The sequence below is a fragment of the Desulfocicer niacini genome (assembly GCF_054657595.1).
Window position 1 is genome coordinate 57,672 of record NZ_BAAHYK010000021.1, and the last position, 48,520, is coordinate 106,191.

At 46.6% G+C, this 48,520-nt stretch carries 47 protein-coding genes (1 of these 47 running past the window's edge); 27 read left to right on the forward strand and 20 right to left on the reverse strand.

The features are described from left to right. The 3 genes from ACYQ2M_RS12860 to ACYQ2M_RS12870 form a co-directional block, all read left to right on the forward strand. Positions 1-174, forward strand: the 3' portion of a protein-coding gene (locus ACYQ2M_RS12860; protein ID WP_459916754.1) for an ABC transporter substrate-binding protein. 945 nt of this gene lie to the left of the window's left edge; the window shows 174 of its 1,119 coding nt (coding positions 946-1,119); the start codon falls outside the window, past its left edge; its stop codon occupies positions 172-174. A gap of 13 nt (positions 175-187) precedes the next feature. Beyond that, positions 188-1,381, forward strand: coding sequence for an ABC transporter substrate-binding protein (locus tag ACYQ2M_RS12865; RefSeq protein ID WP_459916755.1), 1,194 nt, complete (start codon positions 188-190; stop codon positions 1,379-1,381). A gap of 149 nt (positions 1,382-1,530) precedes the next feature. Then, the gene (locus ACYQ2M_RS12870) at positions 1,531-3,618 is read left to right on the forward strand and encodes an ATP-binding protein (RefSeq protein ID WP_459916756.1); all 2,088 of its coding nucleotides are present in this window, start codon (positions 1,531-1,533) and stop codon (positions 3,616-3,618) included. Between the two features lie 230 nt (positions 3,619-3,848). Here ACYQ2M_RS12870 and ACYQ2M_RS12875 read toward each other — a convergent pair whose 3' ends face one another. Continuing rightward, positions 3,849-5,102 (reverse strand): GAF and HD-GYP domain-containing protein, encoded by a 1,254-nt coding sequence (locus ACYQ2M_RS12875; protein ID WP_459916757.1) that lies wholly within the window; start codon positions 5,100-5,102, stop codon positions 3,849-3,851. A 563-nt stretch (positions 5,103-5,665) separates the two neighbouring features. On the opposite strand from ACYQ2M_RS12875, the gene ACYQ2M_RS12880 reads away from it, so the two are divergent. The 4 genes from ACYQ2M_RS12880 (at position 5,666) to prxU (ending at position 8,798) form a co-directional block, all read left to right on the forward strand. Next, positions 5,666-6,808: an NAD(P)/FAD-dependent oxidoreductase gene (locus tag ACYQ2M_RS12880; protein ID WP_459916758.1), complete on the forward strand. Its 1,143-nt coding sequence runs from the start codon at positions 5,666-5,668 to the stop codon at positions 6,806-6,808. A 3-nt stretch (positions 6,809-6,811) separates the two neighbouring features. Further along, entirely contained in the window at positions 6,812-7,390 is a 579-nt protein-coding gene (gene rbr / locus ACYQ2M_RS12885; protein ID WP_459916759.1) for a rubrerythrin, read from the forward strand. A gap of 186 nt (positions 7,391-7,576) precedes the next feature. After that, complete coding sequence (locus tag ACYQ2M_RS12890; RefSeq protein WP_459916760.1) at positions 7,577-7,951, forward strand: desulfoferrodoxin; 375 nt, start codon at positions 7,577-7,579, stop codon at positions 7,949-7,951. A 124-nt stretch (positions 7,952-8,075) separates the two neighbouring features. Further along, the gene (gene prxU / locus ACYQ2M_RS12895) at positions 8,076-8,798 is read left to right on the forward strand and encodes a thioredoxin-dependent peroxiredoxin (RefSeq protein ID WP_459916761.1); all 723 of its coding nucleotides are present in this window, start codon (positions 8,076-8,078) and stop codon (positions 8,796-8,798) included. Positions 8,799-8,966: 168 nt separating this feature from the next. Here the strand turns inward: prxU and ACYQ2M_RS12900 are convergent, their stop codons facing one another. The 4 genes from ACYQ2M_RS12900 to ACYQ2M_RS12915 form a co-directional block, all read right to left on the reverse strand. Next, entirely contained in the window at positions 8,967-9,314 is a 348-nt protein-coding gene (locus ACYQ2M_RS12900) for a cytoplasmic protein (RefSeq protein WP_459916762.1), read from the reverse strand. 152 nt (positions 9,315-9,466) lie between these two features. After that, positions 9,467-9,940 (reverse strand): ferritin-like domain-containing protein, encoded by a 474-nt coding sequence (locus ACYQ2M_RS12905; protein WP_459916763.1) that lies wholly within the window; start codon positions 9,938-9,940, stop codon positions 9,467-9,469. A 107-nt stretch (positions 9,941-10,047) separates the two neighbouring features. Next, a complete protein-coding gene (locus ACYQ2M_RS12910; protein ID WP_459916764.1) occupies positions 10,048-11,250 on the reverse strand; it encodes an FprA family A-type flavoprotein in 1,203 nt (400 codons plus the stop codon). A gap of 20 nt (positions 11,251-11,270) precedes the next feature. Next, positions 11,271-11,429, reverse strand: a complete 159-nt coding sequence (locus ACYQ2M_RS12915; RefSeq protein WP_459916765.1) for a rubredoxin — start codon at positions 11,427-11,429, stop codon at positions 11,271-11,273. 469 nt (positions 11,430-11,898) lie between these two features. On the opposite strand from ACYQ2M_RS12915, the gene ACYQ2M_RS12920 reads away from it, so the two are divergent. Both ACYQ2M_RS12920 and ACYQ2M_RS12925 read left to right on the forward strand, forming a co-directional pair. Next, positions 11,899-12,063 (forward strand): rubredoxin-like domain-containing protein, encoded by a 165-nt coding sequence (locus ACYQ2M_RS12920; RefSeq protein ID WP_459916766.1) that lies wholly within the window; start codon positions 11,899-11,901, stop codon positions 12,061-12,063. Continuing rightward, positions 12,035-12,841, forward strand: coding sequence for a DUF3047 domain-containing protein (locus ACYQ2M_RS12925; protein ID WP_459916767.1), 807 nt, complete (start codon positions 12,035-12,037; stop codon positions 12,839-12,841). The genes ACYQ2M_RS12920 and ACYQ2M_RS12925 overlap by 29 nt, the downstream gene beginning before the upstream one ends. Before the next feature lie 204 nt (positions 12,842-13,045). Here the strand turns inward: ACYQ2M_RS12925 and ACYQ2M_RS12930 are convergent, their stop codons facing one another. From ACYQ2M_RS12930 to ACYQ2M_RS12950, 5 genes are all read right to left on the reverse strand, one after another. Beyond that, positions 13,046-13,480, reverse strand: a complete 435-nt coding sequence (locus tag ACYQ2M_RS12930) for a flavodoxin domain-containing protein (RefSeq protein WP_459916768.1) — start codon at positions 13,478-13,480, stop codon at positions 13,046-13,048. Between the two features lie 76 nt (positions 13,481-13,556). Continuing rightward, on the reverse strand, positions 13,557-14,351 hold the full coding sequence (locus tag ACYQ2M_RS12935; RefSeq protein WP_459916769.1) for a sulfite exporter TauE/SafE family protein: 795 nt from the start codon (positions 14,349-14,351) through the stop codon (positions 13,557-13,559). Between the two features lie 333 nt (positions 14,352-14,684). After that, a complete protein-coding gene (locus tag ACYQ2M_RS12940) occupies positions 14,685-15,839 on the reverse strand; it encodes an alpha-hydroxy-acid oxidizing protein (protein WP_459916770.1) in 1,155 nt (384 codons plus the stop codon). 220 nt (positions 15,840-16,059) lie between these two features. Continuing rightward, positions 16,060-16,908 (reverse strand): thiamine pyrophosphate-dependent enzyme, encoded by an 849-nt coding sequence (locus ACYQ2M_RS12945; RefSeq protein ID WP_459916771.1) that lies wholly within the window; start codon positions 16,906-16,908, stop codon positions 16,060-16,062. A 3-nt stretch (positions 16,909-16,911) separates the two neighbouring features. Then, positions 16,912-18,612, reverse strand: a complete 1,701-nt coding sequence (locus ACYQ2M_RS12950) for a 2-oxoacid:acceptor oxidoreductase subunit alpha (protein ID WP_459916772.1) — start codon at positions 18,610-18,612, stop codon at positions 16,912-16,914. Between the two features lie 680 nt (positions 18,613-19,292). On the opposite strand from ACYQ2M_RS12950, the gene ACYQ2M_RS12955 reads away from it, so the two are divergent. From ACYQ2M_RS12955 to ACYQ2M_RS12975, 5 genes are read left to right on the forward strand one after another with little or no spacing between them, the layout of a single operon-like run. Continuing rightward, complete coding sequence (locus ACYQ2M_RS12955; RefSeq protein WP_459916773.1) at positions 19,293-19,499, forward strand: hypothetical protein; 207 nt, start codon at positions 19,293-19,295, stop codon at positions 19,497-19,499. Between the two features lie 4 nt (positions 19,500-19,503). Further along, a complete protein-coding gene (locus ACYQ2M_RS12960; RefSeq protein WP_459916774.1) occupies positions 19,504-19,776 on the forward strand; it encodes a glutaredoxin family protein in 273 nt (90 codons plus the stop codon). Between the two features lie 2 nt (positions 19,777-19,778). Then, positions 19,779-20,108 carry a ferredoxin-thioredoxin reductase catalytic domain-containing protein gene (locus ACYQ2M_RS12965; protein ID WP_459916775.1) on the forward strand — a complete coding sequence of 110 codons (330 nt, stop codon included), beginning with the start codon at positions 19,779-19,781 and terminating at the stop codon, positions 20,106-20,108. An 18-nt stretch (positions 20,109-20,126) separates the two neighbouring features. After that, entirely contained in the window at positions 20,127-21,314 is a 1,188-nt protein-coding gene (locus ACYQ2M_RS12970; protein WP_459916776.1) for a citrate/2-methylcitrate synthase, read from the forward strand. 7 nt (positions 21,315-21,321) lie between these two features. Beyond that, positions 21,322-22,014: a rubredoxin-like domain-containing protein gene (locus tag ACYQ2M_RS12975; protein ID WP_459916777.1), complete on the forward strand. Its 693-nt coding sequence runs from the start codon at positions 21,322-21,324 to the stop codon at positions 22,012-22,014. Here the strand turns inward: ACYQ2M_RS12975 and ACYQ2M_RS12980 are convergent. Together ACYQ2M_RS12980 and ACYQ2M_RS12985 are read right to left on the reverse strand one after the other, a co-directional pair. After that, positions 22,004-22,828: a potassium channel family protein gene (locus tag ACYQ2M_RS12980; RefSeq protein ID WP_459916778.1), complete on the reverse strand. Its 825-nt coding sequence runs from the start codon at positions 22,826-22,828 to the stop codon at positions 22,004-22,006. The genes ACYQ2M_RS12975 and ACYQ2M_RS12980 overlap by 11 nt on opposite strands. Before the next feature lie 242 nt (positions 22,829-23,070). Beyond that, positions 23,071-23,532 carry a ferritin family protein gene (locus ACYQ2M_RS12985; protein WP_459916779.1) on the reverse strand — a complete coding sequence of 154 codons (462 nt, stop codon included), beginning with the start codon at positions 23,530-23,532 and terminating at the stop codon, positions 23,071-23,073. Between the two features lie 750 nt (positions 23,533-24,282). Between ACYQ2M_RS12985 and cooS the strand changes: the two genes are divergently transcribed. After that, on the forward strand, positions 24,283-26,247 hold the full coding sequence (gene cooS, locus ACYQ2M_RS12990; protein ID WP_459916780.1) for an anaerobic carbon-monoxide dehydrogenase catalytic subunit: 1,965 nt from the start codon (positions 24,283-24,285) through the stop codon (positions 26,245-26,247). Positions 26,248-26,461: 214 nt separating this feature from the next. On the opposite strand, the gene ACYQ2M_RS12995 is transcribed toward cooS, so the two are convergent. After that, positions 26,462-27,832 (reverse strand): multiheme c-type cytochrome, encoded by a 1,371-nt coding sequence (locus tag ACYQ2M_RS12995; protein WP_459916781.1) that lies wholly within the window; start codon positions 27,830-27,832, stop codon positions 26,462-26,464. Positions 27,833-27,954: 122 nt separating this feature from the next. Then, on the reverse strand, positions 27,955-28,743 hold the full coding sequence (locus ACYQ2M_RS13000; protein WP_459916782.1) for an exodeoxyribonuclease III: 789 nt from the start codon (positions 28,741-28,743) through the stop codon (positions 27,955-27,957). A gap of 404 nt (positions 28,744-29,147) precedes the next feature. Between ACYQ2M_RS13000 and trxC the strand changes: the two genes are divergently transcribed. The 9 genes from trxC (at position 29,148) to ACYQ2M_RS13045 (ending at position 40,515) form a co-directional block, all read left to right on the forward strand. Next, the gene (gene trxC / locus ACYQ2M_RS13005) at positions 29,148-29,654 is read left to right on the forward strand and encodes a thioredoxin TrxC (protein WP_459916783.1); all 507 of its coding nucleotides are present in this window, start codon (positions 29,148-29,150) and stop codon (positions 29,652-29,654) included. A gap of 200 nt (positions 29,655-29,854) precedes the next feature. Beyond that, positions 29,855-30,685, forward strand: a complete 831-nt coding sequence (locus ACYQ2M_RS13010; RefSeq protein ID WP_459916784.1) for a rhodanese-like domain-containing protein — start codon at positions 29,855-29,857, stop codon at positions 30,683-30,685. A gap of 30 nt (positions 30,686-30,715) precedes the next feature. Beyond that, positions 30,716-31,828, forward strand: a complete 1,113-nt coding sequence (locus ACYQ2M_RS13015; protein ID WP_459916785.1) for an NAD(P)/FAD-dependent oxidoreductase — start codon at positions 30,716-30,718, stop codon at positions 31,826-31,828. Positions 31,829-32,084: 256 nt separating this feature from the next. After that, positions 32,085-34,241 carry a dihydrolipoyl dehydrogenase family protein gene (locus ACYQ2M_RS13020; RefSeq protein ID WP_459916786.1) on the forward strand — a complete coding sequence of 719 codons (2,157 nt, stop codon included), beginning with the start codon at positions 32,085-32,087 and terminating at the stop codon, positions 34,239-34,241. 276 nt (positions 34,242-34,517) lie between these two features. Beyond that, on the forward strand, positions 34,518-34,709 hold the full coding sequence (locus ACYQ2M_RS13025) for a ferredoxin (RefSeq protein WP_459916787.1): 192 nt from the start codon (positions 34,518-34,520) through the stop codon (positions 34,707-34,709). A 135-nt stretch (positions 34,710-34,844) separates the two neighbouring features. After that, the gene (gene rbr, locus ACYQ2M_RS13030; protein ID WP_459916788.1) at positions 34,845-35,420 is read left to right on the forward strand and encodes a rubrerythrin; all 576 of its coding nucleotides are present in this window, start codon (positions 34,845-34,847) and stop codon (positions 35,418-35,420) included. Between the two features lie 41 nt (positions 35,421-35,461). Then, the gene (locus ACYQ2M_RS13035) at positions 35,462-35,809 is read left to right on the forward strand and encodes a cytochrome c3 family protein (protein ID WP_459916789.1); all 348 of its coding nucleotides are present in this window, start codon (positions 35,462-35,464) and stop codon (positions 35,807-35,809) included. A gap of 708 nt (positions 35,810-36,517) precedes the next feature. Beyond that, positions 36,518-40,165, forward strand: a complete 3,648-nt coding sequence (locus ACYQ2M_RS13040) for a transporter substrate-binding domain-containing protein (RefSeq protein ID WP_459916790.1) — start codon at positions 36,518-36,520, stop codon at positions 40,163-40,165. A 71-nt stretch (positions 40,166-40,236) separates the two neighbouring features. Beyond that, positions 40,237-40,515 (forward strand): transposase, encoded by a 279-nt coding sequence (locus tag ACYQ2M_RS13045; RefSeq protein ID WP_459916791.1) that lies wholly within the window; start codon positions 40,237-40,239, stop codon positions 40,513-40,515. A 115-nt stretch (positions 40,516-40,630) separates the two neighbouring features. On the opposite strand, the gene ACYQ2M_RS13050 is transcribed toward ACYQ2M_RS13045, so the two are convergent. The 4 genes from ACYQ2M_RS13050 to ACYQ2M_RS13065 are packed head-to-tail and all read right to left on the reverse strand — an operon-like array spanning position 40,631 to position 42,576. Beyond that, the gene (locus ACYQ2M_RS13050) at positions 40,631-41,713 is read right to left on the reverse strand and encodes an MBL fold metallo-hydrolase (RefSeq protein WP_459916792.1); all 1,083 of its coding nucleotides are present in this window, start codon (positions 41,711-41,713) and stop codon (positions 40,631-40,633) included. 58 nt (positions 41,714-41,771) lie between these two features. After that, positions 41,772-41,915 (reverse strand): hypothetical protein, encoded by a 144-nt coding sequence (locus tag ACYQ2M_RS13055; protein WP_459916793.1) that lies wholly within the window; start codon positions 41,913-41,915, stop codon positions 41,772-41,774. A 38-nt stretch (positions 41,916-41,953) separates the two neighbouring features. Beyond that, entirely contained in the window at positions 41,954-42,403 is a 450-nt protein-coding gene (locus ACYQ2M_RS13060) for a PaaI family thioesterase (protein WP_459916794.1), read from the reverse strand. Then, a complete protein-coding gene (locus ACYQ2M_RS13065; protein ID WP_459916795.1) occupies positions 42,400-42,576 on the reverse strand; it encodes a hypothetical protein in 177 nt (58 codons plus the stop codon). The genes ACYQ2M_RS13060 and ACYQ2M_RS13065 overlap by 4 nt, the downstream gene beginning before the upstream one ends. Before the next feature lie 248 nt (positions 42,577-42,824). Between ACYQ2M_RS13065 and ACYQ2M_RS13070 the strand changes: the two genes are divergently transcribed. After that, positions 42,825-43,808, forward strand: coding sequence for a GlxA family transcriptional regulator (locus ACYQ2M_RS13070; RefSeq protein WP_459916796.1), 984 nt, complete (start codon positions 42,825-42,827; stop codon positions 43,806-43,808). 226 nt (positions 43,809-44,034) lie between these two features. Here the strand turns inward: ACYQ2M_RS13070 and ACYQ2M_RS13075 are convergent, their stop codons facing one another. Then, the gene (locus ACYQ2M_RS13075; RefSeq protein WP_459916797.1) at positions 44,035-45,216 is read right to left on the reverse strand and encodes an ATP-binding protein; all 1,182 of its coding nucleotides are present in this window, start codon (positions 45,214-45,216) and stop codon (positions 44,035-44,037) included. Positions 45,217-45,944: 728 nt separating this feature from the next. Between ACYQ2M_RS13075 and ACYQ2M_RS13080 the strand changes: the two genes are divergently transcribed. Both ACYQ2M_RS13080 and ACYQ2M_RS13085 read left to right on the forward strand, forming a co-directional pair. Next, a complete protein-coding gene (locus ACYQ2M_RS13080; protein WP_459916798.1) occupies positions 45,945-46,535 on the forward strand; it encodes a TetR/AcrR family transcriptional regulator in 591 nt (196 codons plus the stop codon). 65 nt (positions 46,536-46,600) lie between these two features. Then, complete coding sequence (locus ACYQ2M_RS13085; RefSeq protein ID WP_459916799.1) at positions 46,601-47,467, forward strand: class I SAM-dependent methyltransferase; 867 nt, start codon at positions 46,601-46,603, stop codon at positions 47,465-47,467. A gap of 489 nt (positions 47,468-47,956) precedes the next feature. Here the strand turns inward: ACYQ2M_RS13085 and ACYQ2M_RS13090 are convergent. Next, positions 47,957-48,520, reverse strand: a 564-nt coding sequence (locus tag ACYQ2M_RS13090) for a nucleotidyl transferase AbiEii/AbiGii toxin family protein (RefSeq protein ID WP_459916800.1), incomplete at its 5' end; no start/stop codon positions are given.

Sequence of the window (48,520 nt, forward strand, 5' to 3'; positions counted from 1 at the left end):
GCCCGGACTCTGGACAGAAATAAAATCCGGGAAGCTCTGGCGGCAACCCGGGGATTTCAGGGAGCCAGCGGGACCATCACATTTGACGCAAACGGTAATCCCGTTGGCAAAGAAATAGTGGTCCTAAAGTATGAGAATGGAAAACCCGTCTATCTGAAAACCATGGTTCAATAGGAGGAGAATGCTTATGGCTCCTTCCAACACATATGATCGAACCCCAAAAAATCACAAAATAAAAAAAATGATGCCCTTGTGGCTGATCATATTTTTATTTTTTTTTTCAACGCCTCCAGGCCTTACCGAGGGAGCGCCAATCAAAATTGCCGCCATTTTTTCATTCACCGGTGCGGCTGCGGGTTCCAATGCACCATCAATTAAAGGGATCAGGGTCGCCGTCAGGACGATTAATCAACGGGGGGGCGTACTGAAAAGACCCATTGAACTGGTGGAAATTGATAACCAGAGTTCTCCCATCGGTTCCAGGGTAGCAGCGGAAAAAGCAGCAAGGCTGGGTGTCACTGCCATCATCGGCTGCAACTGGAGTTCCCATTCCCTTGCCGTTGCAAAGGTGGCACAAAAAGAAGGCATTCCAATGATCAGCAATATTTCCACCCATCCGGATGTGACACGCACCGGCGACTATATTTTCCGGGCCTGTTTCACCGATGTCATCCAGAGCAGGGCCATGGCCCATTTTGCAAAGAAAACCCTGAATGCCCGCACCGGGGTTTTAATGGTGGACCTAAACAGCAATTACGGAACCATGCTGTCAGAATTATTCAAAAAAAACTTTGAAAAATCCGGTGGAAGGATATTGAGTCGCCTGGAGTATAAAAATAATTCTGATCAAAGCCATTTCCGGCACATGATTGCACGGGCCGGAGAATTAAACCCCGATGTGATCTTCATCCCGGGATTTGTGGAAAGCGGGATAATCCTGCGAGAAATGATAAAGGCTGGACTCAACACCATCCCCCTGGGAGGGGACGGATGGGGGTTTAACGATTTTTTCAAAGCCGGTGGTTCAGAATTAAAAAAAGGCTATTATTGCACCCACTGGAACCCCCAAAGCGCATCTGCACCATTGCTTGAGTATCTTTCCCACAGGCAGGACAAAACCAATGTCTGGGCTGCAGAAATCCTTGCTGTGGATGCCGTAAATCTGCTGGCCCACGCCATCAGCCTGAGCGGAAGCCCCACTGACCGTGTCAACATCAGGAAGCATCTCTCCGAAATTCATGGATTTCAAGGAATCACCGGCACCATTTCCTTTGACAAAAATGGAGATCCCATCAAGGATGTGGTAATAATGGAAATCCGTAATGGCAAACCAATTTTTCACTCACGCTTCACCTTGGATACAGATGAAGCAAAGCGATGAGTCCATCCAGGTCCCGGCTGAAAACAATCCAGTCTATGTCCCGCACTTGTCCCAAATGGTCGGTGTTGTGATCAAACCCAATTTTTCTAAAAAAGAAAAGATATGCTATGCTATGATGCCAGGACACTGTTTAAGAACGGAGAAATTCATTGAAAGTTAACAGCCTCAGGGTCAAAATCAGTGCGGCCGTCATAATGACCGGTTTTTTTATGTCACTGAGTATTGCAACAGTGATCTACCCCTTTGAAAGAGATCGTCGACAAACACGCCTGAAAAATATCCATGTGCTGTTAAGTGCCGTGTTTCATCAAAAAAAAGAACAGCTGGCCAATGAAATTTATGCCGATCAGAAAGAAGCATTGATGCTGTCCCTCAAAGAACTTCAACGCCTGAAAAAAATATCCCAGGTATTGATTTATAATCCCAAGGGGCAACTAACGGCATCCACATCACCCAGGGAGAATATCCCCAAAGGATTCACAGCAATAGATTCCAATGGTGTTGACACCATACCGGAGTTCAGCAGAGCCAGATTCCGGGAAAGCCCCTACGCGGAATTTTTTTCCCCCATTGAAGTCATAGGTATTCATGTCGGGTTCATACGAATTCTCTATGCTCTTGATGACTTTGAACAGGAATCCCAGCTGAGTCTTTTCTTTTTTGGTATATTATTTCTGGTGCTGATTCTCATCGTTATTCTCCTGAATCTGTTTTTAACCCATTCCGTCATACTGCCCACAGCCCGGCTTCGCAATGCCATGGAGCGACTTAAGAGGGAAGAGACCGATGTCCAGGTTTCCATTTCTTCCCGTGATGAAATGGGAGATATGGCAACGGCATTCAATGAGATGTCCCAGAAGCTCTATCAGCAAAGAAGGGATTTGACCGATGCCATTGCATCCAAAGACGCGTATGCCTTGAAACTTCAGGAAAGCAATGCCGCCCTTGAGCAACTCAACAGAAATCTGGAAACCAGGGTACAGGAGCGTACCTGTGAGCTCAGTGAAAGCAACCGTCGCTTACAAGAAGAAATGGATGAAAGGCGACATACCTACAGGGAAAAACGGGCCCTGGAAAAACGCCTTGATCGTTCAAAAAAAATGGAGACACTGGGATTGCTGGCAGGGGGTGTGGCCCATGATCTTAACAATGTCCTGTCCGGCATCGTCAGTTATCCGGATCTGCTTCTGCTGGATTTATTACCGGACCATCCCATGTATAACCCCATCATGACCATCAAGGAATCCGGGCAGAAAGCAGGAGCAATTGTTCAGGACCTTCTGACCCTGACACGAAGGGGCGTGGTGTGCAATGATGTGGTGAACCTGAATACCATTATATCGGAATACGCCTCCTCACCGGAGCATAAAGACTTGATGATGTTTCACAGCAATGTACACATGGAAATCCTCCTTGGGAAAAATCTGCTGAACATAAAGGGATCACCCATGCATTTAAAGAAAACACTCATGAATCTGGTATCCAATGCCGCAGAGGCCCAGCCGGAAGGGGGCAGCATCTGCGTGTCCACATCCAACCGTCATGTGGAAGTACCCATCCTTGGGTATCAGCATATCCAGAAGGGGGACTATGTGGTGCTGGAAGTTAAGGACACCGGTATGGGGATTTCAGATTTGGATCAGGAACGGATCTTTGAACCTTTTTACACAAAAAAAATCATGGGTAGAAGTGGCACAGGGCTTGGCATGGCCGTGGTATGGGGAACCATCCAGGACCACCATGGATATATCAATATTAAAAGCAAAATACATCAAGGTACCATTTTTGAACTTTTTTTCCCGGTGACCGACACATCCCGGATTCAGGAAGATAAAATCGCTTCATCCTACGCTCAAATGGGCAACCATGAAACCATACTCATCGTTGATGACATGAAAGAACAAACGGAAATGGCCCGTATGATCGTGGAGAAACTCGGCTACGCGGCGGTTATGGCCAACAGTGGTGAAGAGGCCGTCACCTATCTCACAAAGCATTTTGTGGATCTGGTCATTCTGGACATGATCATGGATCCCGGCATGGACGGGCTTGACACCTATCGAAAAATCATTGAAATGCATCCGGGTCAAAAAGCCATCATCGCTTCGGGATATGCAGAAAATGAACGGGTTAAGACCATGCAGAAATTGGGTGCGGGTACGTATATCAGAAAACCCTACACCATTGAAAAACTTGCTCAAGCCATTCATGAAGCCCTTTATCCCAAAACCGCATAAGGGTGGGAGGCCAGCTTGAAACCCATAAAGTTGTCAAAACCACAATAACACAAGCCTAACCCCATTGACCCCACAACGATGACAAACAAACCATATTGTAACCAAACCGAGAAAGTGGGAATGTGCTCTGATAATTTCAGCAGGACTTAAATGAAGACATATTGTATTTTTTAAGCAGACTATACAATCTGGTGCACCACTTTTCTTGCACTTTGAATAATCCGCTTTTTTTAACACTTCTTCTCCCCATCCTTATCCTTATCCTTATAACGCTTCCGAAGCGCATGAATAATATCCAGACGTTCAAAAAAAATATCAATAAGTTCCGGATCAAACTGAGTCCCGGCATTTGCCCGCATGGTTTCATTCACCCGATCATCGGGCCAGGCTTCTTTATAGACCCTTTTGGAGCACAGGGCATCATAAACATCTGCAATGGCAACAATGCGGCCAAACAGAGGAATTTCCTTTTCTTTTTTGCCCAGCGCTTTTCCATGGGCATCCATTTTGCCCGGCAAGGGCGTATTGGTATCATCCACATGGCCGGGATAGCCTTTGCCGTCCCAGCGTTCGTGGTGATTTAAAGCCACCTCCATGGCATCATCGTCATAGTCCGAGGCCTTGTTGATGAACACCTGTTTTCCAATGAGGGTATGGGTCTTCATGATGTCATATTCTTCGGGGGTTAGCTTGCCTGGCTTTTTAAGAATGGGATCTGAAATGCCCACCTTGCCCACATCATGGAGCATGGCGGCGATGCGCAACCGATCCCTGACCAGGTCAATCTTCTTTCGACTGTAACCCCGGCGCAGTGCCCAGCCTTCATAGATTTCCGTGGAATACGCGGCCACCCGGTTAACATGGGCACCGGTTTCCCAGGGGTCCCTGAGCTCGGCCATGAGAACCATGCGAAGCAGAATAATCCGAGTCATCTTTGCCCGTTCCAGAGCCATGGAGGCTGTGGTGGCAAAATGACACATGATTTTCTGATCTTCTCTGGAAAAAGTGGATATACAGCCCTGGGCATCCCGGGCATTGATGATCTGAAGAACGCCCAGAACATCCCCGTTAAACTGCTTTAAAGGAAAAGTAAGCATGGAGGTGGTTTTATAATCTGCCCGTTGATCAATCTCTTCATTAAAATGATAGGGCAGGCTAGGCTCTATCCGGTAAACATCATCAATATTGAGCAGTTCACCTGTCACGGCAACATACCCTGCAATACTTTCTCTATTGATTTCAATGCAAAAGGAGGAATAAATAAGTTTTTCTTCAGGTTTAACACGACTCTGGATGGTGTCGTTCTGGGTAAAAGCAATGTGAAGGCATTCTTCTTCTCTGATGTAAATAGAGCCGGCATCGGCATTGGCGACCATGCGGGCCTTGGTCAGGATATGCTCCATAAGAATGTCAAGATCCTGAACCTGACTGAGTTCTATGCTCAGGTCGGTCATCAAATTAATGCGTTCCTTTTCCGTCAACATCCTCAATTTTCCCTTTTCAGAATTTAGACACCAAACTTGCTAATGGCATAGAAGAGACCTTGGCATAAATTCAAAATTAGGTATCACATTTCAAGACCACAGAACAAGTGGTAATTTTCCCCTTTTTTCCTTGTCCTTTTTACTTTCAAATGCGTATACTTAATGAATCATTTTGTGGGATTGATCACAACATAAGCCACTAGATACAGTTTGCGGACCAACGGGGTCAGGCTCATACTATTAAACTGATGATGGCTACAAAAGAAAAGATCTCAAACCTGTCTGGCAAGATAATTGCATGCCCTGAATATAAAACACGGCATTCTTGACATCATGCCAAAATGACTTTACACGTTCAGGGGATGATTCCCGAACAAAACCTTTATTGGCCCAACAAGCATACACAAAAAAACAAATAGAGCTCCCAATAACAGCAGAATCCAATTCTGATTCTATTCTCCGCCACTTAGAAGCGGAATAAAACCTGCGGGGCAACCAACACATACAAACTTGATCAACATCAATACCAGGACCGGAATACATAACCATCTGGGGGTGTAACCATGACATCACATCTTATTATCGGTAATGGCGCAGCTGGAACAACCGCAGCGGAACAAATCCGCAAGCATGATCCCGATGCGCTTATAACCTTGATCACGCAGGAAGCACTTCCCCTGTACAGCCGCATCAGAATCCCGGAGTTCTTAAGCGGGAAAATCAAGGAAGAGGCATTAATTATCAAGGACCTCCCGTGGCATGCCCAGCGGGACATCACCCTTGTAACTGAAACAAAAGTGTCCCACGTGGACTATCAAAACAAAACCGCCATCACCACAGATGGCAGGGATTTTCCCTATGATACCCTGCTCCTGGCCACAGGAAGCAACTCCTTTGTGCCCCCTGTTAAGGGAAGCGATAAAAAAGGTGTTTTTACCCTGAGAACGGTGGCGGATGCAAGGGCTTTGGCAGATATCAGTTCCGAAGCCACAGAACTGGTACTCATCGGCGGTGGTCTTCTGGGACTTGAAGCAGCGGCGGCCATGGCCCAAAGGGACAAACATGTCACCGTGGTGGAATTTTTTGATCGGCTTCTGCCCCGGCAGCTGGATAACGAAGGTGCCGCAAGGCTCCAGGCTTTACTGGAGCAAAGAGGATTTACCTTTAAGTTGGGAGCGGTTACCGAAGAAATCACAGGTAAAGACCATGTGGAGGGGATACGTCTCAAATCAGGTGAGACACTTTTATCCCATGCCGTCTTATTTTCAGCAGGGGTGCGGTCACAATTATCCCTGGTAAAAGATTCCGGCATGGACACAGACCGAGCAATTGTGGTGAATGAACGCATGGAAACATCCCTTGCCGGTGTGTATGCCGCCGGAGATGTGGCACAATTTAAAGACGTCAACTATTGCATCTGGCCCGAGGCCGTTGAACAGGGCCGCGTGGCAGGCATCAACATGGCAGGCGGGAATGCCCTGTTTAAAAACACCCCCCCCTCCAATGTTTTAAAAGTGGCGGGCATTGCCCTTGCATCGGCCGGTGAAATTGATGTGGAAGATAAGATGACTTCTGAAGTAACCGCCAGTGAAGCTGGGTATCAAAAAATTGTAAAAGATACCCATGGCAACATCATTGGCTGTATCATGCTGGGGAACACCAGCGCATTTAACCAGATACTTAAACAGATAAAAGGAGACCAATAAAACATGGCACCACTTCAGGGAACGGAAACGGAAAAGAATCTGCTCAAAGCTTTTGCCGGGGAATCACAGGCAAGAAACCGATACACCTATTTTGCAAGCCTGGCCAAAAAGGAAGGCTATGTGCAGATGGCTCATATTTTTGAAGAAACCGCAGACCAGGAAAAAGAACATGCCAAACGACTGTTTAAATTTCTGAAAAGCGGTGAAGAAATTGAAATCACATCGGCATTTCCGGCAGGGGCATTAAAAAGCACCGTGGAAAATCTGGAGGCCTCGGCCGCCGGTGAAAACTATGAGCACACCACTATGTATCCCGAATTTGCCCAGACTGCAAAAAAAGAGGGCTTTGAGGCCATAGCAGATGTATTCATGGCCATTGCCGTTGCAGAAAAACAGCACGAAAAAAGATTTCTTGACTTAAAGGCCAACATTGAAAATGACCGGGTGTTTAAAAAGGACACAGCCGTGACATGGCGTTGCCGCAACTGCGGTTATCTCCATGAAGGCCAGGAAGCGCCGGATGCCTGCCCGGCATGTGCCCATGCAAAGGCTCATTTTGAACTTTTAGGTGAAAATTATTAATCCCTCATGAGTCATAGATTCTTATTGCGAATACCACATGTGACAAGTTCAATCTCAAAAAAACACATGATGTGGTGACAGCTTGGAGACCCTATGACTGGCGAGTTAATCCAATGACATTTTGGGGGAGGATCGGAAAACTGATAATTCCCCAATTATTAAAATCAACCATATTAAGGAGGTATCATGGCAGAAAAACTGGGTATTTACAAATGCGAAAAATGTGGCAACATTGTTGAAGTCCTGCACGGAGAAAAACCCCCGCTGAGCTGCTGCAATCAGCCCATGACACTGATGAAGGAAAATTCTGTGGACGCAGCGCAGGAAAAGCATGTACCCGTGATTGAAAAAATTGAGGGTGGCTACCTTGTCAAGGTCGGCAGTGTGGCCCACCCCATGGAAGCCAAACACTACATTGAATGGATCGAACTCAATGCCGAGGGAATGGTTTACCGTAAATTTCTCAATCCCGGAGATGCACCTGAAGCCACATTCCTCACGGATGCAACCACTGTGACTGCAAGGGAATTTTGCAATCTCCATGGCTTCTGGAAAGCCTAATCCTGTAAATACCGTTTGATTCAACCGCCGTTATCATAGGGCATTCATATACCCTGTGTTGAACGGCGGTTTATTTCAGGTAGATTTTTTCATCCAAAAAGGAATTCATCAGGGAGGTTTAAGTATGTCAGAAGAGTTAAGTGCTGGATGCACACGTCCTTCAAGTGGACCGGTGGAAGAAGCAAGGGCCGTGGCCCCCGTGGAGGCAATTAACAAACCCGTGGGAGAGGAGAAAATCATGATACAGGTAGGAAAAAAAGCCCCTGATTTCACAGCGGCGGGCTACCATAAAAACAGTTTTGTTAACGTAAAATTGTCAGAACACCTGGGTAAATGGGTGGTCCTGTGCTTTTATCCTGGTGATTTCACTTTTGTATGAGCTACTGAAATTTCAGCAGTTGCTGAAAAATATCCTGAGTTTCAGAAACTGGGAGTAGAAGTCCTTTCCATGAGCATTGACAGCATGTTTGTACATAAAATGTGGAATGATCATGAACTGTCAAAAATGGTGAAAGATGGGGTCCCTTTTCCCATGCTGTCCGATGCAGGCGGTAAGATAGGCACCATGTACGGCGTCTATGATCCCGATGCCGGCGTGGAAAACAGAGGACGTTTTCTCATTGATCCCGACGGCATCGTCCAGGGCTTTGAGGTCCTGACCCCGCCTGTGGGGCGCAATGTCAGTGAAACCATTCGACAGATCCAGGCATTCCAACTGGTCCGGGCATCCAAGGGTGGCGAAGCAACCCCCTCCGGCTGGAAACCCGGTAAAAAAGTATTGAACCCGGGCATAAATCTGGTGGGCAAGGTATGGGAAAACTGGTCAACGGACATGGCCTTTGACTGATTAGATTCACCCACCGGGCCTGCTCTTCACAAAAGCAGGCCCGACATGAGTCAACAACGCATGCCTGCCCCCACCCCAAAAGAGCCCCAGTTGTGGACAAAGACTTTGACTGTTATGGGGAGGGATCAGACTTTTTACAGATTGCATCCGATGCTAGGCAAACTGTTATCAAAAGGTAATAATAACGAACCCTTCTTCCTGGTAGCCTGCCATGCTGGCGTGGCCGGAAAGATCCTCCAGGAGCGGCATTTTCTGTTCCACTGCGGCATCCAGGGTGCCCAGTTTTTGGGCGCACGCTTTACACACACCATCAATGACGCCAGCTTCCAGGGATTTGTTCCATAGGCCATTTAACGGATTACCCGGCTTAATAAGCTCCGGCAACAGTTTCACCGAAGCCCCCTCAAGAATGACTTTTACCTCATCTCCTCTATTTTTCATCTCCAGGGCGTTTAAAAGGACATGAATAAAGCACATGGGATCCCCATTAAACACAAACAACGCATTTTTAGCCATGATATCTTCTCCTGAATTTTGGGCTTGCTCATAACATTGGCCATCCGTCACCATTGGCGGCCAACGGGGGGGGGCAGGCATATCAAGTACAGCAAATCTGCCGAGCCTGTCACGCCTGCTTTTGATCCCCGGTATCCATTAGGATATTTTATCTATACGATCCCGGAAAGCTTAGTTGCCAGAAGCCTTATATGCGCCATTTCTTCCTTGATAATATCATCCACACGTTGTTTACCAGAAGCACCTGTAACCACCTCTTTCATACCAAGGTAAAAAACGATGGAATCCTGTTCCGCCTTTATGGCAGCGGAAAGAATATCTTTCATATCATTACCGGGTTCTTCTTTCTTAAAGAAAATTTTGGTATCCGCCATGGCCTGAAGGTAAAGAACAGCTTCTCCTTCGGGATCAAACATCAGTGTCTCTTTTTCTTCTTTTTTCAGATCCGCCTGCATGGCAGCAAAGATTTTTTCGTGCTGGTCTTCCATTTCAGCCAGGGCTTTCAAAAATTTCTGCTCTTTTTCCCCGGTGACATTGGCTGCGGCTTTTCTGTAAAAAGCTGCACCGTTTACCTCAATCTGTTTTGCCATCTCAAATATTTCATCTGCACTGAAATCGTATGCCATTCAGTTGCTCCTTTTCTTGTTATTAGGAAAAAGCAGGCGCGGGGTACTGGGTACTGGATTTGGAGCACCTTACTTTTTCAGTTTTATTGTGACAAGGAAACTTGCCATCATGGTTGCGGACAGGTTTCAATGATTTTATCTGCTATTTCTTTTCCCATGGAAAAACATTTTTCCAGATCTACAGGCTCTGGCACATACTGCACCTTGAGTCCTTCATGTATTACTTCCATTTTCATGGACTCAAATTCCCGGTTGAGAATTTTCACGGCTTCCCCGCTCCAGCCATAGGAGCCAAAGGCCGCGGCCATACGATTTTGGGGACGAAGCCCCTTGATGTATGTCAACACATCTGCCACCACCGGAAATATGCCATTGTTAAGAGTGGGAGACCCCACCACAAGGGCTTTGGCATCCATGACTTCGGTCATGATATCACTTCTGTGGCATTTTCGTGTGTTCATGAGCCGTACATGCACATCCCGGGACTCAATGCCCTTGGCAACTTCTCGGGCCATGACAGCGGTACTCTTCCACATGGTATCAAAAATAATCACCGCCTTCCGGCAGCAGTTCTGTCGACTCCACTGGTCGTATTTTGCGATGATAGCACCGGGATTTTTCCGGAAGATCACCCCATGATCGGGGCAAATCATATCTATCTCAAGGCCGGATGCCTGAACAGATTCCAGAAGTCCCTGCACCTTGCTGGAATAATTAAGCAGAATGTTAGCATAATATTTTGCCGCATGATCCATGACCTTGTCACCGATCTCATCGTCAAAGGCGCAGTCTCCGGCATAATGCTGACCAAAAGCATCACTGGAAAAAAGAATTTTATCCTCTTTGGCATAGGTAAACATGCTGTCGGGCCAGTGAAGCATCCGGGTTTCCATGAATGCAAGGGTTCTTTTCCCAAGGCAGAGTTCTTCACCGTTTTCAACTGCCTGGAGATTAAGCTTGCCGGGAAAATGACTGTTCAGATTTTTAAGCCCCATCTTGGAGCAAAGCACCGTCTTATCCCTGCCAATGCGTTTCATTACGGTGGTAAGAGCACCGGAATGGTCCATTTCCGTGTGATTACTGATGACAATATCAATGTCTGCGGGATCAATAATCTTACTAATGTTGTCCAGAAGTTCCTGGGCAAACTCCTTTTTAACCGTGTCAATGAGGACATTTTTCTCATCAAGGATTAAAAAGGCATTGTAAGAAGTGCCCTCATAGGTGGAATAGCCATGGAAATCTCTAATATCCCAATCCCGGCAGCCCACAGAATAGATACCCGGTGCTATTTCAACGGGTTTAAACATTCTCAATCCTCCTTAACGTCTTAATCAAGTTTTTCAAAAAACTCTTTTTCTGCACCACACAGGGGGCATACCCAGCTGTCCGGCAGATCTTCAAAGGCAGTTCCAGGTTCAATCCCATTTTCAAAATCACCTTCGGCAGGATCATATACATAATCGCAGGGGCATTCATATTTACTCATTATTATTCTCCTTAAATATTCATTGGATTTTGTGAATTTGATCCCATTTATCCAAACAGGGGTTAAAAAGACCGACTGATACGCTGATACTATACCGGTTTTTAATCATTGTAAACCACAAGACAAAGTTTTAACCAAGTCCATAACCAATGTTAATCAATTTTTGTGCCAAATCGTTATCTTTTATGAAAAAGATCTGAAAATATTGACAAACAAGCTATCATCATATTTTAAACTTTCCGGCTTGCCTTATCACGCTGGGTCAAGTAGACTCAAATTTTATTCCAGGGGCATTTATACTGCCCACCTAGCGACGATCCATGGCACAGCGATTGTTTACTTGATGTTCAAGTGACACCTGCACAAACAATTATGTCTCATAATTATGTCTCACTCAATCCCGCCCCAGGGTAAATCCATAACGCCCCGGGATGGCCAAAACCAGACACAGATCAATCAAGGAGTTTTTATGAACAGCTGGGTATGTGAAAAATGTGGTTACAAACTGAAAGCTGACGCACCACCGGAAATCTGTCCATCATGCAAAAACAAATGCACATTCGTGGACAACGCTTGCTATACCCCCGATTGTGCCGGACAGGACCATGATCCACGGATCACAGGCAAACTATGACCGACAGGATCATGCAGCAATGCCCATGCATATAAAAAAAAGAATCCTGTATATGCTTTTTTCCGGGATGGTGCTCTGGGGGAACCTGCTGGTGGCTGACACCAGCGAACCGCCCTTGGTGGTGGGGCCTTTTTCATCTTCTCTGGCCGGAGAAGCCTTTCCACCGGGCTGGGAACCCATGGTATTTGATAAAATAAAGAATCATACCACATATACCCTGGTAAAGGAGGATGGGGTTGTGGTGATCAAAGCACACAGCAATGCATCCTCGTCAGGACTAATACACCGCATTACCATTGATCCTTTAAAGTACCCTGTGATCTCATGGCGATGGAAAACTGAAAATCTCCTGCAAAACGCCGATGTAACCCTGAAATCGGGGGATGATTATCCCGCAAGAATTTACATCACCTTTGCCTATGACGGATCAAAGGTCGGCTTTTTGGAAAAAGCAAAATTGAATGCAGCAAAACTGATTTATGGTGAATATCCCCCCATGGGGGCCATCAACTACATCTGGGACACAAAGGCTCCCGAGGGGACATCTGTGCCCAATGTTTACACAGACAAAGTGATGATGGTGGTGGTGGAAAGCGGAAGCGCCGGTTTAAACACCTGGGTTGAGGAGAAGCAAAATATCCTGGAGGATTATAGAAGGTTGTTCGGCCAGGAACCTCCCATGATTTCAGGAATTGCCATCATGACCGACACCGATAATACCGGTGAAGCAGCCACCACCTTTTATGGAGATATTATTTTTTCCAGCATTCGCGAATAACCCTCGTTCCGGGGTGCCGAGAATGTCAATGTTCCGGCAGTGCCTGAAAATACCCCCCAACACAATGTAAATATTCGATTTTGCTAAGTAAATGCTTGTACAGTGCCCCATATTCGCATGTTTGGGGCTGCGCAGCATACTAATGCTATGTGTGCAGGCCAAGACAGGTAAAGATGGGGTTCTGACCGAATATTTACAATAAAATTATCCCACCAGTTTGGTAATCTCTTTGCCGTAATCCTGGGCCATGGCGATGCCGCCTTCCAGCCAGCTGGCCTTGAGCATCAATGGAGAACCCACCATTTTCATGCCATAAATGTTGGCCATGGTATCAAAGATCCGCTGGGGCGCTTCTCCACTCCAGCCAAAGGCGCCAAATGAAGCGCCGGGAAGATCCTTCAATTGGGCTCGTTCAGCGATAAACAGCAACTGTTTCATGGAGGCGATCATTTCTCCATGGTAGGTGGCAGATCCAAAGACATAACCGTCAAATCCTTTTAAAGCCTCTTCAGACTTGATTTCATTGGCATTTTTCAGGGTGGCCCCATGCCCGGAAATACGGATACCTTCGGCAATGAGATCAGCAATTTTCTGGGTTTCTCTGGAACGTGTTGCGTAAACGATTAAAAATTCAGCCATTATCATCTCCTTATTTTTGTTGAGATAGAAACAACAATTTTTGGGTTGCTAATGCAGGGACAGTGCCCCATGTTTACTAAAAAATAGACCAGATCATACGAAGGGCCACAAAATAAAGCAGGAACGCAAAAATACGTTTCAACTTGTCCACGGGAAGCGTATGGGCAAGCTTTGCTCCTAAAGGTGCCGTACACACACTGGCAGCCACTATACCTGCAAGAGCTGTGCCCTGGATATACCCCAAGCTATAGGGTGGCAGACCCGCCACCCCCCATCCATTGAGCAGGTACCCAAGGGTTCCTGCCACGGCGATGGGAAACCCAATGGCAGAGGAGGTACCAATGGCATGACGGATGACCGTTTTATGCCACACCAGAAAGGGAACCGACAACGTCCCCCCGCCAATACCCACCAGACTGGAAAAAACGCCTATAATCCCCCCGGCACCGAACATAGCCGACGTACCAGGCATTTCACGGGTGGATTCAGGCTTGATGCCCAAAAGCATCTGGGTTCCCACATAAAGCAGGAATACGCCAAAAAAACCCTTGAGAAAATTGGTACTCAACTGGGAAGCAATCCAGGCACCCAGAAAGGTACCCACCAGAATGCCCGGGGTGATTCTAAGCACCACCGGCCACAGCACCGCACCTCTTTTATGGTGGGAGCGGACACTTGAAAGAGAGGTAAATAAAATACTGGCAAGGGACGTGCCAAGGGCCAGATGAAGGATGTGGTCATGGGCAAAACCCTGACCGGTGAACGCAAAGGTGAGCATGGGAACAATGACAAGCCCCCCGCCAATGCCCAGAAGCCCCGCCAAGACTCCGGCAACAGCCCCCAGGACAAGATAAAGAAAAATCAGTGACATTCAAAAATCTCCACGGCAGCAGACATTTCCGCCGGTGTTACAAGAGTGTTTATGCATGGAATCTGTAGTCAGAACCCACGACTGTAAATGAACTCAACTTTCGGTATTCACCTTTGGTGGTGGGGTCGGGCTTGCAGTATCGACACTGTTGTTACATTTTATTTTAAAACAGAGCCAGTTGTCAAAACGTAACAACACAAGTCTGAACCTGTTGGCGCATGAACAGTATGAAAACGCCAACTTTAAAAATGAAGTCCAAAAGTTGCGTAAATTGAAAAAGCCGGGCATGATTACAAAATCACTGTCCCGGCATTTCTCCTTAAAATAAAGCAATTAACACAAAATATTTCTATCAATATCGGCCACACGGTTCTGGCCGGTCATGAACATGGCTTTTTTAAATATTTTCTTAATGTGCTCCATGTGCAGCCGCACCCCAAGGGTCCCTCCCCCCACAGCGGCCCGGATGACATCCCGGCCCAAAAGAACGGCATCGGCACCAAGAGCAATCATTTTCAACACATCATAACCGGTTCTGACACCCCCATCCACGGTGATGAACACCTTTCCATTGAGTCGCTCAACAATGGCTGGCAATACTTCGGCGGTACCCGGGGTGGCATCCAGAACCCGCCCACCATGGTTTGATACCGCCACCACCTTTGCCCCGGCTTCTGCACAGGCTTCAGCGTCTTCCACAGCCATGATACCCTTGGTGATAAAAGGAAGGGATGTGTATTCCACCAGTTCTCTAATATCTTTTATACTTTTTCTAAACACCGGCTGGTTGTTCCGGGCCATAATGGTGGAACCGCAGCCGTCCAGATCCATGCCCACCGCAGGACATCCGGCATCTTCTGCCATGTGAATCAGTTTTTTCAAAACATCCTGGGCCCTGGGTTTAAAGATGGGAATGCCCTGCCCCTTTTCTTCTTTTAACACCTGCAAAGCAGGATTATTTTCCGGGGTGTAAAACCAGGTATCCCCCCGCCAGCCGATGGTGCCGGCCTCCCGACATCCATTGACAATGGCCCGGCAGAAATCCTTTTCCGGCATGGCATCATTATATTTTTCAATGCCGGCGGTGGAGGCGCCCATGACGGGGAAATCCAGATCCATGCCAAGAAACTTGATAGAGGCATCCGGGACCGCATGCTCCCCCACCACCCGCATCTTCAAGCGCAGATTCATCAGGGCCTGGGCATTGTTTCGAAAAGACGAACCCTGCCCTGCCCCGCCAAAACCAATGGGTTTGCCATAGGCTTCTTTCTGACAGACTTTATCAAAATTTCCATCACATGCGGGGTAGGCCGCACACAGGCCCTTCAGGCGTTTCCGGGCCTGATCCCTCACATCTTCAGGGGTTGCCGGAATTCCGGCTTCAACATCCAGTATCAGTTTACCCGCTGCCATGCAGGTGGTGCAGTGGTCAGGCGCGTTGTCCTGGGTTACTTTTGTGTGGCACATAGTGCAATACCATTGGGTCATATATTACTCCTTTTTATTTTTTTATATGAAAAGGCACCCTCCAAGGCAACCTCAGCAGAGCCGCCCCCCCCCCGATGGGCAATAGGAACCGGACAATTGAGCTGTCTACAGTTCCGGTCCGGGCCCGGGCCCATTGCCCGTCGGGGGAGGGGGGCGGTATAATACCATTTGGCTCCGCCTCTACGACCCTATATTTGTTGTGTCCGACAGGACATGGCAATTATGATGAAAAGGCCGCAGCCACTTTCTCCGGATCAAAGAGATGATCAATAAGGGGTTTTTCAGAAAGTCCCTTGATCCGCTGGTGAAAGGGAACACCCTCCTTTTCAAACAATATGCCCGTGGGAATCTTATCTCCCCATTCCATGGCAAGCTCCATGGCTTTGGCAAAATCTCCGGGATCGTGGGATGCGTCAATATCATACACCCGATCCATGTACCATTTCTGGGTGTTGATCTTATTAAAGGACACACAGGGCTGAAGGATATCAATGAGGGCAAATCCCTTATACTGCATGGCCCGCTGAATAAGGACTGTAAGCTGTTCTGGTTTTCCGGAAAACCCCCGGGCCACAAAACCAGCTCCGGCGGCAAGGGCCACGGCCAGAGGATTAAAGGCCTGGGAGATGGTCCCCTTTTTCTGCAGCCGGGTCACCGTGCCCAGAGCGGTGGTGGGGGATGCCTGGCCCTTGGTGAGTCCGTACACCTGGTTATTGTGCACCAGAAGGGTAATGTCCACGTTTCTTCTGATGGCCGCCAGAAAATGGTTTCCGCCCTCCCCGTAACAATCCCCGTCCCCGGAGTTTACAACCACGTTGAGATCATGGTTGGCGGTTTTGGCACCGGTGGCAACGGGCAGCGCCCGGCCATGGAGAGTGTGAAAAATATTGCCATTGATAAAATGCGGGGTTTTTCCGGCCTGACCGATACCGGAAATAAACATCATTTTCTCCGGTGGAATATTCTGGGCGGCAAAGGCCTCTTTCATGGCCGCCAAAATAGGGAAATTGCCACACCCCGGACACCACTTGTTCTCAAAATCATTATTATAATCGTTGGCTTGGACCATGATTTACTCCATTATATCTTGTGTTTTTTTAATGATATATTCCGGGTACAGAGGGCGACCATCATCTTTTAAGATGGCGGCATCATAAAAAATTCCCGTTTCCTGGGAAATAACTTTCCCCATCTGGCAGTTTGAGTTCTGTTCCACCATGATGAGGGTTTTGTTTTTCAGAATATCTGTCCATTTCTGCCGGTCCAGGGGCCAGATATCTTTTATTATCACCGCCCCCACATCCTTTCCCTTGTCCCTCATGGCCCTGCACGCTTCCAGGATGATTTCCCGGGAAGATCCCCAGCCCACCAGCAGCGTGGCGCTGTCCCCATGAAACACCTGGGGGGCAGTCATCTCCGTCAGCATGGCGGCATGTTTTCCATTGCGTTTGGCGTTCATGGCTTTTTTGTTTTCGGCATCTTCGCTGATCTGGCCCGCTTCATTGTGTTCATTACCGGTGGCCCTCACCAGGGCTTTACCCCTGCCGGGAACAGCCCGGGGGGAGATACCATCGTGGGTTAACCGATAACGCAGATATTTTTCAGGGGCTTCCATGTCCCTATCTTTGCAAATAAAAGTGGGTAGATCTTTTTCAACGGTGAAACGATTCTCCTGGGTCACCTGGGAGGTGTTCAAAAACTGATCCAGCAAAATAATGGAGGGGACCTGATATTTTTCAGATAGGGTAAACGCTTTTTTCGTCAGCTCATAGGTTTCCATGGGATTACCCGGGGCAAATACAAACCGGGGAAAGGCATCCTGGGAGGCATTGAGCACAAAAAGCAGGTCCGCCTGGCCCGTGCGGGTGGGAAGCCCGGTGGCAGGGCCGGGACGCTGGGCGTCAATGATCACAAGGGGAGTTTCACTGATGGCGGCCAGGCCAAGGCCTTCGGTCATGAGACAAAACCCGCCTCCGGAGGTGGCGGTCAACGAACGTACACCTGCAAAGGAAGCACCAACAGCCATGTTAACAGCGGCGATCTCATCTTCGGCCTGCTCCATGACAATGGGCAGCTTATCGATAAAAGGCACCACACTTGTCATGACACCCGTGGCAGGGCTCATGGGATAAAAGGAAAAAAACCGGCAATCCGATGCAAGGGCTCCCATGGCAGCAGCCTTGACGCCATTAATTATCACGGTATTGGTTTTCCGAGGGGTCCAGGAAAACTGACTGGAAAATCGAAGATCTCCGGCGGCATCATACCCCTTGCGGGCAGCAGCAATATTCAAAGAAACAATTTTTTCCCCTTTGGCCGTAAATCGTCGGGTAAGGAGGGTTTCAAGGGCATCAAAAGGCGCTCCGAGTATGGAGAGAATAGCACCGGCGGCCACGGTGTTGGCGGTGATGGCCCCACCGGCTTCCTTGGCCAGTCCCTTGAGGGGGATAGCCAGGATATTATCCTTAAATCCGGTTTCAGTGTCGGAATTAAAAATAATCATGGCATCTTTTTCAAGATTTCCGCGATTCAAAGACAGGGTCTGCTGATCCAGGGCCACCAGGATATCCACGGTGCTACCCGGCCCCTTCACGGGTTCATTACTGATTCTGAGCATATTAAAGCTGTGGCCGCCCCTGATTCTGGACTCAAAATCATCCACGGAGAAGATGAAAAGACCGGCGGTATGACATACCTGGGACAGGAGTGTCCCTATGGTCTGGATGCCCTGCCCCGCCGCTCCTCCAATTTTAACTGTGATATCTGTTTTCATGGTTTCCCCTTACGAAATTAACGGTTAAAGGAATACAAAGAATGAACAGTTTTTTCAGACCTATATCCGATAGAACAGGTCAGGCTGAGAAAACGTGACCATTGCTTAAACTAAATCAATTCGGTTCCATAACAGGGATTCAAGGCCCCACTGGGACTCTGGATACCATTCCCGCTCCAAATGGTGTCATAAATAACTCTTTTTTTCAAGACTCATGTTGTTGGGAAAGTAAAGCCTGATCACAAAGTCAAGGATTGCTCTCAACATCCACCATTGGGTGCATAAATCAGCTCTTTCTCCGTATTGATTGCAAGTTTCATGCAAATTTCCGGCCAGACATCCAAAGCCCATAAACGCTGAGACGGCCCGAAGAATAAATACAAATGCTTTTGACATCTTTATGTTTGTAATGGTATGAAACTTGTATTAAATTTTTCCCAGTCGGGTTATGGTCTTACTCATAACATGGGGATGGGGTCAGGCTTGCGTTGTTGGCGTTTTTGTTGAAATTTGTCTTTAAACACAGTCAGTTGTAAAAAACACAATAAAACAAGCCTGATCCCGTTGGCTCGCAAAAGCTGTAGAGTGGCCCATGTTATGACCAAGCCCCGGGTTATTTATCATGACTCGTAGGTCCCAAAGAACCATAGCACAATCTTAAATCTTTTAAGGAGGTTAACATGGGCAAAAGATATGAATTAAAGACATCCTGTCCCCAGTGCGGTTGCAGTGCAGTCTCCCACCTGACCCGTGAGGAACTCGTAGAAAAATTTGGAGATGTTCCCAACATCGAAATGGAATGCAGCGAATGCGTTCTTAAATATGAAACCCCCAGGGAAGAGGCCTGTCCTGAATGGGATAAAGAATGCCAGATGAAGGATGAGTAAAAAAATGAGTGAAACTATAAATAACGGCGAAAACTGTGCGCAGATTTATTCCTTAAGCACCTGTAGTCACTGCAAGGCAGCCAAACGTTTTCTAACTGACTGCAGTGTGGAGTACTCCTTTGTGGATGTGGACTGCCTTAAGGGGGACGAACGAAAGGCAATTGTGGCTGATATCAAAAAGCTCAACCCCAGATGTTCCTTTCCCACCATTGTAATCAATGACAAGGTTATTGTGGGATTCCAAGAGGACGAAATCAAGGAGGCGCTGGGACTTTAATTATGGACATTAAAAATCTGTACGAAAACCTCAAGAAAGTCCAGGAACCCAAAGGCTATTATTTTAACAAAGATCTGGACCTGGTATACGAACTCCTCGATTCCCTGTTGAACAATAAAGACATTTATGGATACATGGCATGCCCCTGCCGCCTGGCATGCGGTGATAAGGTCGCAGATAAGGATATCATATGCCCCTGTGAATACAGGGAAGCCGATGTAAAGGAGTATGGGGCCTGCTATTGCGGCCTTTATGTCTCACAATCTTTGCACGAAGTCAAAAGGCTCTCAAGATATGTACCGGAAAGAAGACCGCCGGAAAAAATTTTCTAACTAACCCGGGAGGTAACTATGAACGAGTGTATGCCGGTAATGAATACAGGTCTCCGGGGGGCAAGCGTAGCCAGTACCAAAATCAGCAATGTTGACGGGGCAAAGGGAAAGCTCATTTATCGTGGCTACCTTGTGGCGGATCTTGCGGAAAAGGCATCCTTTGAAGAGGTGGTGTTTCTGCTTATGTATGAAAGTCTTCCCACCCGGGAAGAACTGGCAAAATTCAAACAGCAGTTGAAAGCAAAACAGCGGATTCCGGAATCTGTTTATGCCTTCATGAAATGTCTACCCACCTCATCAAAACCCATGGATGTTTTCCAGGCAGCCATTCCCCTTCTGGCCCAGGCTGATGCCGGGGCCGGTGACCACACCATTGAATCTGCGACGGAGAGTGCTCTTTTTCTCATTGCCGGGTTCCCGGCCATCATTGCCGCATGGGAACGCATTCGCAACGGTAAAAACGTGGTGGAACCCCGGGATGATCTGGACCACGGAGCCGGATTTCTGTATCTAATGAATGGAGAGATGCCCCATCCTGAAACTGTGCATTTCTTTGACACCAGTCTGGTACTCCATGCAGAACACTCCTTTAACGCATCCACTTTCACTGCCCGGCAGGTGGCCTCTACCCGGGCACACATGTATGCCTCTATTTCTGCCGCCATGGGATCTCTTTCCGGGGAACTCCACGGGGGAGCCAACGTACGGGTGATGGAAATGCTTAAAACCATTGGAAGTGCCGATGCCATTGACAATTACATTGAAAAAACCCTTGATGCCGGGGGCAAGATCATGGGCCTTGGCCATGCCGTTTATCAGGTAGATGATCCCCGTGCCATCATCCTGGCCCCCATGTCCCGTCGTCTGGGGGAAATCATGGGAGATACCACCTGGTATGAGCTGTCGAAGGAAATGGAAATAAAGGCCAAAAAAGCATTTAAAACCCACAAAGACATGGATATCTATGTCAATGTGGATTTCTACAGTGCCTCTCTTTTTTACAGCATGGGTATTCCCATGGACTTTTTTACCCCAATTTTCGCGCTGTCCAGGGTAAGCGGATGGGCCGCCCACGTCATAGAAGAACAATTTGCAACAGCTGCTCCTAAACCGGCCCTTTACAGACCCGGTGCCACTTATGTGGGAGATTACTGCGGACCTGCCGAATGCAGTTTTGTTGACCTTGATAACAGGGAAGGAGATTGAAAGCACCATGAAGAAGTGGAAATGCATTATATGCGGTTATATTCATGAGGGAGACGAACCACCGGAGTCATGCCCCATCTGTAAGGCCCCGGCATCAAAATTTATTCTGCTCAAACCCGGGGAAGAAAATGCTTCCCCACCGGGCAGAAAAAAAAGCCCTGCCCCCCGCAAGGCCCAAACCCCACCACCTCCCTCGAACAAGGAAAAAATAGAGGAATTGGAAATGGCAATCAAGGCAGAACGGCGAAAGAAAATCCGCCTGTTCCGCATTGTGGATTTTGTCATTGCCCAGATGGTAAAGCACCACGCCCATCCCGTGTCCGTTCATATTCCCAACGGAGTATTACCCGTTGCAGTCCTGTTTTTTGTGGCGGCCCTGCTGTTTAATATGGACAGCCTGGCAACGGCGGGTTTTTACAATGTCGTTGTGGTACTTGTGGCGCTTCCCCTGGTCATTGCGGCCGGGTTTGTGGAATGGGTAAAAAAGTACAACAGTGCCATGACCATTTTTTTCAAAATCAAGATTTTTGCCGCATTCATCACACTTTTCAGCTGTTTTATCAGCTTAGTGTGGTTCATGAAAGATCCTTCCGTGCTGCATTCATGTTATGCGTGGCTTTTCATACTGATCAATGTGGCCATGGTGGGCGCCGCCGGTGTGGCGGGCTTTCTTGGCGGGAAACTGGTTTTCAAGGATTAATCACTACACTGGCATGGGAATCAAAGGGATTTTTCCGAATGGCCAGGGAAAAAATGTAAGGGTAATGGACCTTGAGATGCTGGAGATAATAGAGCCATTGCCCAAGCATGAACCGGTAGGATCGGCTCATATCCATGGTAAGATGTCGAATATCTGAAGCAGGAAGTCCCCGGAATCTCTCCCGGCAATTTAACTCATCGGTTAAGTGAAAGACAGACAAAAGGGTTTCACTGAAGTCCTCGTCTTCAACAATAACGGGATTTTCAAGAAGACTGATCAGGGATCTGCGCTGGCTTGTCAAAAAGTCACGCAGATCTTTCAGTTGAAGCGCATCTGTAATATCAAGGGCAAAGCCGTGTTTATTTAACTGACGGCGGGCCGAAGCAAAATGCTCTGTGGTCCATTTAGTGGTAACCATGAGGTGCTGCCGGATGTTTTCTATGTCCGTGTCACACCGGGAAAACAGCGTCAATAGGTGGTATCCGGTTTCACTGAAAAAGATTCCCAGCACCATATTGATCTTGCGCATACGGTTCCGGGCCTCCCGCTTTAACAGGATCAGCTCCGTGCCATTGGCAATGACTCCTAAGAAACTGCCCCCTCCCAGTACAATTAAAATAATGGACAATAGTCGACTTGCCGGAACCGTGGGATGGATATCGCCATATCCCACCGTGGACATGGTAACAATGTTAAAGTAAAAGGCATCTGTAAAACTCAATGCCTCAAGGTGCATGAACCCGAAGGTTCCCAGAATGGAAATACAGATGAAGATAAACAGAAAGATGCTCAGTCGTCGTTTGACTTCGATCATGGCGCCTCGCAGAAATCCAGGGGTTGGGAGGGAGTCGCAGCTTACATAATCAGTTTTTTAAAAAAACAGACAGATGTTATTTCTTTGAATTTTGCCTTGACTGACCGGCTGGATTAAAGTTCATTCACAATGATTTTGGCTCCTTAGAATTCAAAGAGCCTTAAGAAAGAACGCCGGAGAAGGAAATGCAGGGGGCAAAACAATCTCCGACGAGCTATTGTTCCAGTTCCGGCAAAATGGAATCAGTTTTCGTTATCCGCAAGGAAATCGTCATACATGGTTTCCAGGGCAAGCTTATGTTTTGACTCTTCCTGGGCCAGCAGATCAAACAACTTGCAGAACTCTGCGTTATCTGCTTTTTCGGAAAGATCCTTGTAAAGCTTTACAGCCATTTCTTCACGTTTCATGGCGATTCTGAGGATATCCTGCATGAACATACCCTCTTTGTATTCTGTCTCCACCAGATAATCACTGATCTTTAGATCCGGAACTTTTTTCAGTTCATAGGTGTCTACCTTGGCGGTGTCAGCACTGATCCCCTGGAGAAGTGCAACGTGTTTTTCTTCTTCCCCGGCAAATTTCACAAAGGTCTCTTTAACAGAAGCAAAAGTATCTTTTGTGCTGAGATCCATATAAAAGGCCACCGCCTCTTTTTCCTTTCCGATGGCATACTCCAGGATCTCATCTACGGATTTAAATGTCATGTTTTCTCCTTATCTAACACGTAACATGTTTAATTTATTTTGCTGCGGTGCACTTCGAGAATTCTATGGGCTTACCGCAGCTGGTGCATTTATGGGTTTTGTCAAATTCGTCTGAAAAAATCTCATTATCCTTACCGCATTCCGGACACTGGCAAGTGAATGATTTAAGGTCTTTAAACTGTTCAAATCCTGGACAATGCTGTGGTGTGGTCATAGTGCCTCCCTTCCATGAAACAGTGAAAAAAATAAATTCAGTACACCTTCGACAATTTTAAATACTATAGTCTTAATTTATAACTCTTGCAAGCCCCAACCAGGATTTTGTCATCCTGTCAAATGAACCAATGCAAATTACTCGCCACCCCCACCCATATTTTATTTTATTGCGGCCTTGCTTGGTAAGATTCATGCATTACCTTTATACAAGTTGCCACATTGTGGCACAAACAAGCGAATTCGTGGAATCTCAAAGGCAATCTTCACTTCAATTAGGCATGGACATCTCCACTGAAACGGATGTTGGACCCCATGAACACACCTGAACCCGTTCGGATTGGCAAAGATATATTCCGCGACACAACACCATGACTCTGTTTTTTTGTTAGATACAATACTGTATCACATCAAACAAGACAATCGTGTCTCTATAGATCATAAAAATTTATTAACGTTTCCCATACAGGAAGCCTTTATGGTCACAATCAAAAAAACAGAAGGCGAACAAAAATTCGTAAACTTCAGGAGGCCCAAATGGCAAAATCGCAAGAAGGAATAAAGAACCAATTAGAACCAAAGGACTGCACTGCATGTGATTCCACCGCCCAAATGATCACCAAAGCCAGAAAAGATGGGGTGATCCTGCATTTTGACCGGGCAACAGACATGAAGGCATGCCCCATTGGTGCAGATTCGGCATGTTGCAAAAACTGTTTCATGGGGCCATGCCGACTCAACCCCAGGGATCCCTATAAAAAGGTGGGGGTATGTGGTGCCACCATTGACACCATTATGGCCCGTAACTTTGCAAGGGCGGTTGCTGCAGGTGCCGCATCACACACAGATCACGGCATGGCCATGCTGGAATTGTTCCGGGATGTGGTCAACGGCAAGGTACTGGATTATGAGATCAAAGATGAGTTCAAGCTTGAGCGGGTAGCAAAATCTCTGAACATTGAAACAGAAGGCAGATCCGCCAAAGAGGTCGCAACGGACCTTTATGTACAACTTGAAAGAACCTATACCCAGGTGGATGGGGAAATTCCCTTTATGAAACGGGTTCCCCAGGGCACATTGGATACCTGGCGAAAACTGGGCATTGTCCCCAGGGGTGCCATGCGGGAGGTTATGGAAATGATGCACCGCACCCACATGGGGGTGGATCAGCATTATAAAAACATTACCAAACAGGCCAGTCGCACCGCCCTTTCTGATGGCTGGGGGGGATCCATGGTTTCCACGGAAATCTCAGATATTCTTTTCGGCACCCCATCTCCCATCAATGTGGGGGTGAACATGGGGGTATTAAAAAAGGATATGGTTAATATTATCATCCATGGGCATGAACCCAATCTGTTTGAATCCATGCTGGTATCGGTGAACGACAAAACCCTGGTGGAGGCAGCAAAAGCCGCTGGTTCCCAGGGCATAAATCTGGTGGGCATGTGCTGCTCCGGTGCGGAAATGATGTCCCGGCACGGGGTGCCCCACGCCGGTAATTTTTCTTCCACAGAGGCCATTCTGGTCACCGGTGCCGTGGATGCCATGGCCGTTGATATTCAATGCATCAAGCAGGGACTGGTGGCCGTGGCCCAGTGCTATGATACACCGTTGATCACCACCAACACCCGTGCCCACATTGAGGGAGCCACCCATGTAGAATTTGAAGAGCATAACCCCAGTTCCTGCACCGACGAGATTGTCATCAAGGCCATCACGCGATTCAAGAACAGACGGCATGAAATCGAAATTCCCAAAATGGTGAACGACAGTGTCCAGGGATTTTCCCATGAGTACATTGAATACATGCTGGGTGGATCCTTCCGTGGCGGGTACGCACCCTTGAATGAAAACATCATCAACGGCAGAATTCGTGGCGTGGCAGGTGTGGTGGGGTGTACCAACCCCCGGGTAAAGCAGGATGACTCCCACATCAAGCTGGTGAAGGAGTTGATTAAAAATGATGTGCTGGTGCTGCTCACCGGATGTGCCCAGATTGCCCTGGCCAAGGCGGGTTTTTCCGTGCCGGAAGCGGCCCATTTTGCTGGCCCCGGACTTCGGGAGGTCTGCGAAACCGTGGGCATGCCTCCGGTGCTGGGCCTGGGTTCCTGCGTGGACAACAGCCGCATCTTGATTGCGGCATCCGCCATGGTGGCCCAGGGAGGTCTTGGTTCCAGCATTGCGGATCTACCGGTGGCCGGGGCCGCCCCGGAATACATGAGTGAAAAGGCCATTGCCATCGGCCAGTATTTTGTGGCATCGGGCGTCTACACGGTGTTTGGTGTCACCTTCCCCACCATTGAAAACACCAAATTTCACAACTATCTCTTTGATGGATTGGAATCCGAGGGCCTTGGTAAATGGGGGCATGCCATAGATCCCATGGAGATGGCACGGAAAATGATTGCCCACATCGACAAGAAACGAAAAGCCCTTGGTATTGACAAGAGCCGAGAGCGGGTACTTGTGGATATGTCGGATCGTCGTGAACTGGCATAGGCCTTGTCCATTCACCCGGCGTACAGCCTGGACACTGAACAGCGTGTGACCATGGTTTGCCTGTTGAGTGATCTGACGTTTAGTAAATGAGTTTACCTCCTTTTACACATTTATTATTGTGGCTCAGGGGAAAGTCATTCAGCAGGTAATTACACATCCCCGGAACCTTATTTCAAGGTACCGGGGATGTTTTTTAATAAAAACCCGTCATGGGTTATTCCGAATGAATCACAACGCTTTTGGAGACCATGTCAATAATGGGAAGATCCGGGATTTTCTTGATACCATACACCGCCTCCAGGTGAATATCACCGGGGACCATGCCCAGCAATTTCTCCGCCACTTTCTGGTCTGCCTGACGATAGCGTAACTTCGCCTCTATATTCACAGAGACACCTCTGTCCAGGGACAGACCATAATAGACATCTTTGTACCCCTTTGGTGGAATGGTATCGTTTTTAGAGAAACTTTCCGCCTCCCAGGGGTTGAGTGTAAAATTCAAATCTTTATCCTGGGTATGGGAATTAAACATTCGAATGTTTTCAGGAATAATTCCATGGGGTCCCACGGTGCCGGTGGTCATCAGTACATTCCCCTTGTTGTCCGTTGCCGTCACCTCCAGCCACATCTGCCGGATATTGGTCAATGAGGTGGTCAGGTTATGGCCTGCCCGGATATTTTTTACCCGAACTTTTATTTCCACCAGCCGATTTTGGCGGTACACCGGCGTAATTTCCAGGGCAGCTGCCGCCTGGAGTCGCTCCACAGCCATGGTGTACTTCTTGTGCACATTGGCGGCAAGTTCTTCATCTCCTGCCTTTGTGGCGGCAAGCTCCGTCAAGTAATATAATAAGAAATTAGCCCCGTTAAAATAATGATGATAGGCATCCCGTTCAGGTTTTCTGAACTCATCGGCGGATCGTTTAAAGGTTTCTGTTTCCACCATGTGACAGTCCTGGCAATGAATATTGGCGGTGGCATAGGGTCCATTTTTCCATTCACGGTAGGTCTCTTCCAGGGGGGTATGTGTCTCGTGATTGGACACCTGATGGCAGGAGGCGCACAGTTCAGAACTCAAGTGAAGGGAAGATTCAACACATTGATGAAAATCATCGCCACACCCCTCCTCCGGGATCATGGGACCATATTTGGTCAAGATCGGCCCATCTGCACCCTCCTTTCCAGGCGAAAGAATCAATGATCCGTTTTCCGGCTGGTGATAGGGGGTCTGCCAGTGGGTGTGCCCTTTTATGGAATGGCACACATCACAGGAGACACCGGCCAGGGCCATATCGCTTAAACCCGCCAGGCCTGCCCCCTTGACGTCCCCGGTCACCACTGCCGCCGGGGTATGACACCCCTCACACTGCCGGGAAATCTCATGGCCGGCTTCCTTGACAGCAAGGTTAAGTTCTCCCTGGTACACAGGGTCTTTAAATGCCAGGGCATGCATGGAACCTGTCCACTCTTCAAATTGATCCGGATGACAATCCCCACAGGTTTCCGGTGAGGTAAACGTGGCACTGGTCTTTTCCCATTGAATCAGGGAGGGGGAAAAGGGATAGACAGATGTATCTGTTTTCATGTAAGTATCCCGGCTGTGACCGGTACCTGCAGAACAAAATGTCATTGACACCATGAATAACAGAACCCAAAAACCCCGATATTTCATGCGTTATTTCTCCTTTCAGTGTATGATTAAAATTTTTATATTTCCAAAGTGATGCCCACAGGGCAATGGTCAGAGCCGAATATATCATTTTCAATGAATGCACTTTTCAGCCCCCCCCGGTCAATGATATCCTGGGTGACGAAAAAATAATCAATACGCCATCCGGCATTGTTTTTTCTGGCATTGAACCTGTAGGACCACCACGAGTATTCCACCGCCTCCGGGTGCAGGTGTCGGAAGGTATCCACATATCCATCTGCCACCAGGCGATCCAGCACCTCCCGCTCAACGGGAAGAAACCCAGATCGTTTACTGTTGGGTCCTGGATTTTTCAGGTCTATTTCATTGTGGGCCGTGTTGAAATCACCGGTGATGACAAGACTTTTTCCCTTTTTTCGCAACTGGTCTGCATGGGCAAAAAAATCAGCATAAAAATCAAGTTTGTACTGAAGGCGTTCATCACTCATCTGGCCATTGGGAAAATATATATTGAACAAGATAAATCCCCCCAAGTCCAATTCCAGTATGCGCCCCTCATCATCATACCGGGGAATCCCCATCCCGGCGGCGACGGCTTCGGGTTTCTGACGGGTGAAGGCGGCCACCCCGCTGTAGCCTTTTTTTACGGTGGAATAGGCCCAATAGTCATGATAATCCATTAAATCCGTCATTTCCGGAGTTCGCTGGTGTTCCTGGAGTTTGGTTTCCTGCAGCAACAGTATATCAGGATTAAGGGTCTGAACTGACTCATGAAAATCCTTCTTCAAAACCGCCCTTAAGCCATTGACATTCCATGATATGAGTTTGAGTGTTTGTTTCCCCATGGAAAAATTCTCCATATAAATGTTGAAAATATTTAAAAATGGTTTTACCATCTTATTTAAAAAGAGTAATGATCAAGGCCCAATCTATATTTCATAAGGCTTACCCCAGCAGGGTCCTGGGGTATCATCCGGTCTCTTTATTGAGTACGAGATCATCATGTAATACGTTGAAACGCCCCAAAAGTCCAGTAAAAGACCGTCCAAAAATGGCCTGGCACATTTTTTGTATTATTTTTTATCTGAAAAAAAAGGAACATAAAACAAGCCTGACCCCATTGGCCCACCAATTGTAACTGGTGGCCCATTTTATAAGCAGGTCCCAATGTTTTGACCAAGCCCGTACGTTAGATCTGGTGGATGGAAAAGAAGCGCTGGTTGATATGGGCACACGCTGGGAAGCAGAGATGTTTCATCGCTTCCATCCCGATGAATACCAACAATCAACAAAAAAGGAACAGGTAAATTTCATGGCCAGTGACTCAATTATCATAGCATGCACAAGCTGCGGCACCAAAAACAGAATTCCCACCGCCAGGATAAAGGAAAATCCTGTATGCGCCAAGTGCAGGGCACCCCTTGCCGATATTCCCTGGTTTCCCGTAAATATAACGGACAGTCAATTTAATGCAGAGGTTCTCCAGCACAAAGGAACCGTACTTGTGGATTGCTGGGCTCCCTGGTGCGGCCCCTGCAAATCCATGGGCCCCATAATGGATGCCCTTGCCAAAGACTATGCCGGGCGGGTGAAGGTGGTAAAAATAAACATGGACGAAAACCCGGCAACGGGTTCAAAATACAAAATTATGAGTATTCCCAGCCTGCTTTTTTTCAAACAGGGACAATTGAGGGACACCCTTGTGGGGGCCGTCCCCCGGGCAGAAATGGAATCGCGCCTCGCCCCTCTGATATAATTGCCATGCCATCTCCTGATGAATATAACAAAGGATGATAATGGCATGATGCCGCCCCCGGCGGGCCATCGGACCGGCCCCGGACCGTCGAGGGCTTTGCTGTCGACATTTTCATATAAAACAGCCATGTTCTGAGGGGCACAATGAATTATCAAAAAGCAGTCGCTGTTAGTACCCATCACCCAAAGGAGAACACTCACATGAAATGGAAACAGTTTTTAACCCCGGTAAAATCCATGGATACCAATGAAGCCAAAGCCTTCATGGATCAAAAAGATGTGGACGATTTCACTGTGCTTGATGTGCGCCAGCCATCGGAGTACGAAGAGGGGCACATCCCCGGTGCAACCCTCATTCCCTTGCCGGACCTGGGGGACCGCCTCCATGAACTGGACCTGAACAAAACCCAGCTGGTTTACTGTGCCGTTGGTGGGCGCAGCCGTGTTGCTGCGCAGATGATGTCCGGCAAAGGATTTGAGCATGTAATCAATGTAGCCGGTGGTTTCAAGGCCTGGAACGGCCATGCCGCCGTGGGTGGTCAAGAGCTTGGACTGGAACTGTTTGACGGCAGTGAATCCCCCGAAGAAACCCTGGTGGTGGCTTACTCACTGGAACAGGGACTGAGGGAATATTATCTGTCCATGGTTGAAAAAGTGAAAAACACCCAGATCAAGGAACTCTTTTCCAAACTTGCGGAAATTGAAATCAAGCACCAGGAACGCCTTTTCCAGCAATATCTTGAACTTTCCGATACGGCTCCCAGCCTGGAAACCTTTGAAAAAGACATTGTGGTCAACGCAGTTGAAGGCGGCATGACCACCGAAGAATATACAGAGATGTACCAACCCGACTGGGATTCTCCCGTGGATGTCATTTCCCTTGCCATGTCCATAGAAGCCCAGGCCCTGGACATGTACCAACGCACAGCCCAAAAAATTCAGGATAAAAAAAGCAGGGATATTCTCATGCAGATTGCCAAAGAAGAACGCACCCACCTTGCCGAACTGGGTAAACTGATGGACCGTATTTAAACGGATGCACCATATTTAATGGAGACACTCATGGGGAAAACGCTGTTACTGGTGGGGGGAGGCCATGCCCACATGGAAACCCTGGCCCATCTGGATGAATTTGTGCAAAAAGGCTTTAAGGTCACGGTGGTGGGTCCATCGGACCACCACTATTATTCGGGGATGGGACCCGGCATGCTGGGGGGAACATATACACCGGAAGACATCCGTTTTGCCACGAAAAAAGTGGTGGAACAAAAGGGTGGTACCTTTGTCAGAGACAAAGCCACCCGCGTTGATCCCGACACCCGAACCCTGTTTCTGGCATCAGGAAAAACCCTTTCCTATGATGTCATCTCCTTTAATGCCGGTAGTTTTGTTCCCCAGGACAACCTCACCGGAAGTACCGAAGATGTTTATCCGGTAAAACCCATTGAAAAATTAATGGAAGCCCGGGACCGCATCATGGAACTGAGCCGGGAAAGCAAAATATCCATTGCCATTGTGGGTGGGGGGCCGTCTTCCGCGGAAATTGCAGGCAATGTGAGGCAATTAACCTCGGCACCAGGTATCCATGCACCCGACATAACCATTTTTGCAGGCCAGCGTTTCATGAGCCGATTCCCGAAAAAAATCCGTCTGAATGTCATGGGACTTTTGAAAAAACGAAATATTACGGTGAACGAGTCAGGTTACGTGGCCGGGGTGAAAGATAAAACCATCACCCAGGCATCCGGAAAAACCTTCACAGCTGATTTTATTTTCATGGCCCTGGGGGTAAAGCCTTCCACCATTTTTGACCAGTCCGGTCTTCCCACGGGACCCGATGGCGGACTTCTGGTGAACCGACACCTCCAGAGCCCTCGGTATCCGGATATCTTTGGCGGTGGAGATTGTATTTACTTTCAGGACAAGCCACTGGACAAGGTGGGTGTGTATGCCGTGCGGGAAAACCCCATACTGCTTTACAATCTAATGGCGCGTCTCACCGAAACCCCACTTAAAACCTTTGATCCCGGCGGGGATTATCTGCTGATCTTCAACCTTGGGGACGGCTTGGGAGTATTGAAAAAGAGATGGTTTACCCTAAAGGGTCGTCCAGCATTCAAGATCAAGGATTATATTGATCGAAAATTCATGAGGCTGTTCCAGGCCATTGAGTAGTGATTTTTTTATATGAAAAGGTAGCCTTCATGTTTACCTCAGCAGAGCCGTCCCCCCGATGGGCAATAGAAACCGGACAATTGAGCTGTCTACAGTTCCGGTCCGGGCCCATTGCCCGTCGGGGGGGGGCGGCATAATAGCATTTGGCTCCGCGTCTACGACCCTATATTTGTTGTGTCCGACAGGACATGCCCGTTATATGAAAAAATGAGATTCTGAGACTCATGGATTTATTAGGGATAAGGAATGTAATATTGTGAAAAAAAACAAGTCCGCGGCCTCAATGGGAAGACCCATGCTGGTGATCGCTGTACTTTGTGCTGTGGGTCTGTTTTTCATGCTGGACCTCCACCATTTTTTTTCCCTGACCGCCCTTAAAGCCAGACACACGGATTTTCTGGCCTTTTACCAAAAGCATTCCCTCATGACCATGGCAATTTACATGATCATCTACATTGCCATGGCCGCCCTTTCCCTTCCCGGTGCCGCCATCATGACCCTTGGTGCCGGGGCAATGTTCGGTCTGTTTAAAGGAAGCTTGCTTGCCGTTTTATCAAGCACCATCGGTGCCACCCTGGCCTTTCTGGTGTCCCGTTTTCTGTTCAGGGATTACATCCAAAACAAATTCAGCGACAAACTCAAACGCATCAACCAGGGCCTTAAAAAAGAAGGTGCTTTTTATCTCCTGACCCTTCGCCTGGTGCCTATTTTTCCCTTTTTCATCATAAACCTAGTCATGGGTGTGACAAATATTCCCACCCGGGTATTTGCCGGGGTAAGCCTGGTGGGCATGCTGGGCGGCTGCATCGTTTATGTAAATGCAGGTACCCAGCTGGCCCGCATTGACTCTCTTCAAGACATTTTATCGCCGAGCATTTTATCTGCCTTTGTGCTCCTGGGCGTTTTTTCCCTGGCTGCCCGGAAAATCATCGAGTGCATCCGCCGGAATAAGGTATTGTCAAAATTCACCCGTCCCCGCACATTTGATTATAATCTGGTGGTGCTGGGTGCGGGCTCGGCCGGCCTTGTGGCCGCCTACATTGCCGCAGCGGTAAAGGCAAAGGTGGCGGTGGTGGAAAAAAACAAAATGGGCGGGGACTGTCTCAACACCGGATGTGTACCAAGTAAAGCCCTGATCCGCAGCGCCAGGGTGATCTCCCAGGCCCACCGTGCAAAGTCCTTTGGCTTTCACAAGGGAAAATTTGAATTTGATTTTAAAAAAGTCATGGAACGGGTTCACCAGGTAATCCAAACCGTGGCACCCCACGATTCCGTGGAAAGATACACCCGAATGGGGGTGGAGTGCATCAGTGGAGAAGCCTTTATTCGATCCCCGTGGGAGGTAGCGGTCAACGGCACGATTTTAACCGCCCGCAATATTGTGGTGGCCACCGGTGCCCGCCCCATGGTGCCGGACCTGCCAGGCCTTGACACCATCCCTTTTTATACATCGGACACCATCTGGGAAATGAAAGAACTGCCCCGGCGGTTTCTGGTACTGGGGGGAGGCCCCATCGGCTGCGAGCTGGCCCAGGCCTTTGCATCGCTGGGCAGTGATGTCACCCTGGTCCAGCGGGGTGCCCGCCTGATGAAGCGTGAAGACCCAGAAGTGTCTGCTCTGATCAAAGAAAGATTTGAATCCCGGGGCATACGGGTATTAACCCATCATAGGGCAAAGGCAGTGGTGGTGGAGGCAGACACCCGGTATCTTATGTGCATCAGGGGAGAAAAAGAGAAAAGAATCGCCTTTGATGAAATCCTGGTGGCCCTGGGCCGCACGCCCAATGTCACGGGGTTTGGACTGGAAGAAATGGGGGTACGCCTGTCACCCACAGGCAGCCTGGAAGCCGGTGCCTTTATGGAAACCAGCATCCCCACTATCTTCTGTGCCGGGGATGTGGCAGGCCCCTATCAGTTTACCCATGTGGCGGCCCACCAGTCCTGGTACGCCTCCGTGAATGCCCTATTCGGAGGAATTAAAAAATTCAAGGTGGATTACCGTACCATCCCCTGGGCCACCTTCACCGATCCCGAAGTTGCCAGGGTGGGTTTAAACGAATCCGAAGCCCGGGCAAAAAATATTGCCTTTGAAATAACCCACTACGACATAAAGGACCTGGACCGGGCCATAGCCGATGACGAAACCCATGGTTTTGTAAAGGTATTGACCGTGCCGGGAAAGGATAAAATCCTGGGAGTTACCTTGGTGGGACAACATGCCGGTGACATCATTGCCGAGTTTGTGCTGGCCATGAAAGAAGGGCTGGGGCTAAATAAAATTCTTGGCACCATCCACATCTATCCCACCATGGCCGAGGCCAACAAGTATGTGGCCGGGCAGTGGAAACGGGCACACAAACCGGAAAGATTACTTTCCTGGGTAGAAAAATTTCACTCATGGAGGCGAAAATAGCCTTGGTAATTTTGCCCAGAACCTGCAATTTAACAATTTAAGTTTGACTGTTTGGATCTGTATGGATAAAAGTATAAGTTGATCATTGTACACAGGGAAGTCCGGCCCCAAATTAGTTTGCCGTTTATATCAGTCCAACGCTCATTATTTAATAAGGTTTGACTTGATGACACGGTCAATTAGAAACAATGACTCCCCCAGATGATCCATTCATGAAGCGTTGTATTGTAACCGAAAATAAACCCGTAAACATGACAACAAAAGGAGATTTTTTTCATGAAAGTAACCATTACCAAAGAGTGCATGGGCGACCGAAACTGTAACGAACTGTGTTCCGAGGTTTTTGAGTATGACGAAGATCAGCTCATGTCCACCGTAAAAATGGACGTAATCCCCAAGCACCTGGAAGATGTGGTTCGCCAAGCCGCCAGCGAATGCGGTGCAGAAGCCATTATCATTGAAGAGTAAGATGCAACTCGATGATCGGGCTTTTGGAGACATTCCAAAAACCTGATCATCAAACGTAAAAACACGGGTTTGGTCACATCACCGGCCATTTCAATACAAGCAGTGGCCCATGCCCCAAACCCGGGGAGGCAGACCATGGTAAAGTTTCGAGAAAGCAGAACCGCAAAAAATCTACTCACCGCATTTGCGGCAGAAGCCCAGGCAAGCGCCAGATATAAATTTTTTGCCCAGCGTGCCCATGATGACGGGTTTGTCCAGATTTCCAAAATTTTCATGGAAACATCGGATCAGGAGTGTGAACACGCCCTGAGATTTTTCAAGTTTTTCAATGGCGGAGAGCAGGAAATAAACTGGAAATTTCCCGCCGGGGTCATCAAAGATACCCATGCCAATCTGGTTTCTGCGGCGGACCTGGAACTTTATATACACACGGACATGTATCCCGGATTTTCAAAAATTGCCGTGGAAGAAGGATTTCAAAGAGCTGCGGACACCCTGGATGCCATTAGTGTTGCAGAGGCAAACCACGAAAGAATGTACCGAGAGCTTGCAGCCAATATCGCCGGTGAAAAGGTTTTTAAACGTTCACAGGAAATGGCCTGGCGGTGTTTAAGCTGCGGCTATATCCACAAGGGGGATCAAGCCCCGGACAAATGCCCGGCCTGTGTGAAACCGGCAGCATATTTTGAAATCATGGCCCGAAACTGGTAAATCAAATCAAGTTCCACAATCAAAAAAACAGGAGGTCTTCTATGAAACCGATGAAACTGGCCGTTATTGTGGCAGGATTACTGATCTTTTCCGCCGTGGCCGCATTTGCCGTGGTAAATACCGGTGCAGAGTCCATCACCCTTGACGGGGGCTCCAAGGGCGAAATTACCTTCCCCCACAGGGAACACCAGGACACCCTTAAGGATTGCAAGGCATGCCATGATGTATTCCCCATGGAGCTGGGCGTCATTAAAAAATTAAAAGTGGCCAAGGAACTAAAAAGAAAACAGGTTATGAATAAAACCTGTATCAAATGCCACAGAGATCGTAAAAAAGCCGGTGAAAGCTATGGTCCCACTTCATGCAATGACTGCCATGCCAAAAAGTAGTACTGGGGTTATCAGCCATTGATGGCTGAGATCAAGACAAAGTTTTTTATTGTTACCTGATCACCCGTTTGTAGATACAACAGCCTCTGCCGCATCTGGCAGGGGCTGTTTTTGTTATTTCGTTGGTATCTCACTTATATTGCCATAAAGGGAATAGTGAATGTATAGTCAAGTTTCAGGACATTTGTGTATAATGCAAGTAGTCTTGAGTTTTAGAGGCGACCGAGTATTCAACTTAATCTCCAATAAAATTTAATTTTCACACCCACACGTATTCAACTTTACAATGCATCAACTTTGATTTTACGCAGAGGATGAAAATCCCCATGCCTGTTCTTCAATTAATAAACAAGCCAGGCTCCACAAAGAGTACTGGCTTTTTATATTTTCAATTAGGCAATGGAAAGGTTATTTAGGAGATGATCAATTCCATTTCAATGAATACCAGTCTGACGACAGGATCATTTATAGACTGAGTGCTTTTTGATATTCATTTATTATCAATACAGTGTGTTACATCTCAATGAAATACCTTGACACGATTGCTTTATAGGAATACGAATTTATTAAAGGATACCGGGAGCATGGTTAAGTTTTAGGAAACTCATGAATAATGCAAGAATGTTAAAGGCATAGTTTTCGTTGATACTCACCCTACCGCTTGCCTATTTAGAAAAAACAGAGCATCCCAATGTAGAGGAGATTTTCATGCCTACCCTGATACTTCGTCTTAAATTTTTGTTGTTTGCGTTGCTAATTTTAGTCCTCCCTGCGACTCAAGATAGTGCCGGAGCATCCCAATCTTTGCAGAAGTTTCGAGTGGGTGTATATGAAAATCCTCCAAAGGTCTATACCAACAGTTCAGGTGAGGCTGTCGGAATTTTTCCGGAAATACTCAAGATCATAGCTGAGCGTGAAAAATGGGAACTGGAATTTGTATTGTGCTCCTGGAACGAGTGCTTGGAACGCTTGGAAAGCAATGACTTGGATATCATGTTGGACATAGCTTACTCAGAAGAACGGCGAAAAAAATTCTATTTTTCCCAAGAAAGCGTTTTTTTGAACTGGGCCACCATTTATACCCGTAAGGATGTTGAGGCAAACTCTCTTTTCGATCTCAATGGACGAACGATAGCAGCAGTAAAGGAAGATATTCATACGGTTGGCGAAGGTGGTATTGAAAACCTGATTTCAAAATTTGAACTTGATACGAAAGTCCTCCCAGTAGAAAGCTATCATGAGGCTCTGGCAATGATTGAGGATGGCAGAGCCGACGCCGGTGTGGTCAACAGACTTTTCGGTGCATTGACTGAAGGAGAGTATGAGATCAGCAAGACACCGATCGTTTTCAATCCGGTGCATCTCAAGTTCGCCTTCCCCCAAAAACAGAAATACATTGGCATTGCAAGAACTATTGACCAACATATCAGACAGTTCAAGGCCGATCCTGGCTCTCTTTTCCATAAAATAATCAATTCGTATCTCTCAGGTGTTGACTTTGACCTCTCGTTTTTCAGGGAAATGCAATCGATTCCACTTACTGAAGATGAAAGGCAGTGGCTTGCCCGGCACAAAGTGATCCGTCTGGGAGTAGACAAGGGATATGCGCCTTACAGTTTCAGGAATAAGGGTGGCGACTATCAAGGAATCGCTATCGACACCATTAATCTCGTTGCTCAGTATCTGGATGTCGAGATAGATATCGTCGAGGGGTTGAAATGGCCTCAAATCATTGATTATGCCAGACAGGGAAAACTTGATGCAATTCTTACAGCTGTGGAGACACCGGAAAGGACAGAGTTTCTCAACTTTACCCATATTTATTTACCAACGCCACTGGTGATAATGACAAAACAGGACTATCAGGAGATCCAGGGGCCGGAAAATCTTAAAGGTAAAAAAGTGGCCTTGGTTAATGGATACTATTCCGCCGAAATAACATTGCAGAACCATCCGGATATTATCCCGGTAATGGTCCAAACGCCGCTTGATGGATTAACAGCAGTATCTACAGGCCTGGCTGACTGCTACGTAGGCGTTATTGGTGTATGTGACTATATATCCAAAGTAAATGGGATTACCAATCTCAAGATTGCAGCCCGCTATGATATGCTTATGCATGGTGAGAGGATCGCCACCCGGAAAGATTGGCCTGAATTTGCAAAAATTCTGGATAAAGCCCTGGGTGCGATTACCGAAAAGAAGCGGCTTAAACTTCACCAGTCATGGATTTCGGCTCTTGTTACGTTGGAAGGCCCGGCTCTGCTTCAGCAGAAGAATGCCCTCACCGCCGAAGAAACCGCCTGGGTCAAAGAGCACCCTGAGATCTTACTGGGCGTTGACCCTGAATTTGCTCCGTTCGAGTTTATTGATGAGGCGGGTCACTATACGGGTATTGTTCCTGAGTATCTTCACATTTTGGAACAACGGATCGCGTTGAACTTCAAGGTGGCACCCGGATTATCCTGGAAAAAGGCTGTGGAAAAGACCAGGCAAGGTGAAATTGATATGCTGCCATGTGTTGGAAAGACTTCTGAACGAGAGAAGTTCCTCCTCTTTTCCAAGCCGTATATGTATTATCAGCGGGTTATCATCACCAGGACGGGCACGCCGTTTATATCTTCACTTGACGACATTAAGGGCATGAGAGTCGCTGTCCAGAAAGAAACGTCTCACGAAGGTTATCTAAGGGACAATACAGAGGTTCAACCCACCCTGTATGCGACGCTGCAAGAGACATTAAAAGCCGTTTCAGATGGAAGGGCAGATGCCATGATCGGCAATCTCTCTTCTTCCATTTTTTGGATAAGAAAGGAAAATCTTACAAATTTAAAGATTGCCGGACCGGTGAGTTATGCTTCAGAAGAGCTTCACTTTGCTGTTCACGAGAATCTGCCGGAATTGGTCGGAATCGTAGAAAAAGGACTTGCGTCATTGACGTCATTACAACAAAAAAACATACGGGAAAAGTGGGTCAATGTCGAATATGCACCCGGTCTCGATCCAGGCAAGATATTTCAGTACCTTCTCCAAGGCCTTGCTTTGATTTTCGTGGTTATTGGTCTTATTTTGTTCTGGAATCATCGGCTGAAAAAAGAAATAAGCAAACAGACAAGTAAACTTGAGACAACCAATCGCCAACTCCTTTCGGAGATTCATACCAGAGAGATGGCTGAGGCAGAAAGAAAAGATATGCAGAATCAACTCTTTCAAGCACAAAAAATAGAATCAATCGGTACGCTTGCAGGTGGAATCGCCCACGACTTTAACAATATCCTTTCATCAATTATCGGATTCACTGAAATTGCTCTGGATGACGTTGCAAAAGGCTCGAATGTAGAAGAGAATTTGCAAGAGGTGTATAAGGCCGGGCAAAGGGCCAAAGATTTAGTCAAACAAATTTTGACCATTGCAAGGAAATCGGATGAGGAAATAAAACCGATACTGGTAAAACCCATTATAAAAGAGGCACTGAAATTTATAAGGTCATCCATCCCGACTACAATAGACATCCAACAAAACATACCAAGCGAATCATCGATCATGGGAAATCCAACCCAGTTACACCAAATCATCATGAACCTATGTACAAATGCTGCGCATGCGATGGAAGAAAGCGGCGGTCTACTGAAAGTCGATCTTGAAGATATTAGATTTGAAAAATATGAAATACTTCAGGGACAACATCTAAAACCAGGTGAATATATAAAATTGCGCATATCAGACACAGGTACCGGCATAGCACCAGATGTTATTGGGGCGATATTTGATCCCTATTACACCAGCAAAGAGCCCGGAGAAGGCACCGGACTGGGGCTTGCCCTGGTTCACAGCATTGTTAAAAAATATGGTGGCATAATCGAGGTTTCCAGTGAATTGGGAAGAGGATCTGTCTTTTCGATTTACCTGCCAACTACGAAAATGAATCAAACAAATCAGCCATATACAAAAGAAGATCTACCCATCGGCTCTGAGAGGATTCTTTTTATTGATGATGAAGCCGCTATCGCCAAAATCGGCAGTCAACATCTTGAAAAATTAGGATATTCTGTCACTGCCATGACCAGCAGCAAAAAGGCGCTCAATCTGTTTCAATCAAATGCTTATGCCTTTGATCTGGTTCTCACAGATATGACCATGCCGGGATTAACCGGTGACAAGCTTGCGGATGAGCTGATTAAAATTCGTCAAGACATACCTGTTATTGTCTGTACTGGATACAACAAAAGAATCTCTGTCCAAACAGCCACCAAAATTGGTATTAAGGCGTTGGTTTACAAACCGTTGGATAGGGCCGAGTTGGCAAAAACGGTTCGAAAAGTCCTGGATGAGGTCAAAAGCGAAAGTAGTGCATGATTATCCCCCACTGTTAGGACAATTGTCACATGAACTGAAAAACGCTATTATAGAAATACAGGAGAAAGTTCATGCGATACACAACGGAACGAAAAGAAGCTGTACTCAAAAAAATGATGCCACCGCATCCCAGACCGATCAACCAGTTGCCCAAAGAAGAGGGTATCAGCGAGGCCACATTATATAAATGGCGTCAGGATGCCCGGCAAAAAAGCATCCTGCTGCCGGATGCCGAAAGGGTATCCTGGCTCAGGGGGTGCATCTTGAAACCACCGGTGATCCATGCCGACAACGGCGGTGCTCAGAGTTGTAAGAGAAGAAAATTTCAAAAAATGCGACAAGTGTCTTGATAGCCACCGCCTTCAACTACCGTTTTAATAACTTTTCCAACTTTGAAAATAACCGTTATCACTCGGTTCATTTTCGTTGTTGAAATATAATCCAAGGGGCGATATCAGTGCACTATCAAAAGCCTCTTGTTTCACCGATCTTCATAATACAAGCCCGGTCATCGCCAATGCCGTTTTTTACGGCAAAGGCCCGGTATCTTTCAGGAGGTTCCCAAGGTGATTCATCCGTCAATACGATGGTCCCCCAGTGTGATGGTATGATCAGGCTGGCTTTTACATCATTTGCAACCTGAACGGCTTCTTCCGGATTTGTATGGACAGGTTTCATCACATTGACCGGTGTATATGCTCCGATGGGAACGATGGCGACATCAAAGTAACCGAACCTTTTGCCGATCTCCTTGAAAAGGGTTGGTGAATACGCCGTATCTCCGGCAAAAAAACAACTTTTATTATCTGAGCGGACCGCCCAGGAGCACCATAATGTTTCATTACGATCGCCAAGTCCCCGACTAGAAAAATGGACTGCAGGAAGAGCGGTCATATTCAGCCCATCCAAACCAGCTGATTGATGCCAATCCAATTCCCGGATACTTTGATAGCCTCTTTCAGCAAAAAACGATTTTAAACCCAAAGGCACAAATACATGAATCCTTTCTTTGCCGGGCATGGTCTCAATCGTTTTGGCATCCAGATGATCATAGTGGTTATGTGAGATAATGATAATATCAACCGGGGGAAGTTTAGCCAGTGATATTCCGGGTGGTACATATCGTTCCGGACCGACGGGAAACGGGCTTGCCACATCGCTGAAAAACGGATCAAACAAAATATTTTTATTTCCAAGTCTCATCAGATAGGTTGAATGCCCTATCCATGTGAGGGTTTCAGATCCTGAATAATTTTTTAAGTTCGATAGTGCAAGGGATTCCTTTATCACGTGGTTTTCCGGAACCGTTGGTGTATCAAAACACCCTCCTATGACCCTCCTGAAAAAAAAGGAAAACCCAGGCGTTTCCGGCCTGGGAACCAGCGGATAGTTACGGAACCCTCCTGTTGTATGGTGGAGCGGTTTGTCTTCAATTGTCATTGCATTGGGGCTACAGCCGGTCATCGCCTGAAGTATTGCCAACATGGTTAATCTCATAAATTCCCTGCGCGTCCATCTGTTTTCGCTGTCAATATTCATATTTACCATTATCTGGTCCCAATTGTTATTACACAGTATTCATTATTATTACAATGCGATCATAATGTCAATTTTGTGTATCGGCCTTAACATAATTGTCTGACATTTTACTGTCTCCTTTATATTGTGGTTCATTATATCCTGTAAATTGGCGGAAGAAAGGTTTCTCACCTTCCGTATTCATAAATTTTTCTGATATTTTGGCAGGCATGGTATGTTTTCCCCCTTATAGCCTTATCCCAATTGTATCTAAAATTTATCTCTATTCATTCTTGAAATCATGCAGGTGGCCGTCGCATGTGCATAGATATTGCCGTCTTCATCTTTTAATGAGCCTTCAGAGACACCCAGTCGCTTCGAACAATGAATAACCCTTGCTCGTGCCTTTAGCGGGGTGCCTATGGGTAATGGTTTGAGCAGTTGCACATTGAGATCAATCGTTACATAATTGTCCCCTGGCCCCAGCATTGTATGCACGGCGCATCCTGTTGCAGAATCCAGTATAGTGGCTGCGAAGCCTCCGTGGACGGTTCCCATTGGGTTTAAATGGTTTTTGTTAGCTTCAGCTTGAAATTCCGCAAAGCCCTTTCCCACCTCCATCAATTTCATTGGGATGGTTACCGCCATAGAGGGTAACGGGATTTCTCCATTGATGACTTTCTTTAATAGATCAAATCCATTTAGTCGATCAATATTCATATCCGCTCCAAGTTTTCAGGGAGGGTGGTTTTGAAAAAATCCATTTTCGTCTCTTTTTGCTCGATTTTATAAAAGGTCTTTCTCAACTCCCGGAACTCCAAGAATATATACAAACGATTAGTAAAATCAGCTTTTCTGTAATCTTCAAGAATTTTTTCACATTTTGTGTTCATTTCATTGTCCCCCGATGTTGTTGTTTCCCGATCCCATTTCATAATCAGTTTTGTGATAGCCTTGTAAAAAATTATACTCACATGATTTGACAACAATATGGTGGGAGTGGACACCGTTATTACAGCAATAGAGTGTGGTCAAAATTACATGGGCATCTGTCTTGGTATTAAGATAGCTTTTGATTTATTTGTTTTGAAGTGGTAAATACGACATTATAGAGTTGGATTGTGCCATTTTGGGAGGTGAGATGAAAAAAGTAACAATACTGGCCATGCAGAACAGCATGGGCTTCTCCATTATCAGTCCCATGGAGGTGTTTTCCCAGGCAGGGGTGATGTGGAATTATTTTAATGGGCTGGGAATAATACCCTACTTTGACGTCAGGTTAGTGACAAGCATCGGCAAGCCCTTTAAATGTTTAAACGGCGTCAAGATGGTGCCTGATGGATCGATTCATGACATAAGGAAGACGGATCTGATTGTGGTGGCTTCCATTATGAATATTGATAAAACCCTTCGTATGCAAGGTGAGGTTCTTGAATGGTTAAAGGATCGATATCACGAGGGTTCCCATATTGCCACAGTTTGTTCAGGGGCATTCGTACTTGCAGAAACCGGGTTGCTGGATGGTAAAACGGCAACCACCCACTGGGGCTTTGCAGATCAATTCAAAAAACGGTATCCCCAGATAAAACTCAAACCTGAGCGGTTGATTACCGATGAGGGTGATCTGTTTTGTTCAGGTGGCTATAGCGCTGGTATGGATCTTTCTCTCTATCTGGTGGGAAAATATTGTGGGCATGAAGTGGCGTTGCAGTCTTCAAAATCCATGCTTTTTGACATGGGCCGGACCTCCCAGTCCCCTTATTCCGTGTTTCAGTATCGAAAAGATCACAGTGACGATAAAATTCTTGCAGCTCAAAAGTGGATTGAGGATCATTTTGATAAGCATTTTAATTATGATGATCTATCTTGTAAAATTGGTATGAGTCGTCGCTCATTGGAACGGCGATTTAAAACCGCCACCGGGGAAACCCCTCTGAGGTATCAACAGAGCATTCGGGTTGAAACCTCCAAACGATTGCTGGAAAAAGGAATGCATTCCTTTGATGAAATTACGTATCTGGTAGGTTACGAAGACAGTAGTACCTTCCGCAAGATCTTTTCAAAGCAGACCGGTTTGGCACCAACGGAATATCGGAAGAAATTTCAGAGGGTAATCACAGCATAGCCATCCAGCATTTCGGCTCAGGAATCAGGATGTAGAGCGGCATCCGGGTGTGGCGGGAAGCTGCCCGGGTCGTGGATGAGTTCGAGAAATCATCAGAAGATTGTCATCATGAAGAAAACATGTAATGCAAGCATTGCTGCTTGATTCAAAATGTCGTTTTTCTGTATCTCAGTTAATTAACGCAAACATCTTCGACTTGTCCGCAGCATGTTTTTGTTTTGAAGGGTTAAGTTCTCTTTGGATTCATAAAAAGACGATTTATATAATCCTCAAACATCGGCACTGTAAAAGCAATATCACCGTAAGATGGACTGTAAATCATTCCTTTTGCGATTATTTTAGCCCGGCAAGGGCCAAGGGCCTTGACATCCTCGCCCAATTGTTCCGCAACCTCTGACGACCTGTACGGTCCCTTTCCAAGCTTTGACATAGCCTGAACATATTCACGCTCTTTCGGGGTTAACCGGTCAAACCGAACACGAAAAAAACTCTCATCCAGTCGTTTAAGCGCCAAATCAGAGGCACTGTCAATATTTTTAAGATGTATTGGTGAGCTGTCTGCCACATTCCATGCCTGATATCCCCATTCCTGCAGAAAGTAGGGATAGCCTTGTGTTTGTTTAACTATTTCCTCAAGAGCTTCTTCAGATATTGTTTCACCTTCCTTTTCAACTGGATTCTTAATTGCATGAATCGCAGAGAGTCTGTCAAGCGGTCCCACAGAAGGAAAAGAGAACAGTCGCTCAGCATATGATTTGGCATTCCCGGATAAGGCCGCGATTTGTGGCAAACCTGCTCCAAAAAGTAATATTGGCAATTGTTTTTGATTAGACCTGTGTATTGCCACAATAAGAGAGGCCAGTTCCGATTCAGACAGATACTGCATTTCATCAATACATATAGTCCATACCTTGCCCGCTGCCTTTGCTGCATTGCCAACTCTGACAAACAAATCACAGATATCCATTTCAAGGTTTCCACTGTCTGCAATCCCTGCTTCCGGATCAACCGCAAGGGAAACATCTCCAACTGAGATCTTGAAGGCAGCGGCAAAGCCTTTTAAAGCACGCATCGCTTTATGCGCATACCTTTTAGCATTTTCCACTTTAGAAATTTTATATAATACCTGGTAGATTTTAGGGTACAATAAATTCGGCAGATTTCCCTTTTCAGGGGATTCAATAAAAGAGGTTATATGACCATGGAACTCTGCATCGTTTTCAATCTTGTTTAAAAGTACAGTCTTGCCAGTCCCCCTTAATCCTGTAAGAATTTGTGATCTGCTGTTTTTTCCAGCTGAAATACGTTGGATAGCAATATCAGCATCTGAAATTATACTGTCTCTGCCGGCCAATTCAGGAGGTTGAGAACCTGCACCTGGAGCAAAGGGGTTTTGTACTGGATTCATAAAGCACCTTGTTATAAAAAGATTACATACTTATAACTGTATCTAGTTAGAACTACGGTAAACTTTTTATAAGCCAAAGTCAATCTCTTTTTTAAAATAAATCTAAGGACTTATCACTGAATCAGTTTTGATAAATTTGATTCTCCCCATGTTATCATAGCCATTGTTTTTTACCAGCATGTGGTAATTGTTTATATTTCAAAAAAATATGATTAAGCTTGTCATAAATTTCTTGTAATGAGTAATTCAATGCCTATACCATTCCATTAGATTATGTTTGGTGTTGTTGTTTGAAATCACGGGTGCCGCCTTGGCCGATGTTTCATCTATCTTTCGGGCGACCTTCTCCGTGTTTCCACTCAGAGAATCATAAACAACCAAAACTTTCATTTTTTCTTCCTTTGCTATTTTTATGTCCTTAAATTAATCCTTGATTAAAATCATACCATACGGTATGGTATGATATATTGATTTTAAGATGACCTGTCAACAAAAAGAATCATACTGTTGAGTTTGTTTTTTTATATAGCAGGTACGGGCGGACCTGACACATCATCTGTCGGACACAGCCCAAAACGAAAGTCGAAAGAACTCAATAACTTATTGAGCACTTTCATATAACCACCACGGGCGGACCGGGATTTGGGACCCGGGTTCGCCCACAACGAAGCTTGAAAGAATGTTAGGCTCGCCTACTCTTTCATTTAAAAAACAACAGGCAACCGCACATGAAAAAAATAGAACAAAATAAAAAACTGAAGATGGAAAGCATACTTAAAGCCGCACAGAAATTATTTCAATCAAACGGCTTCATTAGCACCAGCATGGATAAAATTGCCGAGCAGGCCGGTGTCACCAAACAAACGGTATACCGATATTTTGAATCCAAAGAGGCCCTTTTCAAGTCGGCCCTGGAAGCCCAGAGACTTCAGGCGAGCAATGATTTCTTGAAAGCTTTGGACCTGGAAGACACCACAAAAGCCCTGAACACCTTTGCAGTGGGATACATTGAAAGGCATTTGTCCAAGGAACATCTGGCTAATATTCGCCTGCTGGTCTCCGAAGGTCCCATGGTCCCGGAAATAACACGCGCTTTTTATGCCGTTGGCCCTAGGCGGACCAAAACCCGACTGGCTCAATTTTTCAAGGACCGATTCAATATTGATGACGCCCAATTCGAAATCGACGTTTTTCTAAACACCCTTGTGTCCATGCGCATGACCTTGCTTACCGGTTTGGATACCCCTCCGTCATCCGCAAAAATCCAGGAACACTCCGCCAAAGGGGTAAAGGTTGTTTTGAAATTGCTGGATTTATAGAAAAGAAATGAAATGCCATTGATTAAAAAAAGTCATTCCCATAAACGATTAAAGGAGCTGTCAATATGAATTTATTCCCGTTAAACAACCAAAGCATATGGAAAGATCTGTGGCTTAATCAATTAAAAAACGATCCTGAAAAAACAAAAAACAAAAGTCCTAACAAAAAATGGGACAAACGCGCCCAGGTGTTTGACAAACGATCCGCCACACCGCAAGCCGTCGCCAGAAAAGAGCGCATTTTGTCCATGCTCAAAAAAGCCGGTGCACTTCAACCCGAAAGCCGTGTTCTGGATGTCGGTGCAGGATCGGGCACCTGGGCCGTTCCAATGGCGGAAATGGGAGCAAGAGTAGTCGCCCTGGAACCTTCCGGCGGCATGATCAAAATCCTTAAGGAGAAGATGTCTGCCAAAGGTATTGGGCCGGATCAGATCCAAATCAGGCAGCAGACATGGCAGGATGTGGATTTGGAAAAAGAGAGGCTGTCTGGTCAATTTGACCTGGTGTTTGCTTCCATGAGCCCTGGTGTTTACGATCCGGAAACACTGAACAAAGTAATGCAAGCCTCCCGAAACTTCTGCTACCTGAGCACCTTTTCCGGCGGGGGGTGGCGCAGTTGTTACAACGATCTGTGGCTGCGTATTACCGGCCAAGAACTTGAACCCACATCATGGGATTTCATTTATCCCTTCACCTATGTTTACGCCCTGGGATATCGGCCCCAAATCGACTTCAATGTCTGGACCCATGACCGCAAAGAGACCATTGATGAAGCTGTGGAAAATATCAGCTTTTTTATCCAAGGCATAACAGAGGTCACGCCGGAAATCCGCCAAAAATTAAAAGCTTATATAACCAGTCAGGCTGTTGACAAAATATTTCATCAGGAACAGACTGTTTGCCAAGGTGTAATGTTGTGGCAGGTCGCTTGAAAATTTAAAGCACCGGACAAATTTAAATCAGTCCAGGCGCAATGCGATCTTCTATTCTTTTTGTAAAATAGCCTATGGATGCACAAAGCCCAACCACAATAAGGGAGCCGGCATTATGTGTTACGTCTCCCCATACGGACGTCAGCCAGCCCATGAATCCGGCGAACACAAAAACCAGATTAATAAAAAACCTTTGATAAGATCCAGTTTATCTACAAAAACATGAAACACAACACAACTGGCAATACTCAAAAAAACTGGGGGCTCGTGTTTCTACTGGATGGCAAGTTGGCGGCAAAAATAATACCTCAAACAGCGGGCTGCTCATAAGTATATCTCTTTTGAAAACGCGCTTGTTTTGGGTTTAACCTCGGTTCCAAGCTGTAATCTTAATCTCCGTGTGTACTCATCTTGTGTACTCATCTAAGGAGACGTGTGGTTGATTACGATGTTTTTTTAAAGTATCAACAAATCTCATCTAAGATAAACTTAACACCAGAATCTACGGTGAAATCCGTAGCATTCTATTGATATCTTTCCGCCATAAAGATCTGCAAAAGAGAGTACCGGAATTTCCATTTCCATCTTGAAAATATCTTCGGCATTTTTGCATAATGGTTTTGGAATCGGGGGATAACAGCTTCCTCGCAATATTAAATTCGGCTCTATTTTAACCAAGTTGCCTTGGCTTTTGATAATCAGCTTGTATGTATAATCCATATCTTTTATTTTTAATTTTTGAATCTGACAAAGGGGAAATAATCGTTTAACCTTATCTGAAATTCTACTGAGTGAATTTGTAATATCCTTTAAAGTTTCATCCCTTGGTTTAACTGGAAGAAATGTTAAATCAATATCAACAGATAACCGCGGCAGATTCAAATAAAAAAAGTTCAAAGCCGTCCCGCCTTTTAGAGCAAACGCTTTTTCCTGCCCCACGATTGGAAGAATTGACAGCATTAATTTAGCCAGCTCAAAATATTTGTTCATTTTCGCGGAGCCTGGAAGAGTGCAAAATGAGTATTTTCGCACCCAGGCCGCCGAACGACATTT

What these genes read in the sequence shown, in the direction of transcription:
- ACYQ2M_RS13045 (WP_459916791.1), top strand. Translation starts at nt 40,237, where the DNA reads ATGCGATACACAACGGAACGAAAAGAAGCTGTACTCAAAAAAATGATG.
- ACYQ2M_RS12935 (WP_459916769.1), bottom strand. Translation starts at nt 14,351, where the DNA reads ATGTCACTGATTTTTCTTTATCTTGTCCTGGGGGCTGTTGCCGGAGTC.
- ACYQ2M_RS12980 (WP_459916778.1), bottom strand. Translation starts at nt 22,828, where the DNA reads ATGATCGAAGTCAAACGACGACTGAGCATCTTTCTGTTTATCTTCATC.
- ACYQ2M_RS12955 (WP_459916773.1), top strand. Translation starts at nt 19,293, where the DNA reads ATGGGCAAAAGATATGAATTAAAGACATCCTGTCCCCAGTGCGGTTGC.
- ACYQ2M_RS13050 (WP_459916792.1), bottom strand. Translation starts at nt 41,713, where the DNA reads ATGGTAAATATGAATATTGACAGCGAAAACAGATGGACGCGCAGGGAA.
- ACYQ2M_RS13040 (WP_459916790.1), top strand. Translation starts at nt 36,518, where the DNA reads ATGCCTACCCTGATACTTCGTCTTAAATTTTTGTTGTTTGCGTTGCTA.
- ACYQ2M_RS12930 (WP_459916768.1), bottom strand. Translation starts at nt 13,480, where the DNA reads ATGGCTGAATTTTTAATCGTTTACGCAACACGTTCCAGAGAAACCCAG.
- ACYQ2M_RS12900 (WP_459916762.1), bottom strand. Translation starts at nt 9,314, where the DNA reads ATGGCTAAAAATGCGTTGTTTGTGTTTAATGGGGATCCCATGTGCTTT.
- ACYQ2M_RS12920 (WP_459916766.1), top strand. Translation starts at nt 11,899, where the DNA reads ATGAACAGCTGGGTATGTGAAAAATGTGGTTACAAACTGAAAGCTGAC.
- trxC (WP_459916783.1), top strand. Translation starts at nt 29,148, where the DNA reads ATGTTTCATCGCTTCCATCCCGATGAATACCAACAATCAACAAAAAAG.
- ACYQ2M_RS13065 (WP_459916795.1), bottom strand. Translation starts at nt 42,576, where the DNA reads ATGAACACAAAATGTGAAAAAATTCTTGAAGATTACAGAAAAGCTGAT.
- ACYQ2M_RS13015 (WP_459916785.1), top strand. Translation starts at nt 30,716, where the DNA reads ATGGGGAAAACGCTGTTACTGGTGGGGGGAGGCCATGCCCACATGGAA.
- ACYQ2M_RS12875 (WP_459916757.1), bottom strand. Translation starts at nt 5,102, where the DNA reads ATGTTGACGGAAAAGGAACGCATTAATTTGATGACCGACCTGAGCATA.
- ACYQ2M_RS12995 (WP_459916781.1), bottom strand. Translation starts at nt 27,832, where the DNA reads ATGAAAACAGATACATCTGTCTATCCCTTTTCCCCCTCCCTGATTCAA.
- ACYQ2M_RS13080 (WP_459916798.1), top strand. Translation starts at nt 45,945, where the DNA reads ATGAAAAAAATAGAACAAAATAAAAAACTGAAGATGGAAAGCATACTT.
- ACYQ2M_RS12910 (WP_459916764.1), bottom strand. Translation starts at nt 11,250, where the DNA reads ATGTTTAAACCCGTTGAAATAGCACCGGGTATCTATTCTGTGGGCTGC.
- ACYQ2M_RS13070 (WP_459916796.1), top strand. Translation starts at nt 42,825, where the DNA reads ATGAAAAAAGTAACAATACTGGCCATGCAGAACAGCATGGGCTTCTCC.
- ACYQ2M_RS12985 (WP_459916779.1), bottom strand. Translation starts at nt 23,532, where the DNA reads ATGACATTTAAATCCGTAGATGAGATCCTGGAGTATGCCATCGGAAAG.
- ACYQ2M_RS13025 (WP_459916787.1), top strand. Translation starts at nt 34,518, where the DNA reads ATGAAAGTAACCATTACCAAAGAGTGCATGGGCGACCGAAACTGTAAC.
- rbr (WP_459916788.1), top strand. Translation starts at nt 34,845, where the DNA reads ATGGTAAAGTTTCGAGAAAGCAGAACCGCAAAAAATCTACTCACCGCA.
- ACYQ2M_RS13010 (WP_459916784.1), top strand. Translation starts at nt 29,855, where the DNA reads ATGAAATGGAAACAGTTTTTAACCCCGGTAAAATCCATGGATACCAAT.
- ACYQ2M_RS12950 (WP_459916772.1), bottom strand. Translation starts at nt 18,612, where the DNA reads ATGAAAACAGATATCACAGTTAAAATTGGAGGAGCGGCGGGGCAGGGC.
- ACYQ2M_RS12865 (WP_459916755.1), top strand. Translation starts at nt 188, where the DNA reads ATGGCTCCTTCCAACACATATGATCGAACCCCAAAAAATCACAAAATA.
- ACYQ2M_RS13055 (WP_459916793.1), bottom strand. Translation starts at nt 41,915, where the DNA reads ATGCCTGCCAAAATATCAGAAAAATTTATGAATACGGAAGGTGAGAAA.
- ACYQ2M_RS13075 (WP_459916797.1), bottom strand. Translation starts at nt 45,216, where the DNA reads ATGAATCCAGTACAAAACCCCTTTGCTCCAGGTGCAGGTTCTCAACCT.
- ACYQ2M_RS13060 (WP_459916794.1), bottom strand. Translation starts at nt 42,403, where the DNA reads ATGAATATTGATCGACTAAATGGATTTGATCTATTAAAGAAAGTCATC.
- ACYQ2M_RS13085 (WP_459916799.1), top strand. Translation starts at nt 46,601, where the DNA reads ATGAATTTATTCCCGTTAAACAACCAAAGCATATGGAAAGATCTGTGG.
- ACYQ2M_RS12915 (WP_459916765.1), bottom strand. Translation starts at nt 11,429, where the DNA reads ATGAGTAAATATGAATGCCCCTGCGATTATGTATATGATCCTGCCGAA.
- ACYQ2M_RS12975 (WP_459916777.1), top strand. Translation starts at nt 21,322, where the DNA reads ATGAAGAAGTGGAAATGCATTATATGCGGTTATATTCATGAGGGAGAC.
- ACYQ2M_RS12940 (WP_459916770.1), bottom strand. Translation starts at nt 15,839, where the DNA reads ATGACCCAATGGTATTGCACTATGTGCCACACAAAAGTAACCCAGGAC.
- ACYQ2M_RS12905 (WP_459916763.1), bottom strand. Translation starts at nt 9,940, where the DNA reads ATGGCATACGATTTCAGTGCAGATGAAATATTTGAGATGGCAAAACAG.
- ACYQ2M_RS12965 (WP_459916775.1), top strand. Translation starts at nt 19,779, where the DNA reads ATGGACATTAAAAATCTGTACGAAAACCTCAAGAAAGTCCAGGAACCC.
- ACYQ2M_RS13000 (WP_459916782.1), bottom strand. Translation starts at nt 28,743, where the DNA reads ATGGGGAAACAAACACTCAAACTCATATCATGGAATGTCAATGGCTTA.
- ACYQ2M_RS12960 (WP_459916774.1), top strand. Translation starts at nt 19,504, where the DNA reads ATGAGTGAAACTATAAATAACGGCGAAAACTGTGCGCAGATTTATTCC.
- ACYQ2M_RS12890 (WP_459916760.1), top strand. Translation starts at nt 7,577, where the DNA reads ATGGCAGAAAAACTGGGTATTTACAAATGCGAAAAATGTGGCAACATT.
- ACYQ2M_RS12925 (WP_459916767.1), top strand. Translation starts at nt 12,035, where the DNA reads ATGATCCACGGATCACAGGCAAACTATGACCGACAGGATCATGCAGCA.
- rbr (WP_459916759.1), top strand. Translation starts at nt 6,812, where the DNA reads ATGGCACCACTTCAGGGAACGGAAACGGAAAAGAATCTGCTCAAAGCT.
- ACYQ2M_RS12970 (WP_459916776.1), top strand. Translation starts at nt 20,127, where the DNA reads ATGAACGAGTGTATGCCGGTAATGAATACAGGTCTCCGGGGGGCAAGC.
- ACYQ2M_RS12945 (WP_459916771.1), bottom strand. Translation starts at nt 16,908, where the DNA reads ATGGTCCAAGCCAACGATTATAATAATGATTTTGAGAACAAGTGGTGT.
- cooS (WP_459916780.1), top strand. Translation starts at nt 24,283, where the DNA reads ATGGCAAAATCGCAAGAAGGAATAAAGAACCAATTAGAACCAAAGGAC.
- ACYQ2M_RS12880 (WP_459916758.1), top strand. Translation starts at nt 5,666, where the DNA reads ATGACATCACATCTTATTATCGGTAATGGCGCAGCTGGAACAACCGCA.
- ACYQ2M_RS13035 (WP_459916789.1), top strand. Translation starts at nt 35,462, where the DNA reads ATGAAACCGATGAAACTGGCCGTTATTGTGGCAGGATTACTGATCTTT.